Consider the following 56715-nt stretch of genomic DNA (forward strand, 5'->3'; position numbering starts at 1 on the left):
ATTTATGTAAAATTTAATAACATTATTTAACAAAATGTCAGGTATCATTGGAAAAAAAGTTGCGATGACAAGTCTGTTTGATGAGAACGGGAAGAATATTCCATGTACAATCATTCAAGCAGGGCCTTGCGTTGTAACACAGGTCAGAACCGAGGAGAAGGACGGGTATAAATCTGTTCAGCTTGGTTTCGATGACGCAAAAGAGAAAAACACCTCTGCCGCTTTGAAAGGTCATTTCAAGAAAGCTGGAACGACGCCAAAACGTAAATTGGTAGAATTTTATGGTGACAAGTGGGTAGACACATTAAACCTAGGGGATGAAGTAAAAGTTGACTTGATCCAAGAAGGTGAGTATGTAAGTGTGACTGGTACGTCAAAAGGTAAAGGATTTCAAGGGGTTGTTAAACGTCACGGGTTTGGTGGTGTTGGTCAGGCAACTCATGGTCAGCACAATCGTTTGAGAGCGCCAGGATCTATTGGAGCTGGTTCGGATCCATCTCGCGTATTTAAAGGTATGCGTATGGCAGGAAGAATGGGTGGAAAGCAAGTTACAGTACAAAATTTGGAAGTATTAAAAGTGGATACGGAACAAAACCTTTTAATTGTTAAGGGTGCTGTACCAGGTCCTAAAAATTCATACGTAATTGTAAGAAGATGGAAGTAGCAGTATTAAATATAGAAGGAAAAGAAACCGGAAGAAAAGTTTCGTTAGACGAAGCGGTTTTCGGAGTTGAGCCATCTACGCACACAGTGTGGTTAGAAGTTAAACAATATTTAGCTGCTCAACGTCAAGGAACACATAAAGCGAAAGAACGTAATGAGGTTGCGGGATCTACCCGTAAAATCAAAAAACAAAAAGGAACAGGTACTGCACGTGCAGGGTCGATCAAGTCTCCTGTCTTTCGTGGGGGAGGTAGAATCTTTGGGCCAAGACCAAGAAACTACTCTTTCAAATTGAATAAGGCACAAAAACGTTTGGCTAAAAAATCAGTGTTGTCACAAAAATTAGCTGATAATGAAATCAAAGTAATTGAAGACTTCAGTTTCGAAGCTCCAAGAACAAAAGAATTCATCAACGTATTGAAAGGTTTAGGGTTAGAAGGTAAAAGAAGTTTATTTGTTTTAGGAGAACCAAATAAAAATGTTTACCTATCATCTCGAAACCTACAGAAAACGAAAGTTGTTAACAATTCAGAGCTGAATATTTACGATATGATTAATGCATCACAAATCGTATTCTTTGAAGGTTCATTGGCAACTATTCAAGATAACTTAAGAAAATAAAACGAAAATGGGAATATTAATTAAACCAGTCATTTCAGAAAAAGCGACTAATACAACTGAGTTGTTAGGGCAATATTCGTTTTATGTAGTTACACATGCGAATAAATTACAAATCAAAGCCGCTGTAGAAGCAGCTTATGGTGTAGACGTAGTAAAAGTAAATACCATGGTATCTGCTCCCAAAGTGAAAACACGTTATACCAAAACAGGTTTTCAGGTTGGTAAAACAAATAAATTAAAGAAAGCGACCGTTCAGTTAGCTGAAGGTCAAGAAATAGAGTTGTTCGGATAATTTAAGATTTAAAAAATGTCAGTAAGAAAATTAAAACCTATCACCCCAGGACAACGTTTTAGAATCGTTAATGATTTTTCGGTTTTAACACCAGGTGCTAAACCAGAGAAAACATTAATCGAAGGTAAATCTAAATCGGGTGGACGTAACCATTCTGGTAAAATGACCATGCGAAACATTGGTGGTGGTCACAAACAAAGATATCGTATAATCGACTTCAAACGCAATAAAGACGGAGAAGCAACTGTAGAGTCTATCCAGTATGACCCCAACAGAACAGCTTTCATCGCTTTATTAGTATACGCCGATGGTGAGAAGCGATATGTGATTGCACAAAATGGACTAAAAGCTGGGCAAACTATCCATTCAGGAGATTCAGTAGAGCCAGAAGTGGGGAACACAATGAAGCTAAAGAACATTCCTTTAGGAACCGTAATATCATGTATAGAATTACGTCCAGGACAAGGAGCAGTTATGGCAAGAAGTGCAGGGACTTATGCGCAATTAGTTGCGCGTGATGGTAAATATGCCATCGTTAAGTTACCAAGTGGAGAGATTCGTATGATTTTGGTAGAATGTCGTGCAACGATCGGAGTTGTATCAAACTCAGATCACCAGTTAGAAGTATCAGGTAAAGCGGGGCGTTCGCGTTGGAAAGGACGTCGTTCTAGAACGAGAGCAATGGTAATGAACCCTGTGGATCACCCAATGGGAGGTGGTGAAGGTAGAGCTACCGGAGGTATTCCACGTTCAAGAAACGGTATTCCTGCAAAAGGATACAAGACTCGTGATAAGAAGAAGTCGTCTAACAAGTATATTATTGAAAGAAGAAAAAAATAATTTATGGCACGTTCATTAAAAAAAGGACCATTCATCCACTATAAATTAGAAAGAAAAGTATTGGCCAACGTAGAGTCAGGAAGTAAAAATGTGATCAAAACTTGGTCAAGAGCTTCGATGATTTCTCCAGATTTTGTGGGTCAAACATTTGCAGTACACAATGGAAAACAATTTATTCCTGTTTATGTAACAGAGAATATGGTTGGTCATAAATTAGGTGAGTTCGCTCCAACACGTACTTTTAGAGGTCATGCCGGAGCTAAAAACAAAGGAAAAAAATAGTAGAAGGCCATGGGATCTAGAAAAAGATTAAGTAATCAAACAATCAAAGAAGCGAACAAAAAAATCGCTTTTGCGAAATTAAATAATGTACCAACTTCTCCAAGAAAAATGCGATTAGTTGCAGATATTATTAGAGGAGAAGAAATTCAGAAAGCTTTAGGTATCCTTAAATACTCTAAACAGCATGCATCTATTTCATTAGAGAAATTATTGTTGAGTGCAATTGCCAACTGGCAAGTGAAAAACGAAGGGTCAGACGTTGAAGATGCTGGTTTGTATGTGAAAACGATTACAGTAGACAGCGCTCGTCAATTAAAACGAATTCGTACTGCACCACAAGGTAGAGCACATAGAATAAGAAAACGTTCTAACCACGTTACTATTGTATTAGGAACTAAAGAAGATAAACAAAAAGTAGAAGATCAATAAATATGGGACAAAAAACTAATCCAATCGGAAATCGTTTAGGAATCATCAGAGGATGGGATTCTAACTGGTACGGTGGAAATGATTATGGTGATAGAATTGCAGAAGATGCAAAAGTACGTAAGTACTTACGTGCTCGTTTATCAAAAGCCGGAGTTTCTCGTATCTATATCGATCGTACTTTTAAGTTGGTTACAGTGACGGTAACAACAGCTCGTCCAGGTATCATTATTGGTAAAGGAGGACAAGAGGTTGATAAATTAAAAGAAGAGTTGAAGAAAATCACCGGTAAAGAGGTGCAAATCAATATCTTCGAAATCAAAAGACCAGAACTGGATGCAATCTTAGTAGGTGACAGCATAGCAAGACAAATCGAAAATCGTATTTCTTACCGTCGAGCAATCAAGATGGCAATGACATCAGCAATGCGCATGAACGCAGAAGGAATCAAAATTCAGATTTCTGGGCGTTTAAACGGAGCTGAGATGGCACGTTCTGAAACGTATAAAGAAGGACGTATTCCATTATCAACTTTCCGTGCTGATATCGATTATCATATTTCAGAAGCACATACAACATACGGTCGTTTAGGGATCAAGGTGTGGATTATGAAAGGTGAAGTATACGGTAAACGTGAGCTTTCTCCACTTGTAGGACTACAAAAGAAACAAAACAAACGTTCTGGCGGAGCACACAGAGGTGAACGTTCTAATAGAGGAAAACGTTAATTAGTTGAACAACTAAAAAATTAGTAGATTATGTTATCACCGAGAAGAGTAAAATATAGAAAAACCCAAAAAGGTAAGATGAAAGGTAACTCGCAAAGAGGAGCTGAGTTGGCTTACGGAACTTTTGGGATCAAAACTTTAGACGAAGCATTCATTACTGCTCGTCAGATAGAAGCGGCTCGTATTGCTGCTACACGTTACATGAAACGTGAAGGACAATTATGGATCAAAATTTTCCCAGATAAACCAATAACCAAGAAACCTGCAGAGGTACGTATGGGTAAAGGAAAAGGTGCACCTGAATATTGGGTAGCTCCTGTAAAACCAGGACGTATCATGTTCGAGGTAGGAGGTGTTCCATTGGATGTAGCAAAAGAAGCTTTACGCTTAGCTGCACAAAAATTACCTGTGAAAACGAAGTTTATTGTAGCAAGAGATTACTCAATCTAATAATTTTTAAAATTGAACAGAATGAAAACAGAAGAGATTAGAAATCTTAGTATTGAGGATTTAAATGCTAAAATTGCCGAAGAGCAAAAAGCACTAGAACAATTGGAAATGACCCACGCAATTTCACCAATTGCTAACCCAATTGAAATTAGAAATGCACGTAAACTCGTTGCACGTCTAAAAACAATTTTGACTGAAAAACAAAAACAACAGTAATCACAAAATTTGTATCTGATGGAAAGAAAATTAAGAAAAGAAAGAATTGGTTTAGTAACATCAAACAAAATGGATAAAACTGTTGTGGTGTCTGAAACCAAGAAACAAAAACACCCTTTCTACGGAAAGTTCGTTTTGAAAACCAAAAAATATACAGCGCACGACGAAACAAACGACTGTAACGAAGGTGACACTGTGCGCATCATGGAGACTCGTCCATTGTCTAAAAACAAACGATGGAGAGTAGTAGAAATAATCGAAAGAGCTAAATAAGAAAATAAGTTATGTTACAACAAGAATCAAGATTAAAAGTTGCAGATAACACAGGAGCTCGTGAGGCGTTAGTCATTCGCGTATTAGGCGGAACCAAAAGACGCTATGCATCAGTTGGTGACAAAATCGTTGTAGCGATTAAAGAAGCCACCCCAAACGGAAACGTTAAGAAAGGTGCTGTATCTAAAGCTGTTGTAGTTAGAACGAAGAAAGAAGTTCGTAGAAAAGACGGTTCATACATCCGTTTCGATGATAACGCTTGTGTATTGCTTAACACACAAGGTGAAATGCGCGGAACCCGTGTATTTGGTCCTGTAGCACGTGAATTACGTGATAAAGAATATATGAAAATTGTATCATTAGCCCCTGAGGTATTATAAATAATCATTCAACATGGCAAAGTTAAAAATTAAAAAAGGAGACAACGTCGTTGTTTTATCAGGTTCTCATAAAGGGAAAACTGGTACAGTAGTGCGTGTATTCCCAGGCAAAGCAAAAGCAATTGTTGAAGGGGTGAACATCGCAAAAAAACGTGTAAAGCCAAGCGCACAAAATCCGCAAGGCGGAATAATCGAGAAAGAAGCTCCTTTATATATCTGTAAATTGGCTTTAGTTGATCCTGAAACTGGTAAAGCTACAAAAGTAGGTTACAAAGTAGAGGACGGAAAGAAAACAAGAATTTCTAAAAAAACAGGTAAAGCTATTTAATGATGAGTAAAACTTACAAACCGCGTCCGCAGGTTAAATATAAAGAAGAAATTGTAGGAGCTCTTAAAGAAGAGTTCGGATACAAATCGATCATGGAAGTTCCGAAATTAGAGAAAATTGTATTATCACAAGGTTTAGGTGCTGCAACTGCAGATAAAAAAATTGTTGATTATGCAATCGAAGAATTAGAACTTATCACAGGTCAAAAAGCTGTAGGAACCATCTCGAAAAAAGATGAGGCCGCATTCAAATTACGTAAAGGAATGCCAATCGGAGCAAAAGTAACTTTACGTGGTGAGAAAATGTACGAATTCTTAGATCGTTTGGTAACAGCTGCTTTACCACGAGTACGTGATTTCCAAGGAATCAGCTCGAATGGTTTCGACGGTAGAGGAAACTATAACTTAGGGATAAAAGAACAAATCATTTTCCCTGAGATCAATATCGATAAAGTGAAAAAAATCCAAGGGATGGACATCACTTTTGTGACCTCTGCAAAAACTGATAAGGAAGCAAAAGCTTTATTAACTAAGTTTGGTTTACCATTTACGAAAGAAAAATAAGTTATGGCAAAAGAATCAATGAAAGCGCGTGAGCGCAAAAGAGCAAAATTAGTTGCTAAATATGCAGCAAAACGTGAAGCTTTATTAGCTGCTGGTGACTATGAAGGATTACAAAGAATTCCTAAAAACGCTTCGCCTGTACGTTTACACAACCGTTGTAAAATAACAGGTCGCCCTAAAGGATATATGAGAACATTTGGTATTTCTCGTGTTACATTCCGTGAAATGGCAAACGAAGGGTTAATCCCAGGAGTGAAAAAAGCATCTTGGTAATCTAATTACAAAGAGCAAGTTATAAAGAAAACCTTATGCTATGCGTAAGGTTTTTTTGTTTTGGTGAGGTTTATATATCTTTGATCAACTCCCTAAAATCTGCTATGTAATTTGGGTGAAGACAAAAGGCTGAATTGTTGTAAATCTTATAATTTAAACCTGCAACTTTTGCTGAATTAATTCCGGTGAGTGAATCTTCAATAACTAAAACTTCTTCCATTTGTTTTTCGGATAATGATAAAGCTTTTAAATAAGGTTCTGCATTTGGTTTGCCTTTCGAAACATCATCTGCTGAAATAGTGTGATCAAAATAAGAGTGAAGTTTTAATTGCTCAAAAGCATACTTGACTTGTCTTTTAGAGGAATTAGAAACAAGAATAATTTGAATTTGATTGGCTTTTAAATGTTCCAATACTTCAACAACATGTTCATTTAATCGTAATAACTGATGAAAGTTATCGATGTAAAATTTTTCTGTCCATTCGATTATTTCCGCGGACAAAGCGTTGGTGAAGCGTTGCTGATTTTCTAACATCAATTGGATTGCTTCATTTGTCGTGAAATTCATCCCATCATTTTCTACCAAACATTTCGTATCCAAATGATATAGTTTAACAACTTCATCAAACATCTGCTCCCACAATTGTAGACTATCTACGATTACTCCATCAAAATCAAAAAAGATGGCATTTATTTTCTTTCCCATGTGATGTTTTTATAAGATGCATCCCAAAACCGATATTCTAATTCGCTTGCTTTGACAAAAGCTTCTAACATTTGCTCTTTTATTTTTTCAGTTGCTCCATCTGCAATCTTATCAACATAAGTTTTTGCTTTTCTTACTCCTTCACCAAATTCATTTCCACTATAGGTGTCTATCCATTTTTGATATGGATTATTTTCTTTTGCTTGATTTTTGATGATTTCATCACCAACTTCTTTGTAAATCCAAAAGCAAGGCAAAACAGCTGCTAATGCAATTTCGATAGGTTCGAATGCAACAGTACTTTTTAAGAAATGTGAATAATGGTGACAAACAGGTTGTGTTTCGATGATGATGTTTGGCGATAATCCAAAATCCTCAAAATAGGATTCGTGCAAAGCACGTTCAACAATTAATGCGTTTTTTCCGAATTCGAAAAAGTCGATGGCTTGTTGATTGTCTTCAGATTTTGATCCAATGGCAGCTAATACTCGTCCAAAATGTTCCAAATATTTTGCATCTTGTAACATGTAAAACTGAAATTTCTCTATTGGTAATGAGCCATTTTGCAATTCGATTATAAAAGGCATATTTAGAATATCATTGTAAATAGGTTCGATGGTTTCCCATGCTTTAGTTGTGAATGTCATACGTTTTTAATTTTTGTGGATTAAATAAATGATTAAGAGGTCCATTTCCTTTCCCAATTGCTAGGTCTTTACTTCCTAATATTGCTTGTTCAACATATTCTTGTGCTAGTTGTACACTTTGTGTGAGTGAATATCCCAAAGCTAAATTACACGCAATTGCAGAAGATAGTGTGCAACCTGAACCATGCGTATTTTTTGTCTTTATTTTTTGAGAGGTATAACTTTGTACAGGTTGTTCTTTTTGAAATAAATAACTGATAATTTTTTCTTGCTGAAGATGTCCACCTTTTATTAAAAGATTCTGACAACCTAAATTTAAAATCGTTTCTCCATAAGCAAGCATCAATTCAGCAGAATCAATTTTATGATTTACCAAAATACTTGCTTCATCAAGATTTGGTGTAATAAGCGTAGCCAAAGGGAAAAGTTTTTCTATGCAAGCTTCAAGAGTTTCTTCTTTGATTAATCGATGTCCACTGGTCGCAACCATGACAGGGTCATAAACAATCGGTCTATTGTAATTTTTTAATTCCTCTGAAATGATATGAACCAATTCAACACTATGAACCATTCCAATTTTTATTGCATCAGGATAAATATCCTCTAATATGGATAGAATTTGTTCACGAATTGCTTGTGCAGGAATTTCGTAAATATTTTGTACGCCTTTTGTATTTTGAACAGGCAATGCCGTCAATACATTTGTAGCATAACATCCATGAGCAGAAATTGTTTTGGTATCAGCTTGTATGCCAGCGCCACCGCTTCCATCATATCCGGCAATTGTTAAGACGCTATAGGGTTTTTGCATGGTATTCATTATTGTTAATAATTTGTTTTAAAATTTGGGTCGATTTTTTTGGATTTTTACTTCCGCAAATGGCAGAAACAATTGCAACACTATCTGCGCCTGCTTGTATGATTTTAGCAATATTACTTTCATTAATCCCGCCAATTGCAATCAAAGGTTTTGATGTTTTAGTTTTTAAAAATTTTAATCCATCAAAACCCCATTCAGTAATCGTATTGGTTTTTGTTGGAGTCGAAAATATAGGACTTACCCCTAAATGATGTACATATTTCATTTCATCATCATCCAATTGTTTGATATTTTCTAAAGACCAACCAATGTGTTTTAGAGCTTGTGTATTTTTCTTAATTTTAGAAGGTGATATATCAGCCTGCCCGACATGTATTCCCCAAGAGTCAACAGCGGTAGCAACCTCTAACGAATCGTTAATAATCAACGGGATATTGTAGTGGTCCGTAATATTTTTTAATAATGTAGCTTTTGAAATGTACTCGCCGACACTGCAATTCTTTTCCCGGAGCTGAATGATGTCAACCCCACCAATAATTGCTTGCTCTGCAACATCTAACCAGTGAAGATACTTACAATCTTTTTCAGAAATAACTAAATACAAAGGATAAGGAAAAGTTGGATTAATCTTCATGAACCGATATTTTTAAGTTTGCTCGAATTTCTTTTGCAGATATATGGTATAACGTGTCATACAAATTCATTTGTAAGGTTCCAGGACCATAACTTTTTTTCTGTGCCAATTCACCTGCTAAACTAAATACAGCCATACCGCTAACCGTTTCGAGGAAAGGATTTTTATTAAGACCAATAAAAGCACCGATACTAGCTGTTGCCGAACAACCTAAACCAGTAACTTTCGTCATTAATTCATGACCATTTTTAATTTCAATAATCAGATTGTTGGATACAATAAAATCTGAAGCACCTGAAATGCACACAACAGACCCAAACTTTTGATTTAAATTGTGTGCTGCTTTTATCGCTTGATTACTTTGATGCGTACTGTCGACTCCTTTTCCCTGGACAGTTTCGAAGCTATCTAAAGCTAAAATTTCCGAAGCATTTCCTCTTACCACGGTAGGATGATAGCGTAACAGTTCTTTTATAAGTTCGTTTCTGAAGGTTGAGATTCCAGCTCCAACAGGATCCAATATCCAAGGCTTATTCAGTTGATTTGCTTTTTCTGCTGCAATTAGCATACTTTCTGCCCAATAATCATCAAGAGTTCCGATATTGATGACTAATGCATTTGAGATTTCGACAACATTTTCCACTTCTTTATGTGCATGCACCATAACAGGCGATGCGCCAATTGCCAAAAGAACATTTGCAGTATTGTTCATCACCACAAAATTGGTGATGTTGTGAACAAGCGGATTTTTTATCCGGACAGCATGTAAATTTTCAATGATTAGATTTTCCATTAATTGATAATTTTTTAGATAAAACAATTAATGGCTAAAGAGGATTTTCTTCGAAAATAAAGCGTTGCAAATATTAAATAATTGCATAGACATTGCTTTTCCCTACGTCGGTGTTAATCGTATCAGGTTCAAAGGGACTCTCTCAATTCTTTTCAGAATACCCCTAAAGCCAAACCAAATTTATATAAATTGTTTCGACATTCAACTTTTTTTAAGAATAAAAAGAAGATTACATCAAGAATTAATGTTGAGATTGATTATAATGTGTAAGAAAATATAAGATTTGTTTTTATGCTTCATTTTAATCCCTAATAATTAATACGATTAATAATAAATTATTTGATGCACATTTTGTAGAATAAAAAAAAATAAATATCTTTGCAACCCAAATGCATAGAGCATTAAATAGTAAAGTTTAATCCTAAAAGTAGAGTTAGAAGGGCTAACTCTATACTATAGAATTATTTATGTACACAGATCCAATTTCAGATTTTCTTACCCGAGTAAGAAATGCAATGATGGCAGGGCACAAAGTTGTGGAGATTCCTGCGTCGAACTTGAAAAAAGAAATCACAAGAATTCTTTTTGAGCAAGGTTACATCTTGAATTATAAATTCGAGACTAATGAGAAGGGTCATCACTCAATCAAAATTGCATTGAAGTATGACAAATTAACTAAGCAACCAGCAATTAAAAAGCTTCAAAGAGCTTCGTCTCCTGGTTTGCGTCAGTATGCAGGAGCGAAGGAATTGCCTCGCGTTTTAAACGGTTTAGGTGTTGCCATTATATCAACCTCTCGTGGTGTGATGACAGACAAACAGGCACGTAGAGAAAACGTAGGTGGTGAAGTATTATGTTTTGTTTATTAATCTATTAACGCAGAAGAAATTATGTCTAGAATAGGAAACGCACAAATTACATTACCTTCATCAGCTAACGTAGAGTTTAAAGATAATGTTGTAACAGTGAAAAACGGTAACGTATCTTTGACTCAAGAGTTGAAAGAAGGATTTGATGTGAAAATAGAAGACGGAGTGTTGACGGTAGTTCGTCCGTCAGATTCGAAAGAAGATCGTTCGTTACACGGATTGTATCGAGCTCTTATTAACAATATGGTAGTAGGAGTAACGGAAGGTTTCAAAACTAGTTTAGAATTGGTTGGGGTTGGGTATAGAGCATCTAACCAAGGACAAAAATTAGATATGTCATTAGGATTTTCTCATAACATCATTATGGAGATGCCGGAAGAAGTGAAGGTAGAGACTGTAACTGAAAAAGGGAAAAACCCAATTGTAATTTTAAGCTCACACGACAAGCAATTATTAGGGATGATAGTAGCGAAAATCCGCTCTTTCCGTAAACCAGAGCCTTATAAAGGAAAAGGTATCAAATTTGTTGGTGAAATAGTAAGAAGAAAAGCAGGTAAATCTGCGTAAAAACTTGTAAAAAATGGCATTATCTAAAGTAGAAAAAAGACAAAAAATAAAAAGACGCGTACGTCGCAATATTTTTGGTACAGCTGAAAAACCACGTTTATCAGTTTACCGATCAAACAAAGAAATCTACGCACAAATTATTGATGATAACACAGGAACTACCTTGGTATCAGCATCATCACGTGAGAAAGGAATTGCGGCAGGAAATAAAACAGAAGTTTCTGCATCAGTAGGGAAAGCTTTGGCAGAGAAAGCAAAAGCAAAAGGAGTAGAAGCAGTTGTATTTGATCGCAATGGTTTCGTTTATCATGGTAGAATCAAAGCTTTAGCAGATGGAGCTAGAGAAGGTGGATTAAAATTCTAAAAAAGAAGAAAAGAAATTATGTTAGGATTCAATAACGTAGAAAGAGTAAAGCCAATAGGATTAGATCTTAAAGATCGCTTAGTTGGAGTACAACGTGTAACAAAAGTAACAAAAGGTGGACGTGCATTTGGTTTCTCGGCAATCGTTGTCGTAGGAGATATGAATGGAGTAGTAGGTTATGGTTTAGGTAAGTCTAAAGACGTAGCATCTGCTATTGCAAAAGCGATCGAAGATGCTAAGAAAAACTTAATCCGTATTCCATTACAAGGTGCAACAATTCCCCATGAGCAAGAAGCTCGTTACGGTGGGGCGCAAGTCTTCATCCGTCCGGCAGCTGAAGGTACCGGGGTAATTGCGGGTGGTACTGTACGTGCAGTGTTAGAATCTGCGGGGGTGCGTAATGTGTTATCAAAATCGAAAGGTTCGTCGAACCCACACAATGCGGTTAAAGCTACCTTTGTCGCTTTATTATCTTTGAGAAGTGCGGAAGAAGTAGCTCGTCAACGCGGAATTTCAGTTAGTCAAGTGTTCAACGGGTAAAAAATAATTTCATGAGCAAAGTAAGAGTAAAACAGGTACGTAGTGCTATTAATCGTGAAAAATCTCAGAAAGCAACTTTAATAGCTTTGGGGTTAACCAAATTAAATCAAGTAGTTGAACATGACGCTACCCCTCAGATCGAAGGAATGATCCGTAAAGTTCAACATTTAGTAGAAGTAGAAAAGGCCTAAGCGCTTTTAATCTTTAAAAGAGTTAGAAAATGAATTTAAGTAATTTAAAACCAGCACCTGGTTCAACAAAAAATAAATTCCGTAAAGGTAGAGGAGAAGGTAGTGGAAACGGTCTTACTGCAGGACGCGGACACAAAGGAGCAAAATCGCGCTCTGGATACTCTAAAAAAATCGGTTTCGAAGGAGGACAAATGCCTTTACAAAGACGTTTACCAAAATTCGGTTTCAAAAATATAAACCGTGTAGAGTATCAAGGTATCAATCTAGATACAATCCAAGCACTTGTAGATGAAAAGAAAATTACCGATACCTTGAACAGGGAAGTAATGTTAGAATTAGGTTTGATACACAAAAACGATTTAGTGAAAATCTTAGGTCGTGGAGAGTTGACTGCCAAATTAAATATTACAGCAGATAAGTTTACAAAAACTGCCCAAGAAGCGATCGAAAAAGCTGGAGGTAAAGCAGAATTAATTAACGAGAAGTAAATATTTTTGGATGAAAGGTTTTATACAGACCCTACAAAATATTTGGAATATTAAAGAACTAAGGCAAAAGTTATTATTAACTTTTGCTTTGTTATTGGTATACAGATTCGGTTCTTATGTACCACTTCCAGGGGTTGATATCAATGAAGTGAATCGATTTATAGAGGATCAAGCACACAGTAAAACGGGTATCCTTGGATTGTTGAATTCTTTTACAGGAGGGTCTTTTAGTAGAGCCTCGATTCTCGCATTGGGAATCATGCCTTATATTTCTGCTTCCATCGTGGTGCAGTTAATGGGACTGGCAGTACCTTCCATACAAAAATTACAAAAAGAAGGAGAAAGTGGACGAAACAAAGTCAATCAGATAACTCGTTGGTTAACCATCGGGATTTGTTTGGTTCAAGCACCTGCTTATCTCACGTTGACAACATCACAAATCCTCCCGTATGATCCTTCTTCTGGGTATGCATTTTACTTATTGCCACCATCGAATTTTTGGTTCTGGTTTCCATCAATCATTATCTTGGTAACGGGTACAATATTTGCGATGTGGTTAGGTGAAAAAATAACCGATAAAGGAATAGGGAATGGTATATCTATTTTGATTATGGTAGGGATTTTAGCAGATTTACCAAGAGCATTAATGAATTCTTTCGAAACAGATACCTCTGGCGGAATGTTTTTCTTGCTAGAAATTCTTGGTCTAATTCTGGTAATAGCTTTTTGTATCATGATAGTTTCTGCCGTACGAAAAGTACCTGTACAATACGTACGACGAGCACAAACCGGTAGCAGTAGTTATATACGTTCTGTAACAGATTCTGTACGTTCGTATATCCCTCTAAAAGTGAATGCTGCAGGTGTAATGCCGATTATTTTTGCACAAGCCATTATGTTTTTACCAGGAACAATCGCTAGTTATTTTCTAGATGGTGACAGTAGAATTCAACAATTTTTTGTTAAGATGGCCGATCCATTTACATTTGAGTATAACTTAATTTTTGGATTGCTCATTATCGTTTTTACTTTTTTCTATACTGCGATTACTATACCAGTCAATCAAATGGCAGAAGACCTAAAACGAAACGGTGGAATTATACCAGGAATCAAGCCGGGTCGAGAAACAGCAAATTATTTAGACGATATTTTGTCAAAAATTACTTTACCTGGTGCTTTTTTATTAACTTTGGTCGCTATTTTACCAGCACTAGTAAGATTGTTGGGCGTAGAACAGAGTTTAGCCATGTTTTTTGGAGGGACTTCTCTTCTGATTATGGTGAGTGTAATTCTTGATACGGTACAACAAATCAATACCTATTTATTGAATCAACATTATGATGGTATGATGGCATCTGGTAGAACATCAAGAAAATAAAGAAAGATGGCAAAACAAAAACATATCGAACAAGATGGTACGATAACAGAAGCTTTATCAAATGCAATGTTTCGTGTAGAGCTGGAAAATGGACACGTAGTAACTTGTAATATATCAGGGAAAATGCGTATGCACTACATCAAGTTGTTGCCTGGAGATAAAGTGAAAATAGAAATGTCTCCTTATGATTTGACAAAAGGACGTATTTCTTATCGATACTAATTTTAAATAGAATTTTAAAAATAAATAATAAATGACTGATAATAGAGTTAGTGGATAGCATTAACTCTATTGGACTATTAAAAAAATAAGAGTAATGAAAATTAGAGCATCTATCAAAAAGCGTAGCGCTGACTGTAAGATTGTACGTCGAAAAGGACGTTTGTATGTGATCAACAAAAAGAATCCGAAATTTAAACAAAGACAAGGTTAATTATTTAGATTATGGCAAGAATTTCAGGTGTAGATTTACCAAAAAACAAAAGAGGGGTAATCGGACTTACATACATTTACGGAGTTGGCAAAAGTACCGCTTCTAGAATTTTAGCAGAAAATAACATTTCTGAAGACAAGAAGGTTAGCGAATGGACAGATGATGAAATCAATGCAATTCGTAACTCGATTAACGAGGGCATCAAAGTAGAAGGAGAATTGAGATCAGAAGTTCAATTAAACATCAAACGTTTAATGGACATCGGATGTACAAGAGGAATTCGTCACAGATTAGGTTTACCATTAAGAGGACAGAGAACAAAAAACAATTCTCGTACTAGAAAGGGTAAAAAGAAAACAGTTGCTAACAAGAAAAAAGCCACTAAATAATAAATAGGATCATGGCAAAAAATACAAAAGTAGTTAAGAAAAGAAAGGTCGTAGTAGAGGCTACGGGACAAGCTCATATTCAAGCATCGTTTAATAATGTTATTATAACTTTAACAAATAAAAACGGTGAAGTTATTTCTTGGTCATCTGCGGGTAAAATGGGTTTCCGTGGTTCTAAAAAGAATACTCCATATGCAGCACAAGTAGCAGCACAAGATGCAACTTCCACTGCATACGAAGCAGGGTTAAGAAGAGTGAAAGTTTTCGTTAAAGGACCAGGACAGGGTCGTGAGTCTGCTATTAGAACTATTCATAATGGTGGGATCGAGGTTTCAGAAATTGTGGATGTTACTCCATTACCACACAACGGATGTCGTCCACCGAAAAAACGTAGAGTATAATAGTTATTAATTAGTATTAAGCAAAAGAATCATGGCAAGATATACAGGACCTAAAACAAAAATTGCAAGAAAATTTGGTCAAACCATTTTTGGTGATGATAAATCATTCGAAAAGAAGAAGTATCCTCCAGGACAACACGGACCAAACAAAAGAAGATCAAAAAAATCTGAGTACGCAATTCAATTAGCTGAAAAACAAAAAGCAAAATATACGTACGGGATTTTAGAACGTCAGTTCGAGAATATGTACAAAAAAGCAAATGCTTCTAAAGGGATTACCGGTGAAGTATTGTTACAATTGTGTGAGTCTCGTTTAGATAACGTAGTGTACCGTTTAGGGATTGCACCTACACGTAGTGCTGCTCGTCAATTAGTATCTCACAAGCATATTACTGTAAACGGAAATATCGTAAACATCCCATCATACCAATTAAAAGAAGGAGATGTAGTGGCAGTAAGAGAAAAGTCAAAATCTTTACAAACAATTAAAGATTCTTTACATGCACGTAGAGAGTACGAATGGTTAGTATGGAACGACGAGCAAACTTCAGGGACATTTACCAAAGCACCAGAACGCGTTCAAATTCCAGAAGATATTAAAGAATTATTGATCGTCGAGTTGTATTCAAAATAAACCTTAAATCAGAAATAATAATGTCTATATTAAATTTCATCAAACCTGATAAAGTAATCTTAATCGAATCTGATACTCAGTTCGGACAGTTTGAGTTTCGACCATTAGAGCCAGGTTATGGGATTACGGTTGGAAACGCATTAAGAAGAGTTTTGTTATCTTCTTTAGAGGGATATGCAATAACCTCTATTAAAATAGAAGGTGTAGAGCATGAGTTTTCAACTATTCCAGGGGTAGTGGAAGACGTTACAGAAATTATTCTTAATCTGAAAAAGGTTCGTTTCAAAAAACAAATTGATGAATCAGATGCTGAAAATGTAACTGCAACTATCTCAGGACAAGATCAATTAACAGCAGGTGATTTAGGTAAATTTATCTCAGGTTTCCAAGTATTAAATCCTGAATTGGTTATCGCTAACTTAGATTCTAAAGTAAACTTAACTATTTCGTTTACTATAGAAAAAGGTAGAGGATACGTACCAGCTGAAGAGAATAAAAAAGCTTCTGCGCCTATCGGAACAATAGCGATTGATTCTATTTATACGCCTATTAAGAACGTAAAATATGCAATCGAAAACTATCGTGTAGAACAAAAAACTGATTATGAAAAATTGGTTTTTGAAATTACTACCGACGGATCTATTTCTCCACAAGACGCATTAACCGAAGCAGCAAAAATCTTAATACATCACTTTATGTTGTTCTCGGATGAGAGAATTACATTAGAAGCTGAAGAAGTTGCATCAGGTGAAGCATATGATGAAGAAGCTCTACATATGCGCCAACTACTAAAAACTAAATTAGTAGACTTGGATTTATCGGTTAGAGCATTAAACTGTTTAAAAGCCGCGGAAGTAGAAACACTAGGAGAACTAGTTTCTTTCGCAAAGTCTGATTTAATGAAATTCAGAAACTTCGGTAAAAAATCATTATCCGAATTGGAAGAATTGGTAGATAGCAAAGGTCTAAGCTTTGGTATGGATACCTCTAAGTATAAATTAGACGTAGAATAATATTTATTAAAAATGAGACACGGAAAAAAAATAAACCATTTAGGTAGAACAGCATCCCACAGAAAAGCTATGCTGTCTAATCTTGCGATCTCGTTGATCACACACAAGAGAATCAATACTACTGTAGCTAAAGCCAAAGCATTACAACGCTACATCGAACCATTGATTACAAAATCAAAAACTGACGATACCAATAACCGTCGTCAAGTATTCTCGTATTTGCAAAACAAATATGCAGTTGCAGAATTATTTAGAGAAGTTGCCCCAAAAGTTGCAGACCGTCCAGGTGGATATACCCGTATCATTAAAACTGGATTCCGTTTGGGTGACGGAGCAGAAATGGCACTTATCGAATTGGTAGATTTCAATGAAATCTATACAAACGAAAAAGCTGAAAAGAAAACAACTACTCGTCGTTCTCGTCGTTCTAAAGCTAAAAAAACAGATGAGACCGTAAGCAATGAAACAGCTGAAGAAGTTAAAGAAGAGAAAACTCCAAAAGCTAAAACTGCTAAAAAAGAAGAAGAGCCAAAGGCTGATGAAGCTAAAGAAGACAAAGAGTAATTATATTGTCTATAAATTCATAAAAAAGGGATTCATTCTAATAGAATCCCTTTTTTTATGCTTTTCAATCGTTTTTCTGTTTAAAATATTTCACCAGTCCATAACCGACAAGAAACACGCCCAGAACCAAAATAACCGCATTAGATACATCCATTTTATCTTTTCCTTCCAAGCGGTCATTGAAGAAGATAATACTTCCGACAACCAATAATAATATAGCTATCGTAAGAATCGTGGTAGGGTTCTGTTTTTTCATGTTAGAAAAAGTTTTTGATGACTAAAATACATAAATGCAATGATTTTTTTAGAATCAAAAAAGTTAGTTTAGTGTATGAAATTACTGTTCGTAAGAATTTTTTAGCATATTATCCATTAGGTACACTAATTTTTTTGTTAAGTTTTTTCGAGAAAATTTTTCTACTTCCGTTTTATTTATTGGGAGTTGTACTCGAGGGTTATTCAACCATTGTAAATATAGACGACGAATAAACTGTTTGATTTTTTCTTTCTCCCGATATGAAAAATATTTACCGGTTTGTGTCTGAATTAGTATTTTTTCAACATCCGAATCGGTAGGCCCAATAGCTAAAATTGGATTTTCGGTTGCCATATATTCGAATAATTTTCCGGGTATAATTCCTCTCGAAGCCGGATTATCAAAATTACTCATGAGTAGAATATTGGCTTTGTTAATGGCTTCTATAGCTGTTTTATGAGCTACATAACCGTGTACAAATACATTTTTTTCTAGACCATTTTCTGTGATAGTTTGCAAAACATCTTCAGCCAAAGCACCATAGAAATTTATACGTAAGTTTTGTGCAAAGCTTTTGTCTTCTTTCATCAGTTCTGCCAAAGCTTCCCAAACTACTAGAGGGTTTCTCAACATTTCCAAGCCTCCTGAGTAGGTCAGTTCAAAAAAATGGGAGTCTTTTGATGAAACTTGTTTTACATCCTCAAAACCATTGGTAATAACTTCTACTTTTCTTGCACCCAATTGACGGAAATTTTCTCCATCCGTATAGCTTGTTGCCAGTAGAACATCTGCTTTTTGTATGACTTCTTTTTCTAAATTTCTGTGTTTTTTCGCAGCCCAATTCGTTAATTTTAGTTCTTTATGATAACTTATGTCGGTCCAAGGATCTCTAAAATCGGCAATCCAATGAAGATGATCTAGACGTTTTTTCAGTCCCAAACCAATCAAATGCATACTATGAGGAGGTCCTGTGGTAATCAATATATCGATCTTTTCTTCTTCGATATATTTTGTCAGAAACTGTATCGAGGGGCGAACCCAAAAAAAACGAGCATCAGGAATAAAGAAATTTCCTCGAACGAAAACTGACAATTTTGATAAAAAACTTTGTTGTTCCTTTTGCTCGAAATGACCTGCTTTGTAAGCCTTGTTTTTTGGATTCAATTTTTCCGCCAGCTGATACGGTTCCCAGATTGTAGTGTGGATAATCTTTACTTTAGGATTGATTTCTCTCTCCAGACTTTCATCAATAATTGGATAGGATGGATTTTTGGGTGTATATACATATGTTTCGTAACCCAATTCGGGTAAATACTTAGTAAACTTCAACCAGCGTTGTACCCCAGGTCCGCCCGAAGGAGGCCAATAATAAGAGACGATTAAGACTTTTTTTGCCATTTTATACCTGTGTCGATATAACTTTCTTTCGGTCGTAAAGTTTCTTCAAACCAAAACCACTTGCTGCCAAAAAGATAACCCAAGCAATCATAGAAACAGTAGTGCCTAAGGAAATAACTTTAGGTTCGAAAATAAATTCTATCGTATGTTGTCCTGTTTCTAAAGGTAACGCACGTAAAAAATAATTTGCTTTATGAATTTCGACTTCTTTTCCATCTACTAGAGCTTTCCACCCATGTGGATAATATATCTCAGAAAACACTGCCAATTGTGGTGTCTTGGTCGTTGCCTCATATGTTAATTTTACCGGATTATAATGTGTAAGTTTTATGTGGGCAGTGGTATCTACAGTAAAATCGGGTAAAGTAGCATTTGATTTATCTTTGTTGAGAATCGTCGTTGTTTTTGGGTCTGTATGCTGAATTGCTAAAATTTCTTCGTTGGCATTATTTACCCACTTTATGTTAGCTGTAAACCAAGCATTACCCAAAGCTTGTGGATTCTGATTGATTTCGTGTTGTTGTACGTTCCCGAAAATAAGATATTTTGTGTTCAACATATTGAAAACATTCACCTTTCCTGCATTATCAGTAATTCCGTAGGCTTTCATTTTTTCAGGATCCGATGACAAATATATGTCGATAATATCTTGATAACGACCTAATTTCGCAGCATGGTAACCGCCAATAGAATTGGTAAAATAAGATGTTGTCGCTTCATTAAAGGTTCCTAAAGTCTCATTATAAACTCGGTAATGCGTTTTATCTTTTTCAGACAATTGCTTCAAAGTATTATTAATAGGCACCTGATAAGCAATTCGCATCACATTATTGTTGAGATTTGCTTCGGACTCTAGTCGTGGTGACATTTCGGTAGGAAAAGGATTTTCTACAAATTGTTTAGATATGAAGTTATCTTCGTTCAAATATCGCTTGTTTACCAAAAGTCCATCTATCAAAGCCAGAAATGAAATGGCCAAAATTGCAATCGTTTTGTTTTTTAGTAGTTGATATTGATATGCAAAAAGTACCAGAAGTGTAGCCATTACAAAGAGCAGGGTTCTCAATGTATCAGCTTTGAAAAGTGCTACACGATCTTTTATCAACGCAGTTTTCAGCTCATTCAGATGGTTATTCCAGAAGCCTAAAGCTTGTGGATTATATTGCTGTACAATCCCAATAAATTGTTGATGAATTGATTCATCAAAACTACTTGTAAACGAGAAAATTGTTGGACCAATTGCATACAAAATCAATAAAAAAAGTACAACGCTCCCGCCAACTATCTGTAATATTTTGGTTTGATTATTTCCTGTTTCTTGAAAAAAGATGTAAACAGAAATCATTGCTAACAGAGGCATGGTAAATTCTGCCATAACAAGAATAGAAGATACCGCCCTGAATTTATCGTACATCGGGAAATAATCGATAAACAAATCGGTGAGAAAAGCAAAGTTTTTACCCCAAGCTAAAACTATACTCAGTAGTGTGGCAGAAAGAAGCCACCATTTGTATTTTGCCCATTTTCCTCTGACCAAAAACAAACCTAAAACAAATAAAAATACAACAACTGCTCCCTGATAAGCGGGACCAGAAGTGCCAGGCTGTTCGCCCCAATACGTACTGCGAGATTGATTCGCCAACATCTGAAAAGCTTGTTGATTGAATTCGTCTTCGCCAATAGAATAGTGCATATTCTGAAGGGTCTGAAGATAATTTTTCAATTGTTCTTCTCCGCCCGATGATGCTCCTCCATAGAAATTCGGAATAAATAGATTAAGAGTTTCTAATTTACCATAACTCCACTGTGTTATATAATCTTTTTCTAGACCTCCTTCGTTTTTGCGCAATAGCGTCATATCCGATTTACCTCTTGTGGTTTCTTTAGAATACTCGTACGTAGAAAGTAAACGCGGAGCATTGATGCCTAGAGCTAGAACAGTAGCTGCAACAACAAGAGCTGAAGATTTAAGAAAATGAGGAATTTCTTTTTTTTGATAACTGTCAACCGCTTGGATGATGACAAAAATCAACATGACCAAAAACAAATAAAAAGTCATTTGTATATGATTGGCTTGTAATTCTAACGCCATAGATAAGGTGGTGAGTAGAAAGCCAGCAATATGTTTTTTTCGATACACCAATAATATACCGGCGACCAAGGGTGCAAAATATGCAATTGTATGCACTTTTGCATTGTGCCCTGCTGCAATAATGATAAAATAATAGGCACCAACAGCAAAGAAAATTGAGCCAGCTAAAGCATACTTCCAGTTTCGGAGAAGGGTAACTCCTAAGATGAAAAAACCGGTGAAAAGCAAGAAAATATAATCAGCAGGTCGTGGTAAAAATCGAATTATTCGATCGATGGCTTTGATAACATCACCCTCGAAATAGGAACCAGTCTGATAGGTTGGCATCCCTCCAAACATTGCATCCGACCAATAAATTGGCTCGCCTGTTTTGGCTTGATATTCCAGCATCTCATTCGCGCTACCTAAATAATTGATAATATCGGGTTGTACCAATGCTTTGCCCGAAAATACAGGCGCACAGTAAATTACTGCTACCAAGGCAAAGAATACCAAGGTAAATATCGAAAATAAAAGATTGTTATTTTTCATCCTTATCGTCTATAATTTCGTAATCTATAGTTTCTGCTTCAATATTGAATTTTGGCTTGTCGGAAACTGGTTTTTGGGGTTGATTTGATGATTTATTGATATGGTTTTGTTGCCTCAAAGCATCTTTGAAAACTTTTCTTGCTACAAAAAATGTTCTGATAATCCGTAGAAAAAATAAGCCAATAATAACAAGTAATATGGCGACAAGAATGTATTTCATAGCATTAGTTTACAAGGGTTTGTACAGTTGTATTTTCGGTGCGTGTTTGTTTTTGCCCCTGACTTTCTATGGTTTCTTTCACCGTTTTTTTCTGGGTTATATCCACTTTTTTGATCCAACCAGAAGAAGTATCCAAGTAAATATTACCCGAAATGGTAGATTGATCATTCATAGACAAGTTTACCGTTTGTTCTTTTTTGTCGGGCGTTGGCATTTTCTGGGTTTCGCTTCCGCTAACTTTTTGGGTTCCTTTTATCGAAATTTTTGTGGCAGCTTCTTCTATACTTTCCAATGTTCTGGTTATTTTAGAGGTTCCTTTTAGAGGTCCTTCGTTTACCTTATTTTCATCCGACCAACTCTCTTTTATTTTTAGTTTTTTGTCTGGATAAATGTTCATCGTTTCTTGGAATTGCATTTTTATCGCTTCTTCGCTCAGAGATACTTTTAGCATTTCACTCAAAGCTTTTTGTTCTTCGGCAGAAAGAGAACTCTTCATCGATGACTCTATCCCAGAACGGATTGTCCCCAAACCATCTACAGAAATTACCTGACCACGATCATTCATTTTCATGGTATAACTTTTCCCGATAATTGATTTGTACACTTGCCAAGACATAGCAGTCATTTGATCGCTCGGTTTGTTTTTGCTGGTGTCGAAAGAAAATACTTTTCCAGTAGGATCGGTTAATTTCTCAGAATATTGACGGAAAGTAACTTTCAACGTATAGGTGCCGTTCTGATAATCTTGTACCGTATAGTCGATTTTTTTTCTGCTTTCGTTCGATAGTTTTAGACTCTGTGTTCCGTCGCTTACATTTCTTGTGGTAAGAACTGTGAGGTTTATCGGATAGGTTTTTCCTTTTTCTAGGTTGTATTTAAAATCGTAACGATCATCTTCATTCTTTATGAGCGCAACACTCTCTACCGAATTCTCTTCACTAGTTACTGCCAAACTATCTTCTGTAGGTTTTGGGATTGTGTCTCCTTGTTCTGTTACCACCAATTCGTTTCCATTTGCATCTTTTCCTACAACTTTTAGGTCGTCTTTGTTCGAATCTTTTTTACAAGAAAAAAAGCTTAGTCCTAAAATTGCTGTTGTGATGAAGAATTTTTTCATAAAATTTTTATTGATTGCTATTTTATCGTCAAAAGTAATCAAATAATATGGGAAACGGAGAAGATTTCTGTAGGATAAAGCTCAGAACTATGATAAAATTTGTTAAAATAAATGGTTGGGTTTGATGTGATAAAACGAAAAAATTTCACTGTAAAATATTGACTGGATAATTTCTTTTATTTGAGGCTTTTGGGCAGTGCAATTCTACAAAATCAAGATTAAGTCATCAGAGAGGGAATTTAATTATAAAAAAATATTTTATATAGTTGGATTGAACTGAAGATAACAAAGTTTATGTAGATTTATCAATTTTTTATCGATAGCTAATCTTTTTTGTAAATAATACAAATATCTTTCCACTGTATGTGGATTGTGTGTATAAAAACAATATATTCGCAAAAAAATAATAATATGAAAAGATTTTATTTATTGAAGTTGATATGCTTTGTACTCGTTGTTACATCGACTATCAGTTATGCTCAAATCATACCAATTGGGGTAGAAAATTTGAAACCACGTTTTACCAATACATCAGGGCTATTTACACAAGAAGTGAATCCTGAATACGGAATAGGCTCTTCGGTTGCACAAGACGGAACTGGTTACTATGCTTCCGATGATTTTCTACTTCCACAGACAGCAAAGATCAGTAGTATGGAGTTTGTAGGTTATCAGATGCGAGATAATCTAGAAAATCTATACAACGGTGCTGTTTTGTATATCTATGAGGATGATAATGGGAAACCTGCAGGAATTCCTGGTAAGACGGGAACACCTGTATATACATTGGATCTTGCTAAAGATGATCCTAATCTTACATTTACCAAAGTAGAGTCACTGGTCTATAGTTTCTTGGTTCAAACGCCAGATTTCACGGCACATGCTAATAAAAAATATTGGGTAGTGTTTGCTCCTAAAGTAAATTTCAGTGTAAAGTTTGACTATTGGGAAATGTGGAACTGGTTTAATAGTATCAATTTCAGTGGTAGTGATGCTATGAACATAGATCCTGATAATTTTTTTGGTGCAGGATTAACGTACTGGTTGTCTATAACAGAAATGACCGGTGGTGAATTTGGTGACGCACTAAAAGGAATGGCAATGAACCTGAATGGCGAATCTTTGGCAACCAATGAAATATCGATGAATAATGATGGTGTTGTCTATCCGAACCCTGCGGTTGATAACATAAACATTAGAATTGGTAAACAAAACTCTGTAAATAAGCTTGAGATTTTTGATACCAATGGGCGTCTTGTGAAGACGGTAGAAAACTCTACTAGTGCAGATGTCTCGAATTTAATTCCTGGGGTGTATACTGTTACGATTACTTTTGGTGACGGAAATCGTGTTACCAAAAAACTGATCAAAAAGTAATCATTATAGCTAATAGATTAGATGAAAATATTGTTGAAAACCGAAGCGTTGAACATGCTATAAGCTAAAAAAAGAATCCTAAATTTTCTAAACCATTTATGGATAATAAATTGCTCTATAATTCATAAGAAAACAAACAATCAGTGCATTTAGTTTATGGCACTGATTGTTTGTTTATATATTACGTTAATTTCCTTGCCCAATTACAAGTTTTTCAACAGCCATACAAATTCTTATTTGATAATTGCCTGGTGAAGCTTGGCTTCTGAACATATAACCATTAAAACGAAATGTGTCGCCGTTATCTATTATTAGAAGTTCTTGAAATACTTTATATCCAAGTGGAGTCTCATTCAAATTTCTTGTAAATCTACTCCATCTATTTGCAGGTGTGCCCATATTGTCTTGTTCTTCATTGTCATCATGTGCGACTCCTGCGATCGACCAAGAGTTGTACCGATAGGGTGTTGAAATTTTTTTGAATCGAAAATAATTTCCTTCAGAAGAAGACCATGCTGCATAACTAGATCGCCACCAACTAAATTCATAATCCCCTAATTTTAGCCTCACTCCACCATCCGCTTGTCTTAAGTCTACAATCTCTTGTGGAGTAAATGGTTTACTACACATAGATACCGATCTCACATTGAGGTCCTCACCATCAGTGTCTACTGGATCGACGTCCTCCATATAGCCCAATACACCGTTGTCGTCTGCCACAACGGTACGAGTTGCCGTAAACTTGGTCTTTTTTGTTGAGTCTCCGTTATAAATAGCGTTTTCTTGTTGGTTTTTGGGTAATTCCTGAATTCTTATTGTACCTTTTACATCAAGAGTTTCAGAGGGTTTTTCTGTGTTAACCCCAACCTGAGAGTAGGCATTTAGTGATAAAGTTATCATGCCAAGCGATAGAATTCTTCGAGTCATAATAATTATTTTTATATAGTGGTTTATCAGTTGTATTGCACATAAAATTCTTTTAAAAGATTGTTTTAGAGCAAATTATGTGGCAATATAATTACATTTAAATATAAAACAAAAAAAATAAGTAATTTTTTTTTAGATTATTTAGTAAAAACTAGATGTATTAATAGGTTTCGCATAAGTAGAAAACAAATAAGAAAAACCAGAAAAGTTTATATATGAAAAAAACCGCTGTAAATGTTTACAGCGGTTTTTTAATTATTGTTGTGTGATTTAGTTACTAATTATTTCACTTCTTCAAACTCAACATCTTGTACGTCATCATCGGTGTTGTTCCCTTGTTCAGGATTTGGTGTTCCGGCTTGTCCGCTCGCACCTTGTCCCTCGTTCATGGCAGCGTACATTTCTTGTGAAGCTTCGTTCCAAGCACTATTTAGTTTCTCCATAGAAGCATCAATGGCTGCGATGTCTTGACTTGAGTGTGCAGACTTCACTTCGGCTAAAGCATCTTCGATTGGCTGTTTTTTGTCTGCAGGTAATTTGTCACCGTATTCTTTCAACTGTTTTTCAGTTTGGAAAATAAGGGCATCAGCTGCATTTATTTTTTCAACTTTTTCTTTGGCTTCAGCATCTTTGGCAGCATTTTCTTGCGCTTCTTTTTTCATGCGTTCGATGTCTGCCTCGCTAAGCCCAGAAGACGCTTCGATTTTGATGGTTTGCTCTTTTCCTGTTCCTTTGTCTTTCGCAGAAACATTCAAGATACCATTCGCATCAATATCAAAAGTAACTTCTATCTGTGGTACACCGCGTGGAGCAGGTGGAATGTCTGTTAAATCGAAACGACCAATTTCTTTGTTATCGTTAAACATAGGACGCTCACCTTGCCCAACTCGTAAGGTAACAGCTGGTTGATTGTCTGCTGCTGTTGAGAACGTTTCTGATTTTTTGGTTGGGATAGTTGTATTGGCTTCGATTAGTTTTGTAAATACACCACCCAAAGTTTCGATACCCAAAGAAAGTGGAGTTACGTCTAATAAAAGTACATCTTTTACATCACCAGTTAATACACCTCCCTGGATGGCAGCACCAATAGCAACTACTTCGTCTGGGTTAACTCCTTTTGAAGGTTTTTTACCAAAGAACTTTTCTACTTCTTCCTGGATTTTTGGGATACGAGTAGAACCCCCTACCAAGATAACTTCGTCGATGTCTGAGGTTGATAAACCTGCATCATCCAATGCTTTTTTACAAGGGTCCATAGATCGACGAACTAAATCGTCTGTTAATTGTTCGAATTTTGCACGAGTCAATGTTTGTACCAAGTGTTTTGGCCCTGTCTCATTAGCGGTGATATATGGTAAATTGATCTCTGTTTGAGCAGAAGACGATAACTCTATTTTTGCTTTCTCTGCTGCTTCACGTAGTCGTTGCAGTGCCATTGCATCTTTCATTAGGTCTACGCCTTCAGTATTTTTGAATTCTGAGGCTAGCCAGTTGATAATTGCATCGTCAAAATCGTCTCCACCCAAGTGAGTATCACCATTGGTAGATAATACCTCGAAGACTCCATCGCCCAACTCTAGGATAGAGATATCAAAAGTACCACCACCTAAGTCGTAAACAGCAATTTTTTTGTCGCTGTGTGCTTTATCCAAACCATAGGCCAATGCAGCAGCAGTTGGTTCGTTGATGATTCGTTCCACTTTTAGGCCTGCAATTTCTCCTGCTTCTTTGGTTGCCTGACGCTGTGCATCGTTAAAGTAAGCGGGTACAGTAATTACCGCACGAGTTACTTCTTGCCCAAGATAATCCTCGGCAGTTTTTTTCATTTTCTGAAGGATCATTGCCGATATCTCTTGTGGAGTATAATTACGCCCGTCGATATCTACGACAGGTGTGTCGTTGTTTCCTTTCACAACTTTGTACGGTACACGATCAATTTCCGATTGGTCGTTTACGAATTTTGTTCCCATAAATCGTTTGATAGAATAGATGGTATTGTGTGGGTTGGTTACAGCCTGACGTTTTGCTGCATCACCAACTTTTATTTCACCACCTTCTACAAAAGCTACAATCGATGGGGTTGTTCTTTTTCCTTCTGCATTTGGGATAACTGTAGGATCAGACCCTTCCATTACAGAAACACATGAATTGGTTGTTCCTAAATCAATTCCTATAATTTTGCTCATATCGTTTTTTTTTATGGTTAATACTTGAATAATGCTGTAAAATTGTTTTTTCAGTCTTATTTAGTCAATCTTTATGCCAACGCAATTATTACAATATTATCTTATTGATAAACTGACAAAGTGTCATTTTTTTTAACTATTGAGTAAATATAAGTCTCCAGAATCGTCTAATTGTCAAGTTTTACTTTTTGCATAAATAATATTGGCGCAGATTGGTATTGTTGATAACATTTTCTCTAATTTGTTTGTTGTAGATAAATACTAAGTCTGAAAAGTAAGTGTAAGAATTGATGAAGAATTATAAGTTATTATTTTCTGTTTTGTGGATTTTTTCTTCAGACTCTAGTTGCTTTAGTACGATTTCTAAAACATTTTTCTGAGATAAATATTTATCCTGCAAACTACTTTCTTCGCCCATTTGCTGATAATATTTCAGTGCTTTTTTGGCAAACTGTATTTGTAGGTTATTCGATAAGGTCGGGAGCTGCGGAAAACGTTGGTGAAAAATCATTTCAGTATATGCTTGCCATTCTCGTTCACTTCGTTCTTCGATTGGCTCTTTTCCACTTCTTTGATACAAATGCAGAATTTCGTGCATCAATAAATTGGCAACAAGCCGATAATCAAAATACAAAATGTTGTTCGGTATACGAATCGTAAAACCTTTTTCCTTAGAACCTTCAGCAGTTAAGAGAATAGAATTATTGCTTATTTCATCCCGAAAAGTAATATCTCCTTTAGTAACGGATGCTGTAAATCATAGTGTTTCATCAAAAAATAAACACCTTCTTTGGTTTTTTGCTCTTTTCTATATTGCGCTAATTGCTCAACAATCTCCGAATAGTTTTTCATGTCCAATTTCTAAAAAAGTCTGTCAAAACTTTTCAATAGTTTGATAAGCTTCGATACTTTGGTTATTTTTATCGTTTTAAATATACTAATATGCGGTTTGTTTATATATATTTTTTGAGTTTTTTATTGTTCTCGATCTCTACAGAAGCTCAGATTTTTCAATCCACAAAAGACTTCAGTCGACAAGATACCTTACGTGGGAGCAATACCGAGTATAGAAATTGGTGGGACGTTCAACATTATTCTATTTCTGTGGAAGCCAATTTTGATACGAAATTTATTCAAGGTGAAACACAAATCGAGTTTTTGATTACCGAGGATAATAAAGGTAAATTGATGCAAATAGATTTACAACCACCTATGAAGATCACCAAAGCTTGGTTAGATAATCAAGAAATTTCTATTGCTCAACGAGAAGGAAATGTGTACTTCTTTTCCGTAGGAAATTTATCCAAAGGCAACATTCACCGATTGAATTTAGCCTACGAAGGAAACCCGAAAATTGCCGTAAAAGCTCCGTGGGATGGCGGATGGATTTTTACCAAGGACCAGAAAAATAGACCATGGATGTCGGTTGCTGTACAAGGTTTGGGGGCGAGTGCTTGGTTCCCAAACAAAGATTATCAAGGAGATGAACCCGATCGTGGAATAGAGCTCAAAATTATTACTCCGAGAGATATGATTGGGGTAGGAAATGGTCGCCTAAAAAGCTCGACAAAAGAAAATGGTAAAAACGCTTTTGTGTGGGAAGTGAAAAATCCGATCAATAATTATAATATCATCCCATCAATTGGGCATTATGTGCAGTTCCAAGATCACTATATGGGAGAAAAAGGAAAACTCGATTTAGATTACTATGTATTGGATTATAACCTGAAAAAAGCAAAAAAACAATTCGAACAAAATAAAAGTATGTTGGCTTGTTTCGAGCATTGGTTTGGTCCGTATCCTTTCTACGAAGATTCGTACAAAGTAATCGAGGCACCACATTTGGGGATGGAACATCAGAGTGGAATTGCGTATGGAAATCAATACAATAATGGTTATTTAGGTGGTGATGTGTCGGGAACTGGGCATGGTCTTTTGTGGGATTTTATCATCATTCACGAAGCCGGACACGAATGGTTCGGGAATAGCATTACCGCAAACGATGTAGCTGATATGTGGGTGCACGAAGCGTTTACGTCTTATGCAGAAACTTTGTATACCGAATGTCAGCAAGGAAAAAAAGCAGCCGATGAATACAACATTGGGATACGACAAAACATTGTAAATAGTAAACCAATAGTTGGGGTCTACGGCGTGCAACAGGAGGGTAGTGCCGATATGTATTATAAGGGGGCGAACATGTTGCATACTTTGCGAACATGGCTCGATAACGACTCGCTCTTTAGAGAAATTCTGCGAGGCTTAAATCGAGATTTTTATCACCAAACCGTAGACGGAAGTGAAGTGGAAAATTATATCGCTAAAAAATCTGGGTTGGATTTGAATGTTTTTTTTGATCAATATTTGCGTTCTATAAATGTTCCTACCTTAGAAATTAAACAAAATAACAATCAAATAACGTATCGATATACTTCTGTTTTACCAAACTTTACTATGCCATTGCGATTAGAAAACGGTCAGGTAATTTATCCTACCGAAAAATTTAAAATATTCGAAGGTAAGCCAGAGGATTTTAGAATTCTATCGACGTACTATATTTACTACAAACAAGAGGAATAATTGCAGTAGAGAAAGTTTGATGGTTTACTAACAAAAAACTCTCATCTTTGACTTTGTAGTTTGGATGAGAGTTTTCGGTATAATGTGAGAATTTGATTAATTAGAATAATTCGGTGCTTCTTTGGTAATTATCACATCGTGCGGATGACTTTCATTGAGGCCTGCATTGGTAATACGAACCAGTTTACCATTGTTAATTAGGTCATCAATAGTCGCAGTACCGCAATAGCCCATCCCGGCACGTAACCCACCACAAAGTTGATAGACAACTTCTTGGATAGATCCTTTGAAAGGTACGCGCCCTTCGATGCCTTCTGGTACTAATTTCTTAGTATCCGATTGGAAGTATCGATCTTTCGACCCTCTTCGCATTGCAGCCAAAGATCCCATACCTTGGTAGGTTTTGAACTTTCTACCTTGATAAATAATTTCTTCGCCAGGCGCTTCTTCAGTACCAGCAAAAAGACTTCCGAGCATCACAACATTTGCGCCCGATGCAATGGCCTTTACAATGTCGCCAGAAAGTTTTATACCACCATCACCGATTACCGATACATTTCTTGTTTTGGCATACTCGTGTACATCATAGATAGCCGAAAGTTGAGGAACGCCTACACCGGCAACAACGCGTGTAGTGCAGATAGATCCTGGGCCAACCCCAACTTTTAGGGCGTTGGCTCCCGCATCGATGAGTGCTTTTGCAGCTGCAGCAGTAACGATATTACCGCCAACAATATCCAATTCTGGAAAGGCATGGCGTACTTCTCTTACTTTGTCGATAACTCCTTTCGAGTGCCCGTGAGCAGAATCCAAGGCAATAACATCTACACCTTTGTCTACCAAGGCTTGTACACGTTCTAAGGTTTCTTGTCCGACACCCACACCAGCACCAACGCGTAAACGACCTTGTGAGTCTTTGTTTGCATTTGGATACTCGCTTAGATTGTCGATATCTTTGATTGTTATCAGGCCGATTAATTTATTGTTATCATCAACAATAGGTAGTTTTTCTATTCTGTTACGGAGTAAAATTTCTTTCGCTTTGTCTAGGTCGGTATTAATATCGGACGTTATGATATTCTCTTTAGTCATCACATCTTCTACCAATTGATCCATGTTTTTCTGGTAGCGGATATCTCGGTTGGTGATAATTCCTACCAAAAATCTGTCTTCTTCGATAACTGGTAGACCAGAAATGCTGTATTGCATCATCAGTTCTTCGGCATCGCTTAGTTTATGATGTCTGCTTAGCGTAATCGGATTGGCAATCATTCCATTTTCAGAGCGTTTTACTCTATCTACTTGTACTGCCTGTTCGGCAATTGTCATGTTTTTATGAATGAAAGAAAGACCACCTTCGCGTGCAAGCGCTATGGCTAATTTCGATTCAGACACAGTGTCCATCGCAGCTGAAACAATAGGGATGTTGAGCTGGATTTTCTCGGTTAATCGGGTTTGTAAAGAAACTTGATTCGGTAGGATTTCGGAGTATGATGGAACTAAAAGTACATCATCAAAAGTAAATCCTGTCTGGATAATTTTATCAGATAAAGGCATTGCTTTTTGCCAAGCAAATTTAAAATAAATCTATGAAATATCAAATTTTTAAATTAAAACTATTATCGAAGAAGTGATTAACAAAAAAATAGTAATTTCGCAAGGTCATAACAATTGATTAGGAAAATGAAATTGAAATTCAAAGATTGGAATAATTATCTAGGGTGGGCAATATTTTTGGTTGCCTCTATTGTATATTTATCGACGATAGAGCGCTCTCTAAGTTTATGGGATTGTGGTGAGTACATTGTCTCATCTGCCAAATTGGGTGTTACACACGCACCAGGAGCTGCTTTTTTTCAATTGTTAGGGGCTGTTTGGTCGTTATTTGCATTCGGGCAAGGAGATAAGTATGCTTTGATTATCAATGCATCTTCTGCTATCTATAGCGCAATTACCATTATGTTGTTGTTTTGGACGATCACTTTTTTTGTCAGAAAACTAATGCATGGTTCGATAGACAATACCAAGTCTGTTAATGAAATTATCTTGACAAAACCGCAACAAATTATTACATTAGGTGCAGGACTTGTCGGTGCCTCTGTATTTATGTTTTCGGATACATTTTGGTTTTCTGCTGTAGAAGGCGAAGTGTATGCAATGGCATCTATGTTTACGGCACTAATTATTTGGTTAGGAATAAAGTGGGATGCAGATGCAGATTCATCAAGAGGCGATAAGTGGTTGGTGCTTATTTCTTTGGTTATTGGTTTGTCTATTGGTGTTCATTTAATGGTGATTCTAGCCATCCCGGTAGTGTGCTATTTATACTATGCACGCAAGTACACTGTGACCATAAAAAATTTTATTATAGGAAATATCATCACACTTTTAGTACTGATTTTTGCCTTCAAAATAATTTTCCCATTTACCATGAAGCTGTATGGTAAAGTAGAAATATTTACTGTTAATAGTTTAGGATTACCTTTTCATTCGGGGACATTTGTTACTACACTTCTACTGGTAGGATTATTTGGTTTCTTCCTGAAAACTTCGCGCCAATACAAATGGAAAACAGTCAACACAGCATTGTGGTGTGTGATTTTTATGTTGGTAGGGTTTACATCTTGGTTAGTAATCCCGATTCGTGCCAATGCCAATCCACACATGAATCTGAATGATCCTGATACAGCCTTGGGCATGTTAGACTATTTCAATCGTGTACAGTACGGAGATTGGCCAACAACCTATGGCCCCGTTTATACAGCGCATATTGCCTCTGATGGTATAGAGCGAGATAGCAACGGTGATTATGCTTTCAAGGTTACTGGAGCAGAATACATCAAGGATAATCGTATTGGGAAATATGTAAAAGTAGCCGACCGAAGAGATTATATCTATAATGATAAATATGTAAAGTTTTTTCCGAAAATGTTCGATTCTAAAGCGGAAAGTATGGAGAATTATGCAGCAATGTATGGTTTCCCAGAATTCTCTTTGAATACGAGTTTCTTTACCAATTATGAAGATGACGAACAAACGAAAGCACAAAAAAGACAATATGCAGAGAAGGTGTATAATGATCTAATCACCAAAAAAGTAAACGGACAACTGAAAGTGGCTGACCTCAAAAAATATAACGAACTACTCAATATAGAACCACCAACTTTTGGTCAACAGTTGAACTACTTCTTAGACTTCCAGATCAATTATATGTTTATTCGCTACCTGATGTGGAACTTCTCGGGCCGACAAAACGACCTAGAAGGACATTTCGAAGCTGTTCGTGGAAATTGGGTTTCTGGAATTCCTTTTATAGACTCTATGCGAATCGGGGACCAAACTACCTTACCAGCCGATTATAAAAATGATGGACACAATGTCTATTACATGTTGCCGCTTATATTAGGTTTGATAGGATTTGTTATTCAGTTCAATAGAAACTTTGTCCATTGGTGGTCGATTTTAGCATTATTTATTATAACCAGTGTCGGAATTATTTTTTATACCAGTGTAAAACCTTTCGAACCTCGCGAGCGTGATTATGCCTTGGTTTCTTCTTTTTATGCTTTTGCGATTTGGGTCGGGATCGGTGTGTATGCCATCTTCTTAATGATAGAAAAACTAAAGAAACAAGCTCTTTCGTCTTCTGTAGCGATAGCTATTTCTGTAATCTGTATGGGAGTTCCTATTTTGATGGGGTTTCAGAATTGGGATGATCACGATCGGTCAGAGCGCTCTGTTGCACACGATTTGGCCTACAATTATTTAATCGGATTGGATAAAAACTCGATTCTGTTTGTTTACGGCGATAATGACACATATCCTCTATGGGGCTTGCAAGAAACCGAACTATTCCGCGACGATGTGAAAATTGCTAACCTTACTTTAGCAAATTCACCTTGGAATCTAGAGCAACTTCTACGTAAAACCTACAATGCAGAAGGCTTACCAACAAACCTCAAATATTCTGACTTCCAAAGCGGAACAAACGATAATATATTTGTAGTAGATGGTTCTATAAAAAACCTATTCGATGAATTAAACTCCTATCTAAAAGAAGGGATTACTCTAGAAGCATTAAGTCAAATGTCGATAGACGAGGCACAAAGCAAGATGGTCGATGAGCGCATCGATGCATCGCAAATTTTGGCTGTATACAATTCATTGAAAGAGGTTGAAAAATATGTAACTCAAGATTCGATGACCGCAAAAGAAGCAATCGACTTTATATTGGATAATAAAAATCCTGCAAAAAAAGCCTTGGCCGATTATTTTGGCTATCCAGTAGGTGCTGTGAATTTCTTGCCTGTAAGTAAAATTGTGGTTCCGGTAAACAAAGAAAATGTACTGAAGTATGGTATCGTAAGCCCTAAACAAAAAAATCAAATTGTAGATCAAATAGAGATTAATCTAAACTCAAGAACACTATACAAAGCCGATTTGATGATGCTGTCTTTGCTTGCAAACTATAAGTGGGATCGTGCAATGTATTTCAGTGGAGGTGGCGTGTATGATCCGAGTAGTATTTTCTATTTGCAAGATTATTTGCAGCATGCAGGATTGTCCTATAAATTTGTGCCTATCTATAAAAAATTCGGAGAAGGCGGAGTTGTAGGCTCTTCTGATGTAGATGCAATGCTGAAAACTTTCCAGCTTTATCGATGGGGAGGTTTGAGTAATCCCGACGCATCATTCAGTCAGAACGAACGCAATTATACATCCTCATTTAGGAATGTTGCCATTCGTCTGGCAGAAGACTTGATAAAAGAAGGACGGAATGCAGAAGCCAAAAAAGTTTTGGATAAAGTGATGAAAGAAATCCCAGCTTGGCCACAATATAATGTAGGCTCAGGTGTCTCTAGAATTGCTTCTGTATACGCACATTTGGGCGAAACAACCAAAGCAAATGAATTATTTACCTACGCCAAGAAGAATCTAGAAGCCAATAAAACTTATCTCGAAAAACTAAAACAACAAGGAATAAGTGGGGTGCTAAGTGAGTTGGCTAGCGTGAAGAATGATCTAATGATGGTAAATTATAATGAAATTAATGGTTTGGCTTCTGCTGGAAAAAAAGAACAGGCCATGATAAAATTCAAAGAACTATATTTACCCAAAAAACTAGCTTTTCTCAAACAGTATAACTCCTTTATGACCGATCAACGAATCGACGAAACTGAGCAAGAAATTATTGTAAAACAATTCAATGAAATCAATGAATTGCTAGGCTTAATTCATGATGTTGATACTGCTTATGCTCAAAAAGAACAAAATGAGTTGTACCAAACGGTTGCTCCTGAAGATTAATTGTTAATCTAAATAATAGTTCTAAGGACCTTTTATGGGTCCTTTTTTTATATCTAATATTTGACATAATTGTTAACGGTATAGTGTTGATGTTCAGTTGGTTGTGATTTTTCGAGTAAATATTTTGATAGAGATTTAACTTTTTGGCACGTAGTTTGGAAATATTGTCTACAGAAATAATAGAAAAAACATAAATTAAATAATTATGAAAAAGTTAGTATTAGCAACAGCAGTTGCAGTTTTTGGAGTTGTAGGTTTACAAGCACAATCAACAGGTTTCGAAGCAGGTGTACATGTAGGTATTCCGGTAGGAGACGTTAGCGATGCATCAAACTTCAATATCGGTTTAGACGTTGCTTATCTTTATCCAGTAGCTCAAAACTTCAGATTAGGATTAGCTTCAGGGTACGATCACTTCGTTGGAAAAGATAATGTAGACGATTTCGGATTTATTCCGTTGGCTGCATCAGCAAAATTTACCCCAACACAAAACTTTTTTGTGGGAGCAGACTTAGGGTATGCATTTGCTACCAATGATGGTATGGATGGAGGCTTTTACTACCAACCAAAAGTAGGATATAGTGGAGCATTAGTAGACGTGTACGGATTCTACAAAGGAGTTTCCGGAACCAACAAATACGAGGTATTGGGAGTAGAATATAAAAACGACTGGAACATCGGTTCTGTAGGTTTAGGAGTTGCTTATAAATTCTAATAAATTAACCATAAATTATAAGAAAAAGAGTAGTTTTGTAACTGCTCTTTTTTTGTGGTATTTTTTTTGCTACAATAAATTAAAATATATCAAATTTTATGAAGAAAATAGTTTTAGGTATAGCTCTTTCTTTCGGAGCTGCATTCAATGTTCAAGCGCAAGAAGGCTTAGAAGTAGGAGTACACTTAGGGTTTCCGGTGGGTGATATCTCAAAAACTCATTCATTTGCTATCGGTGCAGATGCTGCATACCGCGTAGAAGTAATCGATAACCTGAAGGTCGGTGGAGCCGTTGCATTTGATCACTTTGTCGGAAAAGATGTTGCGAAAAACATAAACGGAAACGGAAAAGATAAGTATGCAAATGTGACATATTTGCCATTGGCAGCTTCGGCAACGTATAATTTTACAGACGAATTTTTTGCAGGTTTAGATTTAGGATATGCCGCTTCCTTAAGTAGTGATTGGGATGGAGGATTCTATGCACAACCAAGAATCGGATATAATTTTGACCGTTTTGCGTTTTCTGGCTTCTTTAAATCAATCTCGAGCAAAGAAAAATATGTATACGAAGGAACAAATTTCGTAAACAAAACTACTGCAGGTGTAATTGGAATTGGTGCGGCGTATAAATTCTAATCAAGAAATATCATATAAAAAACTCAAAAAGGTTCGGACATCGTTCAGAACCTTTTTTTATTTTAGGATACAATTGTTTTTCGGATAGAATAGCTCAAATATAGACTATTAATAACCAGTAAGAGTAACATCAAACCAAAACCAATCAATACAACTTCGATAAAGTTAGAATTACTATTGATATTCAATTCGTTGAGCTTTGCATAGATACTTCTTACCGAAAACCAAACCGCCAACAATGCGATCACAAAAGTCAATAAAAGACTAAAAATAGTATACGATACATAGGGGCGAATCAATTGTTGTGGCGAATAACCAATGTAGTGTAGGTCGCGCAGCTTTTCTTTGTTTTTTTCTACAATCAACTGAAAGTTAATGATCAATAACCAAATCGAAGCAACGACGATTAACAACCCAATTAGTAGTGTCACCGAGAATCCTATTTTTAGATAAAATAAAATTTCATTATTCTTCAGTTCGTCCCGGTTAATATCATATTCTTTTTGTTCTAAAAAAGGCAAAGCCTTAGAACCGCTAAGCGCATTTGTTTCGATAATCAAACGAGAAGATGGTGTGTTTTTTTGGTCGGTTTGATAATGTGTATTTGCCCACTCTAAAAAATTATCCGGCACCAAAATCGTATTGATTTTAGTGGTGAAATCGATAATTTTAGCCTGATAAAGTTGTTGATTTTCTCCTTTTCCTAAAAGAAGTTGAAACGGAATTTGTTTGAATAAACCTTCCGAAACCTGTGGTAATCCTTGACTGCTCGCAAAACCAAAATTGTATAAATTGAGATAATTTTTGGGTAGAATGATCGGAATATAAGCGTCGCCTTCTTTCCATTGCCAACGCTCGTTATCGACTTCTAGAAAAGAGTTCGGTATTGATTCTAAAAACAAATCAGTCGAAAAACCTCTGATACCAGCCACGCCACTAATCTGCAATTTTACCGGAAATTGACTGCTTCTGAAAATTCCTAACTGCTTTACGAATTCTTGTGATTTCAGTTCGTTGATTTCTCTCTCATCAAAAGTATTTTGCTTTCTGGTCAATGTGTTGATTGCAGAAACTTTTTTACTGATGATAAGATAATTCCCTTTCCATAAAGCAGAATCGTCTTTTAGCTTGGGTGATAAATCCAAATATAGATGACTAGCAAGCAGGATAATATAAAACCCAATGATCGAAAAAAATAGAAATGAAAATAATCGAACAAAACTAAGGTTTTTTCTGAATAGTTTGTCGAGTAAAATACTAGAGTGTAACCGCATGTTGTATTCGTTTATCGTTGATAGGATGTAAAGTTGTCAGAATAATTCCTGCATTTTGTTGTAGACTTTCTTCGAAAATAATATCCAATAAAACTTGTGAATTTTCAGTATCTAGATGGCTAAAAGGTTCGTCGAGCAATAGAAAATCAAAAGGCTGGCATAGTGCTCTCACAACAGCAATTCGTTGTCGTTGACCATAAGAAAGATGTGCTGCTTTTTGGTATAAATGTTTCGAAAGTCCAACGCGATCGATCCAGTTTTCTATTTTTTCTTTGGTGCTAAAGTTAGTCAAATTGTTTTTTAATAAGATATTTTCCATCAAAGTCAATTCTTCAAACAAATGTAGTCCCTGGAAAACATACGCCAAGCGTGTATTTCTTTCATGTGTCCAACGCGAAACCGAGAAATCCCGAATATCTTGCTCATCAAACCAAACCCGCCCGGTGTAATCTTTTCTGATGCCGTATAAAATATTAATCAAAGTAGACTTTCCGACACCCGAAGGAGCGATAATTTGGTAATGATTTTCTTTTTCGAATTCGTAAGTTTTATCCCAAATCATAGAATCATCAAAACCAAAAGTCTCTAAAGGCTTTGGGATTAATCGATCAATTTTTATTTTCATTTTTCTCTATAACATTATATTGATATATACTTGGTCAAGTGCCAAAAGAATTGTTTCTAGGGCATTTTTATCCGAATTTTTCAAATGTATTTTCCCTGTCTTGGTGTACGAATCAGTTGCTTTAAGGTCAACAAAATCTAGAATTTCAAACAAAGGTTTTATGATTTTCATCGACGTGAAATTCGTCAAACCATAAAAATTCGTTTGTAAATTTTCTGGATACTGCTGCAGATCGAGATTGAAATATGCGTACAAAGGATATTTTGCATTTTTAGCATATTCACTATCCTTAAAAGTTTCTGTATCTTTAATTTGCAAAGTGAACTTTTTTATTTGTTCGACATTATTTGTCATAAGAAAATACGGTTCTTTTTGAGTGAAATAAATCGAAGGAAGACTCTCTAAACGCAACTCCCAGTAGGTTTGATAAACCTTTATTCGATCAGCATTTTTTTGGATAAAAGCTGTTAAGAAATCTAGATTTTTCATCTCGCTTAGCCAAACAAATTGCGGAATACTGTTTTGCTGGAGCGAAAGAGATTGATGGGCAAGAGAAGCATCTCTTTCGGTAGTTTTTTGGAGGGTCGATTGAAAATCGAAAATGCTAAATAAAGCTGTACCCTGAAAACTGTTTGGGTATTTTTCGAGTTGTATATCAAATTCTTCCAAAGTTTTGTTAATGAGTTTTTGCTCCTTCAGCACATTGTAAATTTGCTCTTCCTGCACCGAAATAAAAAAATTGGCATACGATTGTTTTGGTGCCCAATCGAATAGATCAGACGGTGTAGATTTTCTCCAAAAAGGGAGAGAATCGAGCTGTTTTTTTAGGATGGGATCTGGATGGAATTTTTGAGTAATGGCCAACCCATCATCTACAAAGTTGAGGTGCGTAACCCAATTGTTCCTAGGATATTTTTCAATATCGCTGGTAGAATCTGTAAACTGCCTAAAAAAAGAATTAGTCGTCCAAATACTGACATCTTGTGCCTGCACAACCACATCGTGGAAGCTTGGGTCTTGGTACAACGATTGTTTATTATGGGTAAGATCATGAAAAGTTTTTTTCAGGCTTTCTGTATTGTTTTGGTAAGTACTTGCTAAAAATAGAATCGAGTTTTTGTTCCATCCCACCAAAGGATATTGATAACTCGAGCTGAAATGGAAATCATTTTCTTGATAAAAAGAAATTTCTTTTTCAGAAGAAGCTTGGTGTAAATTTGCTAAAAAATTTTCAAATTTCTTTTTGCTTCCCATTTTCATACTAATCCCAACATATTGTTGTTGGTTTTTTTCCACCATGAAAACAAAAATTTGTCTATTCAGATCAATTCCTATTTCGGTGGGATCTTTTCTTAATGTTTCCCAAAGTTTTGCCGTAGAAGCGTTTTTGGTGGTCAGTGATTCTTCGAAAAGCTGAAAAACTTTGTATTGATCTATCTTCGTAAGGTTAGCTTTGATGGCCAACTGTTTGGGATTGATAATGGCAACTGCCACGGCATCGGGTGGTAGTATGTTTTCGTATTCTACTCCTTTTTTACAACCCAAAAAAAGCATAAAAACCCAGAAAAAGAATACAAAATGAGGTTTGTTGAGGACTGTTTTCATGAAACTAAAATACAATTTTTATGAATTTATCAATGAATAATTTATTGCATTAATAATTAGGTGCAGGTAGATTTATTGTCAAAAAGCTCTTGTTTGGATAGAAAGATTATTAATTTGTAAATTAATGCGTCAGAATAGAAAAATGATAGGATAAAAATGATTAAATCCGTATATTCGCAAATCTTGAAGAAAAAAGAAAATTATTTAAAATAAATGGCCAAGGATTTTAAAGAATATAAGCACTTAAATTTAGTTCAGATTGCAGATGAAACTCTCAAAGAGTGGAAAGAACAAAACGTTTTCGAGAAAAGTATTACTTCTCGAGATGGAAAGGATTCGTACGTTTTTTATGAAGGACCACCTTCTGCAAATGGAAAACCAGGAATTCATCACGTTCTAGCACGTTCGATCAAAGATATCTTTTGTCGTTTCCAAACCCTGAAAGGAAAACAAGTTATCCGCAAAGCAGGTTGGGATACCCATGGTTTGCCGGTAGAATTAGGAACCGAAAAAGAATTAGGAATTACCAAAGAAGATATCGGAACCAAAATTACTATAGAGCAATACAACGAAGCTTGTAAGCGAACCGTAATGAGGTATACTGATTTATGGAACAATCTGACAGAAAAAATGGGGTATTGGGTAGATATGGATGATCCGTACATTACCTACAAACCAAAATACATGGAAACGGTTTGGTGGCTTTTGAAACAAATATACGACAAGGGTTATTTGTATAAGGGGTATACCATTCAGCCCTATTCTCCTAAAGCAGGGACAGGTTTGTCATCGCACGAACTCAATCAGCCAGGGACCTATCAAGAGGTAACAGACACTACCATCGTGGCACAATTTAAGGTCGATAAAAATTCGACCAAACTTTTCGATAATCAAGAAAATGATGTCTACATCTTAGCCTGGACAACAACCCCGTGGACCTTACCATCGAACACAGCACTGACTGTTGGCCCAAATATCGATTATGTAGTCGTAGAAACTTTTAATCAATACACCCACGAACCAATCACCGTAGTATTGGCAAAAGCATTGTTATCTAAACAATTTACGAAACCATATCACCTAACCGAAACCGAAGAAGATTTTACGGATTATACGGCAGGAAACAAAACAATTCCATATAGAATAATACGAGAAATTAAAGGGAAGGATTTAGTAGGAATCCGATACGAACAACTCTTGCCTTGGGCATTACCATACGAAAATGCAGACAATGCTTTCCAGGTAATCCCAGGAGATTTCGTTACTACCGAAGATGGAACAGGAATCGTGCATACAGCGCCAACTTTTGGTGCAGATGATGCTCGTGTAGCAAAAGACGCAGGCGTTCCTCCAATGTTGGTACTAGACGATCATGGAAATGCTGTTCCTTTGGTTGATTTGCAAGGACGTTTTGTAGCTTCACTACCCAAAGGTTATGGAGGTAAATTTGTAAAAAATGAATATTACGATGAAGGACAAGCACCGGAAAAATCAGTTGATGTAGAAATCGCTATTTTGCTTAAAGAACAAAATAGAGCCTTCAAAGTAGAAAAATACAAGCACAGTTATCCACATTGTTGGAGAACCGACAAACCAATCCTATACTATCCATTAGATTCTTGGTTTATAAAAGTCACCGAAGTGAAAGATCGAATGGTCGAACTAAACAAAGAAATCAACTGGAAACCCAAAGCAACTGGAGAAGGTCGATTTGGTAATTGGTTAGAAAACGTAAATGATTGGAATTTATCTCGTTCACGTTATTGGGGAATTCCTTTGCCTATTTGGCGAACCGAAGATGGAGAGGAAGAAATCATTATCGGGTCGGTAGAAGAATTGGTGCAAGAAATAGAGAAATCAATTGCAGTAGGAATCCAAAAAGAAAATCCATTCAAAGATTTTGAGGTTGGCAACATGTCCGAAGAGAATTATGATTTGATAGACTTACACAAGAATGTAGTCGATGAAATTACACTTGTTTCGGCAAGCGGTAAACCAATGAAACGAGAAGCAGATCTGATTGATGTATGGTTCGACTCTGGAGCAATGCCTTATGCACAAGTGCATTATCCATTCGAGAATAAAGAGTTAATTGATAATCATACCATGTATCCTGCAGATTTTATTGCAGAAGGAGTTGATCAAACCCGTGGTTGGTTCTATACATTGCATGCTATTGCAACTTTGGTTTTTGATTCGAAAGCTTATAAAAATGTAATGTCGAATGGCTTGGTGCTGGATAAAAATGGTCAAAAAATGTCGAAAAGATTAGGAAATGCCATTGATCCTTTCGATACACTAGAAACCTATGGTCCAGATGCTACACGCTGGTATATGATTGCCAATGCTCAACCATGGGAAAACCTAAAATTCGACTTGGCAGGAGTAGATGAAGTACGCCGTAAATTTTTCGGTACCTTGTACAATACATACTCATTCTTTGCACTATATGCGAATGTTGACGGGTTTACTTATGCCGAAAAAGAAATTCCAGTAGAAGAAAGAGATGAGCTAGATCAATGGATTCTATCAGAATTAAATACCTTGATTCAACAAGTAGATGAATTCTTCTCTGACTATGAGCCAACTAAAGCAGCACGCGCTATCCAAGAGTTTGTGATAGACAACTTATCCAATTGGCATGTGCGTTTATCAAGAAGACGTTTCTGGAAAGGAGACTACTCAAAAGATAAAATTGCCGCCTACCAAACGCTTTACACAGTGCTAGAAACCGTGGCTATCTTGAGCTCTCCTATCGCACCATTCTTTATGGATCGTTTGTATAAAGATCTAAACGATGCAACAGGGAAAAATGAAGCTACATCAGTACATTTGGCTAATTTCCCTCAAGTAAACCAAGCTTTGATCAATGAAGAGTTGCAAGAACAAACACGCTTAGCCCAATTGGCAACAAGTATGATTTTGTCTTTGCGTAAATTAAGCGATAATCGTGTGCGTCAACCATTGCAAAAAGTAATGATTCCGGTCCTGAACGAAACCATGAAGAATCGTTTATTGGCGGTAAGCGATTTATTGAAACAAGAAGTCAACGTAAAAGAAATACAATTACTGACCAATGAAGAAGCTTCTGATATTTTGGTCAAATCCATAAAACCAAACTTCAAGACCTTAGGTCCTAAATTTGGAAAAGACATGAAAGCCGTGGCTGCAGCAACGGCACAATTAACAAATGAACAAATAGTAGAATTAGAAAACACGGGGTATATTGAGTTAGAAGTCAACGGAGAAAAACATACCATAGAGGTAGATGACTTCGAGATTGCAACGAAAGACATTCCAGGTTGGACAGTTGCTTCCAATGCACAACTCACCGTGGCCTTAGACCTCACGTTAACCCAAGCGCTAATCGATGAAGGGATTTCTCGCGAATTGGTTAATCGAATCCAAAACTTACGCAAAGAAAATGGGTTCGAAGTTACCGATAGAATCGATATCATTATCGAGAAAAACCCTGCAATAGAACAAGCTGTAACGGCAAATATGGAATATGTGCGCAATGAGACTTTGGCAGACAATTTGACCTTTGATACTACAATCGTTAATGGTATCCCTGTGGAAATCAATGATGAGAAGTTACAACTAACAATTCTAAAACACTAATATTATGAGTAAAACAACTGAAGAAAAGATCCGTTATTCAGACAGCGAGCTGGCTGAATTCAAAGCGATTATCGAAGAGAAGTTGGCTCAAGCGCAAAAAGACCTAGAGATGATCCAGGAAACTTTTATGAACGATAAAACCAACGGTACCGATGATACATCTCCTACCTTTAAGGCTTTTGAAGAAGGTTCTGAAACCATGAGTAAAGAACAAAATGCGCAATTAGCTTCGCGACAAGAAAAATTTATTCGCGACCTAAAAAATGCATTAATCCGAATAGAAAATAAAACCTACGGAATTTGTCGTGTAACCGGTAAGTTGATCAATCCAGATCGTTTACGCTTAGTGCCACACGCAACCCTAAGTATCGAAGCTAAAAATTTGCAACGCTAATCGCTTATGTTAAAGAAGGTTTGGCTCGTCGCTTTCATTGTATTGTTCATCGATCAATTATCGAAATTTTATATCAAAACAAATTTCGAACTGCATGAAAGTGTCGAAGTTTTCAAAGGATTTCAATTGGCATTTGTCGAAAATCCAGGAATGGCATACGGAATAGAATTCGGAGGTTTATTTGGGAAACATCTTCTCACCATTTTTCGAATCGGATTGATTGGTTTTATCATCTGGTTTGTAATGAAGTGGTCAAGAAAAAAAGCAAGTAACTTTTTCCTCCTACCGGTCGCCCTCATTTTAGCAGGCGCCATCGGGAATGTAATCGATTGTCTATTCTATGGTATAATTTTCGACAAAGGAACCGTTTACAATGATCAACTCATGAGTTGGGTAGGGTACAATGGACTCGCCAAAGCAAACTTCGATGGCTATTCATCGTTTATGCTTGGTTGCGTAGTCGATATGCTCTATTTCCCGTTATTCGAGTTCGATTGGCCTACTTGGGTACCAATAGTTGGCGGAACGCATTATAAGTTCTTCCAACCCGTATTCAACATTGCCGACTCTGCCATCTTTATCGGAATCGCATGTTTGCTGATTTTTCGTAAAAAAGCCTTTGTTACCAAAACAGGTGAGCATATTCACTTCTAAGAAAATTACTGCAACAAATTACTCAACCGTTCTGCTTTTTGTAGAGCGGTTTTTTATTTCAGAAGGATGAAAGTCAGGACAATAATTTCAGTAGGATGGAATACAGAAAAGCTTAAAAACAAAAAAACCTTACCAAGAATTTGATAAGGGTTTGATAGGTTGTGGGCGAAGAGGGATTCGAACCCCCGACCCTCTGCTTGTAAGGCAGATGCTCTGAACCAACTGAGCTATTCGCCCGAAATTATTTTTAGTATAAAGCAGTTTTCACAAACGTACTTTGTGGGCCCTACTGGATTCGAACCAGTGACCCCCTGCTTGTAAGGCAGGTGCTCTGAACCAGCTGAGCTAAGAGCCCGATGTAAATAATTTATAAAAAAAGAACGCTTCCTTTTTGTGGTCCCTACTGGATTCGAACCAGTGACCCCCTGCTTGTAAGGCAGGTGCTCTGAACCAGCTGAGCTAAGAGACCTTTCTTATTTGGATTGCAAATATAGCGCTGTTTTTGGATTATACAAATCAAAAAGAAGTATTTTATTTTTATTTTTTGTAAAAATTTGATTTTCAGACAAATAAATTTTAAAAAATAATCTATAGAATTCATTTTGTTCTCTTTATCTTTGCTTTCAGAAAATTTATAGAATCCCATCATGCAGCAAAAAGTAATTGTAATCACCGGTTCTTCGGCGGGTGTTGGGCTTACCTTGGCCAATTATTTCCAATCAAAAGGTCATATTGTGTATGGATTGTCGAGAACAATGCATGGTAAAGAAACTTTCCATCATCTTCCGACTGATGTAACAAATAAAGAAAATGTGTACAAATCAATCGAAACTATTTTGCATGAACAAAAAAGAATCGATGTCTTGATTAACAATGCAGGGATTGGTATGTTGGGTGCTGTAGAAGACGCAAGCAAGGAAGATGTGGATAAGCTTTTTAATGTTAATATTTTTGGATCACTTTATACGATTCAGGCAGTTTTACCACATATGAGAGCACAGAAATACGGTTGGATTTTTAATGTTTCTTCGATTGCTAGTAATCATGCATTGCCTTTCAGAGGTTACTATTCTGCCTCGAAATCGGTCATAGATCGTTTAACGGAAGCATTGCGTTTAGAGAATCGTAAAACAGGCGTAGAGATTGCCACTCTAAACTTTGGAGATATTCGTACAAATATTGCAGAAAGTCGTGTTAAAAGTACCGTTTCAGCATTTCATAAAGATAAATTTTTTGCTGTGGTTGAAGAAATTGACAAGGAAGTAGAAAACGGAACTCCACCAGAGAAACTGATTCCTATAATCGAGAAATTATTGAATAAGAAAAATCTGAAACCTCACTATTATATCGGTAAAAGGATGCAGAAATTATCGGTAAGATTGAAATACATGCTAAGTCAAAAACGTTTCGAAAATATTTTGGCTAAATACTCGAAAATGAATTAAAAAAAATGCATTTGGTCTGGAAAATAAAACGATTTGATGAATTATCTGCTTTGGAAATCTACCAGATTTTACAACTACGAGAAATGGTTTTTATCATCGAACAAGCCTGTATATACCAAGATATAGATAACAAAGATTTGGGTTGCTATCATCTTTGGGCCGAGAAAGATGGGCAAATGGTAGCGTATACGCGTTTGGTTCCACCGGATTTATCCTACCCGAATGAAACGTCTATAGGGCGTGTTTTATCGCATCCAAAATATAGAAGGCATAAAATAGGAAGACAATTGGTGACTTTTGCCATAGAGGCAGTTAGCAATCTTTATCCTAGAAACGCAATTCGTATATCTGCACAAGAATATTTGATTCCGTTTTATGAATCTTATGATTTTGTGCAAGTATCGCAAGTGTATATAGAGGATCATTTACCACATGCAGAAATGCTTTTATCCAAAAAACACTAAACTTCTTTTTGTATATATTCTGATTGTTCGATTTCATTTTTCGATTTTTTTTGGATGAGGTAAACACCGCAGAGGATTAATAAAAAACCGACAAAATGCAGCCATGTGATATGCTCACCGACCATTACTCCCCAAGACACAGAAACTATAGGCATGATGTAGGTAACCATCGAAGCAAAAATTGCGCTAGTTTCTTGGATCATTTTGTAGAACAACATCATGGCGATTGCTGTACCAAAAAATCCTAATAAGGTTATATAACCCAAGCTGTTCCATTGTTCTGTACTCCCTGTAAAATTTGTGAAAAAGCCCGATAAAATAAGAACAATAATGGCTGGGATTAACCAAATGGAAAATAAAGCAGTTGATAATTGAAACGATGGTATATCCCTTAGCTTCGAGGTGATGATCAAACCATTAATCCCGTACATGGCAGTTGCCAATACAATCAATAAACTGTGTAACAGGCTATTTTCACCCGACATACCATCAAAACCAATTAAGAGAACTGCACCAGAAAATCCGATTAAAGCTCCTATGATCTGATTTGTTTTGGCAGGAATTGCAAAAAACAATGCACCGAAAAGTAATACAAAAATAGGAACAAGCGAATCGAGAATGCCAGCCATAGAACTACTAACATGAGTTTGGGCTATTGGGAAAAGGAACATAGGTATAAAGTTTCCGTTTGCACCAGCTAATATTACCCAAAATATTTTGTTTCGTGGAATTTTCCGTAAATTCCTAATTCCCCAAATCGATAAAAAACCTGCAGCAATCGTCATTCTCAATGCGCCAACTTGATACGGTGTAAAGGCATTCAGACCTTGTTTGATTAGTATAAAAGAACTTCCCCAAGTAAGCGATAAGACAAGGAGAGTTAACCAATTTTTTAGCGATACTTTCATGTATTTATTTAAAGCTGCAAAGGTCTGAAAAGTTTTTTTAATTACTCTTGCTTTTGTTCTCCTAAAATCAAGAAAATCTCAGTAAACACAACGTTTTTCTTATGAAAGTTTTATCTTCGAAAAAAAACAATCTATGAATACCTTAGAATATATTTCCATCGGGATTTATATGATAATGATGTTGATGATCGGCTTCTACTCTTATCAAAAAACTAAAACTTCGTCGGATGATTTCTTGATTGGAGGAAGGAAAATGGGGGCACTGGTTACAGCGCTTTCAGCAGGCGCTGCCGATATGAGTGGTTGGTTGCTGATGGGGCTTCCTGGTGCTATGTATGCGGTAGGGTTGTCGAGTGGTTGGTTGGCAATTGGTTTAACGATTGGGGCTTTTCTCAATTATGTTTTGGTGGCACCAAGGCTACGAGTTTATTCTGAAGTGGCTGGGAATGCAATTACGCTGCCCGTCTATTTCGAAAACCGATTTAAAGACCAAACACATCTTCTGAAACTTATTTCATCGATTATTATCTTAGTTTTTTTTACCTTATACACATCATCGGGGATGGTTGCGGGAGGTAGATTGTTCGAGTCTGCTTTTGAAGTCGATTATCATTACGGACTATTGATTACCAGTTTAGTGGTGATTATCTATACTTTTTTAGGCGGGTTTTTAGCAGTTAGTTTAACCGATTTTGTACAAGGAATAATAATGGTTATTACTCTTTTGGTCATTCCGATTATCATTGTGATCCAAATCGGAGGAATAGCCGAAACCAAACATTGGATCGATCTTGAGAGTCCAACTAATTTAAGTTGGTTCGAAGGAACCACAACCATCGGGATTTTGTCGCTTGCTTCATGGGGGCTAGGATATTTTGGTCAACCACATATTTTGGTTCGTTTTATGGCAATTGATCAAGTAAAAGATTTGAAAAAAGCTAGAACTGTCGGGATTACTTGGATGATATTTTGTGTAGGAGGTGCCATGCTGATTGGTTTAGTTGGGATTGCTTATATGACCAAGTACCACACTATAATTGATGATCCAGAAACCATCTTCATCTATTTCTCTAGAGCCTTGTTTCATCCACTTATTTCGGGCTTTTTGCTTTGTGCTATTTTAGCAGCGGTTATGAGTACAATATCCTCGCAATTGTTGGTAACTTCGAGTTCGATGACCGAAGATTTTTATCGTTCTTTTCTCAATAAAAATGCTTCACAAAAAACATTGCTTAGGGTCAGTCGACTTTCGGTTCTTATCGTTGCAATAATAGCATTGCTACTGTCGATTTCACCAAACAATTCTATCCTAAACTTGGTGGGCTATGCATGGGCTGGTTTTGGTTCAGCCTTCGGTCCACTAATGTTGTTGAGTTTGCTTTGGAAAAAAACTTCGCGAGTTGGTGCATTGGTAGGATTAATCTCCGGCGGATTAATCGTTTTGTTTTGGATGATTTTAGAACATCCGTACAAAGAAGTTTATGCGATGATTCCAGCTTTTCCGATTTCTTTTGGTTTGATTATTCTTTTTTCTATATTTTTTCCTGACAAGGATGTAGAAATTAATCAAGAATTTGATAAAGTAGGGACCATCATCGAAAAAGAGTATTAATCTTTTTCTATCCAAACCAAATAATTTCCTAAACACTTAGGGAATCGTATGAGTAATCTCTTTTTATAGAGTCGATAAGTTTGTATATTTGTAGATTATCTAAGGACGAAAGCCAAAAAGAATAGATGGGAGATATAATCCAATTATTGCCAGATCATGTAGCAAATCAGATAGCTGCGGGAGAGGTTGTGCAACGACCATCCTCGGTTGTCAAAGAGCTGATGGAGAATGCGGTGGATGCTGGCGCTAGCGAAATAAAAGTTTTAATAAAAGATGCTGGTCGGAGTCTGATACAAATCATAGACGACGGAAAGGGAATGAGTATGACCGATGTTCGTATGGCGTTCGAGCGTCATGCAACATCAAAGATTCGCACTACCGAAGATATTTTTCACATCACAACCAAAGGTTTTCGGGGGGAAGCTCTAGCTTCTATTGCAGCAGTAGCACAAGTAGAAGCAAAAACTAAGTTAACTGATGAAACCTTGGGTAGTCTGTTGGTGATTGAAGGAGGAGATGTACGGGTGCAAGAACCAGTAGTAACGCCCAGTGGAACATCTGTTTCTGTGAAAAATCTTTTTTATAACGTTCCGGCAAGACGTAATTTTCTCAAATCAAATCAAGTAGAGTTTAGGCATATTCAGGATGAATTTCAACGAATAGCTTTGGCGCATGAGGGAATTTCTTTTCAGTTAATTCATAATAATTCTGATGTTTATTACCTGAAAGCAGGAAATCTGAAGCAGCGAATAGTACAGATTTTTGGTAAAAAGATAGAAACCCAATTGTTAGAAATTTTAGAAGAAACAGAAATCGTTAATATCAAAGGTTATGTAGGGAAACCCGATTCTGCTAAAAAATCACGAGGAGAACAATTCTTTTTTGTCAATAACCGATTCATCAAAAATGCCTATTTACATAAAGCAATTACTGATGCTTTCGAAGGTTTGCTACCAAATGGTTATACACCAAGTTATTTTTTGTATTTAGAGTTGGATCCTTCTAAAATAGATATCAACATTCATCCAACCAAAACAGAAATAAAATTCGAGGAAGATACCAAGATTTTTCAGCTGTTACGTTCGGCAATCAAGCACAGTTTAGGGCAATTTAATGTTGTTCCTTCTCTTGATTTTGATCAAGATCCTCGGTGGGCTTTTATCAATCATCCGAAAGATAAACCAATCGTGGAGCCAAAAATTATGGTTTCTTCGGATTACAATCCGTTTGATAACCCTTTTACACAAACCAAACCTACGCCAACAACCATCCAGGCAAATCTCGATTTTTACCGAGAAAGTGAAATCTTGACGCAAGAAAATACTCCAACCGAAGCATTGTTCGAGTTGGATTCTGAATTACCAACCCAAATTTTGCAATGGAATTTGCGTTATTTGGTAGTAGAACATTTGGGCGAATTGTTGGTTATTGATCAGCATAGAGCGCATCAAAAAGTATTGTATGAACGTTTTCTGCGAACCAAAACAGATCATGCTTTGGCACAACAATTATTATTCCCAATCGAGTTAGAGGCATCGCCTGTGAATATAGAACGTATAAAAACAATCGAAAAAGAATTAATTCTTTATGGTTTTGATTTGTGTTTCCGAGAAGAAATGATTTTGGTCAATGCAATTCCGGTCGATGTAGATCAAAGTCATGTGGCCGGTATTTTTGCTGATTTTATTGCAGAACTAGACTTCAGTCAAGGTGTAGATTTTGAGTCTTCTTTTGCTAAAATTTTCGCAAAAAATGCAGCAATAAAAAAAGGAGAAATTCTGAAGAAAGAACAAATGGTAACTTTGGTTCAACAATTGCTGATGCTTGATTATCCGAATTTTACACCCTACGGAAAACCGGTTTTTATAAAAATGAATCTTCAAGAAATAGAAAAAAAAATAAATTAATCGAATGCTCAATAGAATTCCTGTAATCACTAAAAATATATTGATAATCAATGTACTGTTTTTCTTGGCAAAATATATTTTTGCTAGCAAAGGATTGGATCTCGATATGGTTTTTGGAGCTTTTTATCCAGAATCGCCCAACTTTAGATTTTGGCAGGTTTTGTCGCATATGTTTATGCATGCAGATTTTACACATATCCTATTCAATATGTTTGGTTTGTGGATGTTTGGCTCGGTTGTAGAGCAAACAATTGGTGCAAAAAAATACTTAGCAATGTACTTATTGGCTGGTTTTTGTGGTTTTGCTTTATTTAACTTATCTACCTATTTTCAGTTAACCGAAGTGAAAGATTCTTTATCGATGATAGATTTGGATCTTATCAAACGTTCTGCATACGAAGCTGGGCAAGGAATTATGCATAGTAATGGTACGAGTGAAGAAATTGTACATATAAAAAATCAAGAATTGAATACTTTAGAAAGTAAACTAAATAATATCCAGCTTACAAAATCTATTGCAGATAATATAGTGCATTTATTTAGCGCGTATACCACAGCAATGGTAGGTGCGTCTGGAGCTATATATGGTTTGCTCGTCGCTTTTGCAGTTCTGTACCCTGAGGCAAAACTAATGATGATTTTTTTACCAATTCCGATCAAAGCTAAATATTTTATACCGATACTTATCGTTTTAGAGTTTTATATGGGAATTGCAAATTATAGTTGGAATCCTGTTGCACATTTTGCACATTTAGGAGGTGCATTGGTAGGTTATTTGTACATTAGAAATTGGAAGAAAAATCAATTTAGAAGATGGTAAATGGCATATTAGATGAATTGAAATTGAAATATAAGTCTGGCAATATCGCAACGAAATTGATTTATATCAATATTATCTTTTTCTTTACGATATTGATAGTTGGCTTTGTACTAAAGAAAATTTTTCCATCTTTCCAGATCGATAATATTATAGCACTTTCCAGTCAACCCAATGCATTAATTAAGCACCCTTGGAGCATTTTTACTTATGCATTTTTACATGGCGAACTATGGCATTTGTTCCTCAATATGCTGTTGTTATATTATATTAGTAGCATGTTTTTACGCTATTTTAGAGATCAAGACTTCCTTACTTTTTATATTCTTGGAATCTTAGGCGGTGCTTTATTCTACTGTTTGTTTGCGGGTTATTTTTCGTCAGGATCAAGTTATTTAGTAGGTTCATCAGCTGCAATATATGCTACTTTTTTTGGTCTGGTATCTTATAATCCTAAAATACCAGTTCGATTGTTGTTTTTCCCCAATAGCTTCCCTATACTCTATATTGCTTTCTTTTTATTAGGCTTGGATGTGTATCAGATAATAGATGGTCGTAATTCTGGCGGAAGTTTATCTCATTTTGGAGGAGCTGCTGTTGGGTATCTGTATATGAAACAATTCGAAAAAGGAAATGATTTTATAGGACAACGAATTAGAGAAATAAGAAATTTCTTCAATCAGAAGAAAAAGACTACCTTTAAAACCTATACCAATCAAACAACAAACAAACCAAACGAGCAAAAAAAATCTCGAGAAGACTATGAGTTTAACGCACAAAAAGTAGCTAAACAACAAAAAATAGATGCAATTCTCGATAAAATTTCTCGTTCGGGTTATGAAAGTTTGACCAAAGAAGAGAAAGATTTTTTATTTAGAGAAGGACGATGAAACAAGGAAAAGGCTTTCAGTTAAATTTTTTCAATAAATTCCTTTTGTTTTTCAATGGGGTATTTTTGTTAATGGCATATTCTGTTTATCTCAATCGTTTTTTTGCACCTTCAGAAATCCCTTATTTCAATTTTATTTCTATTGGTTATCCTTTTATATTTCTTGTTGCATGTCTTTTTGTCGGGTATTGGCTTATCGTTAGTTGGCGATATGCCCTAATTGTGTTGGTAGCATCTTTTGGTGTACTCAATATTTTTACTTATTCTTATCCGATAGGCTTATTCCAAAAGAAGTCTAACGCAAAACCAAATCTCAGTGTGATGTCGTATAACGCACATTTCATTCGGGATGATGGAACCGATCAATTTATAGCCAAAAATTTGGCAGATATAATGATGTTTCAAGAAGCATACGAAAAGAACTTCAAATCAATAGAAAAAGAATTACAGTCCTATTATAGCGAACATTACGGCTTAATAGCTTTTTTTAGTAAATATCCTATTATAGAAACCAAACAAATAAATTTTCCTACTCAAAATAATAAAGGAACTGCCGCTTATGCAGATATCGATACAGGGAAAGACACAATACGTTTGGTAAATATATATATGGAAACGATGGGAGTTGATAAAAATCTAGTGAAATCGACTATCGAAGCCGAAAACTCTGCACAAGTAGAAGAGAAAACAAAAAAAATAGAAAATAAGTTGATTGCAGGAATGCTGATGCATGAAAAACAACTCAAAGAAATTATGCCATATATCACCAAAAGTCCGTATCCTGTATTGGTAGGATGTGACTTGAACGCCACACCCGCATCCTATGAATATCAACAACTAAATGCCTATTTGTATGATTCTTTCTTGCAAGTAGGAAAAGGAAATGCGACGACTTTTCATGGTTTTCGTTTTCCGATTCGGATTGATTATTTGTTTCATTCGAAAGAATTTATTCCTATTGATGGAAAGATTATCCGAAAAAAGTTTTCTGATCATTATCCCGTTATCGTACAATATCAATTACCTTAAAACCTAATAACATGTCGAACAGAGAAGCATTTATACAAGAAATACAATCGCGATACCAGTACAAAGGTGATAAAATAATATTAGGAAAAGCCAAGCTCGACGGAGAAGTAGTTCCTGAGGCAGAAATCTCTATTGCCCTAAAAACCATGAATCGTCACGGTTTGATTGGTGGAGCAACAGGAACCGGAAAAACAAAATCTTTGCAAATCATAGCAGAACAATTATCAGAAAAAGGTGTTCCCACATTGCTTATGGATATCAAAGGAGATTTATCTGGGATCGCAGCCAAAGGAGATGAGCATAACCAAGCAATTCTGCAACGACACGAGGTTTTGGGGTTGCCGTATGTAGCCAAAGCTGCACCAAGCGAGTTACTCTCTATTAGCGATGAGCCAGGGGTGAAGCTTCGAGCAACGATCGAAGAATTTGGTCCGGTTTTGTTTAGTAAAATTTTAGAATTGAATGAAACACAATCAAGTATTATCTCCATTATCTTTAAATATTGTGAAGATAATAATCTCCCATTGATTGATTTAGAAGATATGCGTCGTGTACTGCAATATGTAACCGATACACCCGAAGGGAAAACAGAATTAAATTCTAATTACGGTACAATATCACCTGCTTCTCTAGGAGCAATTCTCAGAAAAATTGTTGGACTAGAGCAACAAGGAGCTACAAAATTTTTTGGTGAACCAAGTTTCGATGTACAAGATTTATTACAAGTAAACAATGGACAAGGAACCGTGAATATTATACGATTAACCGATATCCAAAATCAACCGAATTTGTTTTCTACTTTTATGTTGAGTTTATTGAATAAAATCTATTCTCAATTTCCAGAGCAAGGAGACTCTGACAGACCGAAATTAGTAATCTTCATTGATGAGGCCCACCTTATATTCAAGGAAGCATCGAAAACATTGCTCAACCAAATAGAGACGATGGTAAAATTAATTCGATCGAAAGGTGTAGGATTATTTTTTGTAACCCAAGTCCCGGGTGATGTTCCAGATGGCGTACTTAGCCAACTCGGACTAAAAGTACAACATGCTTTGCGTGGTTTTACAGCCAAAGATCGAAAAGAAATTCAAAAAGCCATCGAAAACTATCCTATCTCTACCTATTATAAAGCAGACGAGGTTATAACTCAATTAGGTATTGGAGAAGCGTTTGTAACAGCTTTGGACGAGAAAGGTATACCTACACCTTTGGCTTATACGTATATGCGTTCACCAAACTCTAGAATGGATATCCTTACCGAAAACGAAATTAGTCAATTGGTCAATAACTCTAAATTGGTAAGTAAATATCAAAACTCTATCAATCGACACAGTGCACATGAGATGTTGAGTGAACGACTTACAGAAGCCAATGCAGAAAAAAATGCTCCCAAACCAATCCCTGCTACAAGAAGAACAACAGCTCCGAAACAAACTTCGTGGACCGATAGTCGGATGGCACGTGATGTAAGTAGGACAGCCACTCGAAAATTAATCGATTGGGGAATGAAATTGTTGATGAGTGCAATGAAAGGTAAAAAATAAGGTGTTTGCAATATTAGACATAGAAGCCACAGGAGGCAAGGTAGGAGAGGAGTCGATTATCGATATAGCAATTTTTCGGTACGATGGTCAAACGACTGTGGATCAGTTTATTTCATTGGTAAACCCTATGAGGAAAATAGATCCTTTCGTGCAGAAGCTGACCAATATTACTGATAAAATGGTGCTCACTGCTCCAAAATTTCATGAAATAGCCAAGAGAATTGTCGAAATTACAGAAGATTGTATTCTGGTTGGTCATAATGTGAAGTTTGATTATCGAATGCTTCGACAAGAATTTAAAAAATTAGGCTACGATTATGAAAAAGACTGGATTGATACGTTTGAGTTTGCTCAGAAATTAATCCCGAACATGGAATCTTATTCGCTAGGTAAGTTAACGAATGCTTTGGGTATACCGATTACCGATCGCCATCGAGCATCGGGAGATGCGCGTGCAACACTGAAACTTTTTCAACTGTTGAGAGATAAAGATAGTGAGAAAATTATCCAAAAAAAATCGGGCTTGAGAACCGAGAAAAAGGTAAAAGAAAAATATCAAAAACTCTTAGAAAACCTTCCAACCAAAACAGGATTATTTTACTTTTATAACCGATTAGACGATATTATTTTTATAGGTAGAAGTAGCAATATTGCTTATCGAGTGAATCGATACTTTTCTTCCAAAAATTTCGAGTCGAGTAAAATAAAACGTTATACAAAGTATATCACCTATGAAGTAACGGGAAGCGAATTGTTAGCAGAGATAAAAGAAGTGCACGAGATCAATCTCAATCAACCCTTTCTCAATATCAAA

64 protein-coding genes, 3 tRNA genes and 1 riboswitch (1 of these 68 running past the window's edge) are annotated in these 56715 nt (G+C 36.1%); of the genes, 45 read left to right on the plus strand and 22 right to left on the minus strand.

What is annotated here, in order from left to right; translation table 11 throughout:
• Positions 1-34: 34 nt before the first annotated feature.
• From rplC to rpsN, 14 genes are read left to right on the plus strand one after another with little or no spacing between them, the layout of a single operon-like run.
• Complete coding sequence (rplC, locus tag HMPREF2660_RS10095) at positions 35-664, plus strand: 50S ribosomal protein L3 (RefSeq protein ID WP_013598463.1); 630 nt, start codon at positions 35-37, stop codon at positions 662-664.
• Positions 655-1284 (plus strand): 50S ribosomal protein L4, encoded by a 630-nt coding sequence (gene rplD / locus HMPREF2660_RS10100; protein ID WP_013598464.1) that lies wholly within the window; start codon positions 655-657, stop codon positions 1282-1284. The genes rplC and rplD overlap by 10 nt, the downstream gene beginning before the upstream one ends.
• 7 nt (positions 1285-1291) lie before the next feature.
• A complete protein-coding gene (gene rplW, locus HMPREF2660_RS10105) occupies positions 1292-1576 on the plus strand; it encodes a 50S ribosomal protein L23 (protein ID WP_070487053.1) in 285 nt (94 codons plus the stop codon).
• 15 nt (positions 1577-1591) lie between these two features.
• Positions 1592-2416, plus strand: a complete 825-nt coding sequence (gene rplB, locus HMPREF2660_RS10110; protein WP_013598466.1) for a 50S ribosomal protein L2 — start codon at positions 1592-1594, stop codon at positions 2414-2416.
• Positions 2417-2419: 3 nt separating this feature from the next.
• Positions 2420-2698 carry a 30S ribosomal protein S19 gene (gene rpsS, locus HMPREF2660_RS10115; RefSeq protein WP_013598467.1) on the plus strand — a complete coding sequence of 93 codons (279 nt, stop codon included), beginning with the start codon at positions 2420-2422 and terminating at the stop codon, positions 2696-2698.
• Positions 2699-2707: 9 nt separating this feature from the next.
• Positions 2708-3127: a 50S ribosomal protein L22 gene (gene rplV, locus HMPREF2660_RS10120; protein ID WP_013598468.1), complete on the plus strand. Its 420-nt coding sequence runs from the start codon at positions 2708-2710 to the stop codon at positions 3125-3127.
• A 2-nt stretch (positions 3128-3129) separates the two neighbouring features.
• Positions 3130-3852 carry a 30S ribosomal protein S3 gene (gene rpsC / locus HMPREF2660_RS10125; RefSeq protein ID WP_013598469.1) on the plus strand — a complete coding sequence of 241 codons (723 nt, stop codon included), beginning with the start codon at positions 3130-3132 and terminating at the stop codon, positions 3850-3852.
• A gap of 30 nt (positions 3853-3882) precedes the next feature.
• Positions 3883-4302 (plus strand): 50S ribosomal protein L16, encoded by a 420-nt coding sequence (gene rplP, locus HMPREF2660_RS10130; protein WP_013598470.1) that lies wholly within the window; start codon positions 3883-3885, stop codon positions 4300-4302.
• Between the two features lie 21 nt (positions 4303-4323).
• Complete coding sequence (gene rpmC / locus HMPREF2660_RS10135) at positions 4324-4518, plus strand: 50S ribosomal protein L29 (protein WP_070487055.1); 195 nt, start codon at positions 4324-4326, stop codon at positions 4516-4518.
• A gap of 15 nt (positions 4519-4533) precedes the next feature.
• Positions 4534-4791: a 30S ribosomal protein S17 gene (gene rpsQ, locus HMPREF2660_RS10140; RefSeq protein ID WP_041942308.1), complete on the plus strand. Its 258-nt coding sequence runs from the start codon at positions 4534-4536 to the stop codon at positions 4789-4791.
• 11 nt (positions 4792-4802) lie between these two features.
• The gene (gene rplN / locus HMPREF2660_RS10145) at positions 4803-5171 is read left to right on the plus strand and encodes a 50S ribosomal protein L14 (RefSeq protein WP_013598473.1); all 369 of its coding nucleotides are present in this window, start codon (positions 4803-4805) and stop codon (positions 5169-5171) included.
• 13 nt (positions 5172-5184) lie between these two features.
• Positions 5185-5499, plus strand: coding sequence for a 50S ribosomal protein L24 (gene rplX, locus HMPREF2660_RS10150; protein ID WP_013598474.1), 315 nt, complete (start codon positions 5185-5187; stop codon positions 5497-5499).
• Entirely contained in the window at positions 5499-6062 is a 564-nt protein-coding gene (gene rplE / locus HMPREF2660_RS10155) for a 50S ribosomal protein L5 (RefSeq protein WP_174254462.1), read from the plus strand. The genes rplX and rplE overlap by 1 nt, the downstream gene beginning before the upstream one ends.
• Before the next feature lie 3 nt (positions 6063-6065).
• A complete protein-coding gene (gene rpsN, locus HMPREF2660_RS10160) occupies positions 6066-6335 on the plus strand; it encodes a 30S ribosomal protein S14 (RefSeq protein ID WP_013598476.1) in 270 nt (89 codons plus the stop codon).
• Positions 6336-6405: 70 nt separating this feature from the next.
• On the opposite strand, the gene HMPREF2660_RS10165 is transcribed toward rpsN, so the two are convergent.
• Genes HMPREF2660_RS10165 through thiM form a run of 5 tightly spaced genes read right to left on the minus strand, consistent with a single transcriptional unit; the run spans position 6406 to position 9935 of the window.
• Complete coding sequence (locus HMPREF2660_RS10165; RefSeq protein WP_013598477.1) at positions 6406-7041, minus strand: HAD family hydrolase; 636 nt, start codon at positions 7039-7041, stop codon at positions 6406-6408.
• A complete protein-coding gene (gene tenA / locus HMPREF2660_RS10170; RefSeq protein ID WP_013598478.1) occupies positions 7026-7688 on the minus strand; it encodes a thiaminase II in 663 nt (220 codons plus the stop codon). Before tenA ends, HMPREF2660_RS10165 begins: the two co-directional genes overlap by 16 nt.
• Positions 7672-8508, minus strand: coding sequence for a bifunctional hydroxymethylpyrimidine kinase/phosphomethylpyrimidine kinase (thiD, locus tag HMPREF2660_RS10175; protein WP_013598479.1), 837 nt, complete (start codon positions 8506-8508; stop codon positions 7672-7674). Before thiD ends, tenA begins: the two co-directional genes overlap by 17 nt.
• Positions 8483-9142: a thiamine phosphate synthase gene (gene thiE / locus HMPREF2660_RS10180; protein WP_013598480.1), complete on the minus strand. Its 660-nt coding sequence runs from the start codon at positions 9140-9142 to the stop codon at positions 8483-8485. Before thiE ends, thiD begins: the two co-directional genes overlap by 26 nt.
• Complete coding sequence (thiM, locus tag HMPREF2660_RS10185; RefSeq protein ID WP_070487056.1) at positions 9132-9935, minus strand: hydroxyethylthiazole kinase; 804 nt, start codon at positions 9933-9935, stop codon at positions 9132-9134. Before thiM ends, thiE begins: the two co-directional genes overlap by 11 nt.
• A gap of 82 nt (positions 9936-10017) precedes the next feature.
• Positions 10018-10110, minus strand: a riboswitch (TPP riboswitch).
• A 292-nt stretch (positions 10111-10402) separates the two neighbouring features.
• Between thiM and rpsH the strand changes: the two genes are divergently transcribed.
• The 14 genes from rpsH to rplQ all read left to right on the plus strand — a co-directional run bounded on the left by rpsH (position 10403) and on the right by rplQ (position 17766).
• Positions 10403-10804: a 30S ribosomal protein S8 gene (gene rpsH, locus HMPREF2660_RS10190; protein WP_013598482.1), complete on the plus strand. Its 402-nt coding sequence runs from the start codon at positions 10403-10405 to the stop codon at positions 10802-10804.
• Between the two features lie 21 nt (positions 10805-10825).
• Positions 10826-11371, plus strand: coding sequence for a 50S ribosomal protein L6 (gene rplF, locus HMPREF2660_RS10195; RefSeq protein WP_013598483.1), 546 nt, complete (start codon positions 10826-10828; stop codon positions 11369-11371).
• 13 nt (positions 11372-11384) lie between these two features.
• The gene (gene rplR / locus HMPREF2660_RS10200; RefSeq protein WP_013598484.1) at positions 11385-11735 is read left to right on the plus strand and encodes a 50S ribosomal protein L18; all 351 of its coding nucleotides are present in this window, start codon (positions 11385-11387) and stop codon (positions 11733-11735) included.
• Between the two features lie 18 nt (positions 11736-11753).
• Positions 11754-12275 carry a 30S ribosomal protein S5 gene (rpsE, locus tag HMPREF2660_RS10205; RefSeq protein ID WP_013598485.1) on the plus strand — a complete coding sequence of 174 codons (522 nt, stop codon included), beginning with the start codon at positions 11754-11756 and terminating at the stop codon, positions 12273-12275.
• 11 nt (positions 12276-12286) lie between these two features.
• Positions 12287-12466, plus strand: a complete 180-nt coding sequence (rpmD, locus tag HMPREF2660_RS10210; protein WP_013598486.1) for a 50S ribosomal protein L30 — start codon at positions 12287-12289, stop codon at positions 12464-12466.
• Positions 12467-12495: 29 nt separating this feature from the next.
• Positions 12496-12954, plus strand: a complete 459-nt coding sequence (gene rplO / locus HMPREF2660_RS10215; RefSeq protein WP_013598487.1) for a 50S ribosomal protein L15 — start codon at positions 12496-12498, stop codon at positions 12952-12954.
• A 10-nt stretch (positions 12955-12964) separates the two neighbouring features.
• Positions 12965-14332, plus strand: a complete 1368-nt coding sequence (secY, locus tag HMPREF2660_RS10220) for a preprotein translocase subunit SecY (RefSeq protein WP_013598488.1) — start codon at positions 12965-12967, stop codon at positions 14330-14332.
• Between the two features lie 6 nt (positions 14333-14338).
• Positions 14339-14554, plus strand: a complete 216-nt coding sequence (infA, locus tag HMPREF2660_RS10225; RefSeq protein ID WP_013598489.1) for a translation initiation factor IF-1 — start codon at positions 14339-14341, stop codon at positions 14552-14554.
• 94 nt (positions 14555-14648) lie between these two features.
• Positions 14649-14765: a type B 50S ribosomal protein L36 gene (ykgO, locus tag HMPREF2660_RS10825; RefSeq protein ID WP_013598490.1), complete on the plus strand. Its 117-nt coding sequence runs from the start codon at positions 14649-14651 to the stop codon at positions 14763-14765.
• Positions 14766-14776: 11 nt separating this feature from the next.
• Complete coding sequence (gene rpsM, locus HMPREF2660_RS10230) at positions 14777-15154, plus strand: 30S ribosomal protein S13 (protein WP_013598491.1); 378 nt, start codon at positions 14777-14779, stop codon at positions 15152-15154.
• Positions 15155-15165: 11 nt separating this feature from the next.
• Positions 15166-15555, plus strand: coding sequence for a 30S ribosomal protein S11 (gene rpsK / locus HMPREF2660_RS10235; protein ID WP_013598492.1), 390 nt, complete (start codon positions 15166-15168; stop codon positions 15553-15555).
• 31 nt (positions 15556-15586) lie between these two features.
• Complete coding sequence (rpsD, locus tag HMPREF2660_RS10240; RefSeq protein WP_013598493.1) at positions 15587-16189, plus strand: 30S ribosomal protein S4; 603 nt, start codon at positions 15587-15589, stop codon at positions 16187-16189.
• A gap of 20 nt (positions 16190-16209) precedes the next feature.
• Positions 16210-17202 carry a DNA-directed RNA polymerase subunit alpha gene (locus tag HMPREF2660_RS10245; RefSeq protein WP_013598494.1) on the plus strand — a complete coding sequence of 331 codons (993 nt, stop codon included), beginning with the start codon at positions 16210-16212 and terminating at the stop codon, positions 17200-17202.
• Between the two features lie 12 nt (positions 17203-17214).
• The gene (rplQ, locus tag HMPREF2660_RS10250) at positions 17215-17766 is read left to right on the plus strand and encodes a 50S ribosomal protein L17 (RefSeq protein WP_013598495.1); all 552 of its coding nucleotides are present in this window, start codon (positions 17215-17217) and stop codon (positions 17764-17766) included.
• Between the two features lie 64 nt (positions 17767-17830).
• Here the strand turns inward: rplQ and HMPREF2660_RS10255 are convergent, their stop codons facing one another.
• The 5 genes from HMPREF2660_RS10255 to HMPREF2660_RS10275 all read right to left on the minus strand — a co-directional run bounded on the left by HMPREF2660_RS10255 (position 17831) and on the right by HMPREF2660_RS10275 (position 23380).
• Positions 17831-18022 (minus strand): hypothetical protein, encoded by a 192-nt coding sequence (locus HMPREF2660_RS10255; protein ID WP_013598496.1) that lies wholly within the window; start codon positions 18020-18022, stop codon positions 17831-17833.
• Positions 18023-18103: 81 nt separating this feature from the next.
• Entirely contained in the window at positions 18104-19420 is a 1317-nt protein-coding gene (locus HMPREF2660_RS10260; RefSeq protein WP_013598497.1) for a glycosyltransferase family 4 protein, read from the minus strand.
• 1 nt (position 19421) lies between these two features.
• The gene (locus tag HMPREF2660_RS10265; protein WP_083299124.1) at positions 19422-22043 is read right to left on the minus strand and encodes a YfhO family protein; all 2622 of its coding nucleotides are present in this window, start codon (positions 22041-22043) and stop codon (positions 19422-19424) included.
• Complete coding sequence (locus HMPREF2660_RS10270; RefSeq protein ID WP_013598499.1) at positions 22033-22263, minus strand: hypothetical protein; 231 nt, start codon at positions 22261-22263, stop codon at positions 22033-22035. The genes HMPREF2660_RS10265 and HMPREF2660_RS10270 overlap by 11 nt, the downstream gene beginning before the upstream one ends.
• Positions 22264-22267: 4 nt before the next feature.
• A complete protein-coding gene (locus HMPREF2660_RS10275) occupies positions 22268-23380 on the minus strand; it encodes a DUF6263 family protein (RefSeq protein ID WP_070487148.1) in 1113 nt (370 codons plus the stop codon).
• A gap of 411 nt (positions 23381-23791) precedes the next feature.
• Between HMPREF2660_RS10275 and HMPREF2660_RS10280 the strand changes: the two genes are divergently transcribed.
• Positions 23792-24757, plus strand: coding sequence for a T9SS type A sorting domain-containing protein (locus HMPREF2660_RS10280; RefSeq protein ID WP_168160809.1), 966 nt, complete (start codon positions 23792-23794; stop codon positions 24755-24757).
• Between the two features lie 186 nt (positions 24758-24943).
• On the opposite strand, the gene HMPREF2660_RS10285 is transcribed toward HMPREF2660_RS10280, so the two are convergent.
• The 4 genes from HMPREF2660_RS10285 to HMPREF2660_RS11010 all read right to left on the minus strand — a co-directional run bounded on the left by HMPREF2660_RS10285 (position 24944) and on the right by HMPREF2660_RS11010 (position 28722).
• Positions 24944-25684 carry a hypothetical protein gene (locus HMPREF2660_RS10285; protein ID WP_141743593.1) on the minus strand — a complete coding sequence of 247 codons (741 nt, stop codon included), beginning with the start codon at positions 25682-25684 and terminating at the stop codon, positions 24944-24946.
• A gap of 281 nt (positions 25685-25965) precedes the next feature.
• On the minus strand, positions 25966-27870 hold the full coding sequence (gene dnaK, locus HMPREF2660_RS10290) for a molecular chaperone DnaK (protein WP_070487063.1): 1905 nt from the start codon (positions 27868-27870) through the stop codon (positions 25966-25968).
• 298 nt (positions 27871-28168) lie between these two features.
• Positions 28169-28504 (minus strand): hypothetical protein, encoded by a 336-nt coding sequence (locus HMPREF2660_RS10830; protein WP_013598504.1) that lies wholly within the window; start codon positions 28502-28504, stop codon positions 28169-28171.
• 74 nt (positions 28505-28578) lie between these two features.
• A complete protein-coding gene (locus HMPREF2660_RS11010; RefSeq protein ID WP_168160810.1) occupies positions 28579-28722 on the minus strand; it encodes a hypothetical protein in 144 nt (47 codons plus the stop codon).
• Positions 28723-28836: 114 nt separating this feature from the next.
• Between HMPREF2660_RS11010 and HMPREF2660_RS10300 the strand changes: the two genes are divergently transcribed.
• Positions 28837-30450: a M1 family metallopeptidase gene (locus HMPREF2660_RS10300; RefSeq protein WP_255356451.1), complete on the plus strand. Its 1614-nt coding sequence runs from the start codon at positions 28837-28839 to the stop codon at positions 30448-30450.
• Positions 30451-30546: 96 nt separating this feature from the next.
• Here HMPREF2660_RS10300 and guaB read toward each other — a convergent pair whose 3' ends face one another.
• Positions 30547-32007 (minus strand): IMP dehydrogenase, encoded by a 1461-nt coding sequence (gene guaB, locus HMPREF2660_RS10305; protein WP_070487067.1) that lies wholly within the window; start codon positions 32005-32007, stop codon positions 30547-30549.
• Positions 32008-32133: 126 nt separating this feature from the next.
• On the opposite strand from guaB, the gene HMPREF2660_RS10310 reads away from it, so the two are divergent.
• From HMPREF2660_RS10310 to HMPREF2660_RS10320, 3 genes are all read left to right on the plus strand, one after another.
• Positions 32134-35757, plus strand: coding sequence for a DUF2723 domain-containing protein (locus HMPREF2660_RS10310; protein WP_070487069.1), 3624 nt, complete (start codon positions 32134-32136; stop codon positions 35755-35757).
• A gap of 205 nt (positions 35758-35962) precedes the next feature.
• A complete protein-coding gene (locus HMPREF2660_RS10315; protein ID WP_013598508.1) occupies positions 35963-36472 on the plus strand; it encodes a hypothetical protein in 510 nt (169 codons plus the stop codon).
• Between the two features lie 98 nt (positions 36473-36570).
• Entirely contained in the window at positions 36571-37110 is a 540-nt protein-coding gene (locus tag HMPREF2660_RS10320) for a hypothetical protein (RefSeq protein WP_013598509.1), read from the plus strand.
• A 62-nt stretch (positions 37111-37172) separates the two neighbouring features.
• Here HMPREF2660_RS10320 and HMPREF2660_RS10325 read toward each other — a convergent pair whose 3' ends face one another.
• The 3 genes from HMPREF2660_RS10325 to HMPREF2660_RS10335 are packed head-to-tail and all read right to left on the minus strand — an operon-like array spanning position 37173 to position 40614.
• The gene (locus HMPREF2660_RS10325) at positions 37173-38384 is read right to left on the minus strand and encodes an FtsX-like permease family protein (RefSeq protein ID WP_070487071.1); all 1212 of its coding nucleotides are present in this window, start codon (positions 38382-38384) and stop codon (positions 37173-37175) included.
• Positions 38368-39009 carry an ATP-binding cassette domain-containing protein gene (locus HMPREF2660_RS10330; protein ID WP_013598511.1) on the minus strand — a complete coding sequence of 214 codons (642 nt, stop codon included), beginning with the start codon at positions 39007-39009 and terminating at the stop codon, positions 38368-38370. The genes HMPREF2660_RS10325 and HMPREF2660_RS10330 overlap by 17 nt, the downstream gene beginning before the upstream one ends.
• 6 nt (positions 39010-39015) lie before the next feature.
• Positions 39016-40614 carry a DUF4836 family protein gene (locus HMPREF2660_RS10335; protein ID WP_083299125.1) on the minus strand — a complete coding sequence of 533 codons (1599 nt, stop codon included), beginning with the start codon at positions 40612-40614 and terminating at the stop codon, positions 39016-39018.
• 213 nt (positions 40615-40827) lie between these two features.
• Here HMPREF2660_RS10335 and ileS point away from each other — a divergent pair, with 213 nt between their 5' ends.
• From ileS to HMPREF2660_RS10350, 3 genes are read left to right on the plus strand one after another with little or no spacing between them, the layout of a single operon-like run.
• Positions 40828-44235, plus strand: coding sequence for an isoleucine--tRNA ligase (ileS, locus tag HMPREF2660_RS10340; RefSeq protein ID WP_070487074.1), 3408 nt, complete (start codon positions 40828-40830; stop codon positions 44233-44235).
• A 4-nt stretch (positions 44236-44239) separates the two neighbouring features.
• The gene (locus HMPREF2660_RS10345; protein WP_013598514.1) at positions 44240-44629 is read left to right on the plus strand and encodes a TraR/DksA family transcriptional regulator; all 390 of its coding nucleotides are present in this window, start codon (positions 44240-44242) and stop codon (positions 44627-44629) included.
• A 6-nt stretch (positions 44630-44635) separates the two neighbouring features.
• Positions 44636-45283, plus strand: coding sequence for a lipoprotein signal peptidase (locus HMPREF2660_RS10350; RefSeq protein ID WP_070487076.1), 648 nt, complete (start codon positions 44636-44638; stop codon positions 45281-45283).
• Between the two features lie 162 nt (positions 45284-45445).
• On the opposite strand, the gene HMPREF2660_RS10355 is transcribed toward HMPREF2660_RS10350, so the two are convergent.
• The 3 genes from HMPREF2660_RS10355 to HMPREF2660_RS10365 all read right to left on the minus strand — a co-directional run bounded on the left by HMPREF2660_RS10355 (position 45446) and on the right by HMPREF2660_RS10365 (position 45752).
• Positions 45446-45520 (minus strand) — tRNA-Val (locus tag HMPREF2660_RS10355).
• A gap of 43 nt (positions 45521-45563) precedes the next feature.
• Positions 45564-45638, minus strand: a tRNA-Val gene (locus tag HMPREF2660_RS10360).
• Between the two features lie 39 nt (positions 45639-45677).
• Positions 45678-45752, minus strand: a tRNA-Val gene (locus HMPREF2660_RS10365).
• 178 nt (positions 45753-45930) lie between these two features.
• Here HMPREF2660_RS10365 and HMPREF2660_RS10370 point away from each other — a divergent pair.
• Together HMPREF2660_RS10370 and HMPREF2660_RS10375 are read left to right on the plus strand one after the other, a co-directional pair.
• A complete protein-coding gene (locus tag HMPREF2660_RS10370) occupies positions 45931-46728 on the plus strand; it encodes an SDR family NAD(P)-dependent oxidoreductase (protein WP_083299126.1) in 798 nt (265 codons plus the stop codon).
• Positions 46729-46733: 5 nt separating this feature from the next.
• Positions 46734-47192 carry a GNAT family N-acetyltransferase gene (locus tag HMPREF2660_RS10375; RefSeq protein ID WP_013598517.1) on the plus strand — a complete coding sequence of 153 codons (459 nt, stop codon included), beginning with the start codon at positions 46734-46736 and terminating at the stop codon, positions 47190-47192.
• Here HMPREF2660_RS10375 and HMPREF2660_RS10380 read toward each other — a convergent pair.
• Positions 47189-48100 (minus strand): DMT family transporter, encoded by a 912-nt coding sequence (locus HMPREF2660_RS10380; RefSeq protein ID WP_013598518.1) that lies wholly within the window; start codon positions 48098-48100, stop codon positions 47189-47191. The two genes, HMPREF2660_RS10375 and HMPREF2660_RS10380, sit on opposite strands and share 4 nt — an antisense overlap.
• Positions 48101-48233: 133 nt before the next feature.
• Here HMPREF2660_RS10380 and putP point away from each other — a divergent pair, with 133 nt between their 5' ends.
• The 7 genes from putP to HMPREF2660_RS10415 all read left to right on the plus strand — a co-directional run.
• Positions 48234-49712 carry a sodium/proline symporter PutP gene (gene putP, locus HMPREF2660_RS10385; RefSeq protein WP_070487079.1) on the plus strand — a complete coding sequence of 493 codons (1479 nt, stop codon included), beginning with the start codon at positions 48234-48236 and terminating at the stop codon, positions 49710-49712.
• A 125-nt stretch (positions 49713-49837) separates the two neighbouring features.
• Complete coding sequence (gene mutL / locus HMPREF2660_RS10390) at positions 49838-51619, plus strand: DNA mismatch repair endonuclease MutL (protein WP_013598520.1); 1782 nt, start codon at positions 49838-49840, stop codon at positions 51617-51619.
• Positions 51620-51623: 4 nt separating this feature from the next.
• Positions 51624-52439, plus strand: coding sequence for a rhomboid family intramembrane serine protease (locus HMPREF2660_RS10395; protein ID WP_013598521.1), 816 nt, complete (start codon positions 51624-51626; stop codon positions 52437-52439).
• Entirely contained in the window at positions 52433-53326 is an 894-nt protein-coding gene (locus tag HMPREF2660_RS10400; protein WP_070487081.1) for a rhomboid family intramembrane serine protease, read from the plus strand. Before HMPREF2660_RS10395 ends, HMPREF2660_RS10400 begins: the two co-directional genes overlap by 7 nt.
• Complete coding sequence (locus tag HMPREF2660_RS10405) at positions 53323-54354, plus strand: endonuclease/exonuclease/phosphatase family protein (protein ID WP_070487083.1); 1032 nt, start codon at positions 53323-53325, stop codon at positions 54352-54354. Before HMPREF2660_RS10400 ends, HMPREF2660_RS10405 begins: the two co-directional genes overlap by 4 nt.
• Before the next feature lie 11 nt (positions 54355-54365).
• Positions 54366-55901 carry a helicase HerA-like domain-containing protein gene (locus HMPREF2660_RS10410; RefSeq protein WP_070487084.1) on the plus strand — a complete coding sequence of 512 codons (1536 nt, stop codon included), beginning with the start codon at positions 54366-54368 and terminating at the stop codon, positions 55899-55901.
• Between the two features lies 1 nt (position 55902).
• A protein-coding gene (locus HMPREF2660_RS10415; protein WP_013598525.1) for an exonuclease domain-containing protein crosses the window boundary here: on the plus strand, positions 55903-56715 show its 5' portion. 549 nt of this gene lie beyond the right edge of the window; only the first 813 of its 1362 coding nucleotides appear in the window; the start codon lies at positions 55903-55905; its stop codon lies off the right edge, out of view.

The organism is Weeksella sp. HMSC059D05 (assembly GCF_001809725.1).
Taxonomy (GTDB): Bacteria; Bacteroidota; Bacteroidia; order Flavobacteriales; family Weeksellaceae; genus Weeksella; species Weeksella virosa.

Bases quoted from the DNA above. Each gene is read 5' to 3' on its own strand.
- rplC (WP_013598463.1), top strand. From the start codon at position 35: ATGTCAGGTATCATTGGAAAAAAAGTTGCGATGACAAGTCTGTTTGAT.
- rplD (WP_013598464.1), top strand. From the start codon at position 655: ATGGAAGTAGCAGTATTAAATATAGAAGGAAAAGAAACCGGAAGAAAA.
- rplW (WP_070487053.1), top strand. From the start codon at position 1,292: ATGGGAATATTAATTAAACCAGTCATTTCAGAAAAAGCGACTAATACA.
- rplB (WP_013598466.1), top strand. From the start codon at position 1,592: ATGTCAGTAAGAAAATTAAAACCTATCACCCCAGGACAACGTTTTAGA.
- rpsS (WP_013598467.1), top strand. From the start codon at position 2,420: ATGGCACGTTCATTAAAAAAAGGACCATTCATCCACTATAAATTAGAA.
- rplV (WP_013598468.1), top strand. From the start codon at position 2,708: ATGGGATCTAGAAAAAGATTAAGTAATCAAACAATCAAAGAAGCGAAC.
- rpsC (WP_013598469.1), top strand. From the start codon at position 3,130: ATGGGACAAAAAACTAATCCAATCGGAAATCGTTTAGGAATCATCAGA.
- rplP (WP_013598470.1), top strand. From the start codon at position 3,883: ATGTTATCACCGAGAAGAGTAAAATATAGAAAAACCCAAAAAGGTAAG.
- rpmC (WP_070487055.1), top strand. From the start codon at position 4,324: ATGAAAACAGAAGAGATTAGAAATCTTAGTATTGAGGATTTAAATGCT.
- rplN (WP_013598473.1), top strand. From the start codon at position 4,803: ATGTTACAACAAGAATCAAGATTAAAAGTTGCAGATAACACAGGAGCT.
- rplX (WP_013598474.1), top strand. From the start codon at position 5,185: ATGGCAAAGTTAAAAATTAAAAAAGGAGACAACGTCGTTGTTTTATCA.
- rplE (WP_174254462.1), top strand. From the start codon at position 5,499: ATGATGAGTAAAACTTACAAACCGCGTCCGCAGGTTAAATATAAAGAA.
- rpsN (WP_013598476.1), top strand. From the start codon at position 6,066: ATGGCAAAAGAATCAATGAAAGCGCGTGAGCGCAAAAGAGCAAAATTA.
- HMPREF2660_RS10165 (WP_013598477.1), bottom strand. From the start codon at position 7,041: ATGGGAAAGAAAATAAATGCCATCTTTTTTGATTTTGATGGAGTAATC.
- tenA (WP_013598478.1), bottom strand. From the start codon at position 7,688: ATGACATTCACAACTAAAGCATGGGAAACCATCGAACCTATTTACAAT.
- thiD (WP_013598479.1), bottom strand. From the start codon at position 8,508: ATGAATACCATGCAAAAACCCTATAGCGTCTTAACAATTGCCGGATAT.
- thiE (WP_013598480.1), bottom strand. From the start codon at position 9,142: ATGAAGATTAATCCAACTTTTCCTTATCCTTTGTATTTAGTTATTTCT.
- thiM (WP_070487056.1), bottom strand. From the start codon at position 9,935: ATGGAAAATCTAATCATTGAAAATTTACATGCTGTCCGGATAAAAAAT.
- rpsH (WP_013598482.1), top strand. From the start codon at position 10,403: ATGTACACAGATCCAATTTCAGATTTTCTTACCCGAGTAAGAAATGCA.
- rplF (WP_013598483.1), top strand. From the start codon at position 10,826: ATGTCTAGAATAGGAAACGCACAAATTACATTACCTTCATCAGCTAAC.
- rplR (WP_013598484.1), top strand. From the start codon at position 11,385: ATGGCATTATCTAAAGTAGAAAAAAGACAAAAAATAAAAAGACGCGTA.
- rpsE (WP_013598485.1), top strand. From the start codon at position 11,754: ATGTTAGGATTCAATAACGTAGAAAGAGTAAAGCCAATAGGATTAGAT.
- rpmD (WP_013598486.1), top strand. From the start codon at position 12,287: ATGAGCAAAGTAAGAGTAAAACAGGTACGTAGTGCTATTAATCGTGAA.
- rplO (WP_013598487.1), top strand. From the start codon at position 12,496: ATGAATTTAAGTAATTTAAAACCAGCACCTGGTTCAACAAAAAATAAA.
- secY (WP_013598488.1), top strand. From the start codon at position 12,965: ATGAAAGGTTTTATACAGACCCTACAAAATATTTGGAATATTAAAGAA.
- infA (WP_013598489.1), top strand. From the start codon at position 14,339: ATGGCAAAACAAAAACATATCGAACAAGATGGTACGATAACAGAAGCT.
- ykgO (WP_013598490.1), top strand. From the start codon at position 14,649: ATGAAAATTAGAGCATCTATCAAAAAGCGTAGCGCTGACTGTAAGATT.
- rpsM (WP_013598491.1), top strand. From the start codon at position 14,777: ATGGCAAGAATTTCAGGTGTAGATTTACCAAAAAACAAAAGAGGGGTA.
- rpsK (WP_013598492.1), top strand. From the start codon at position 15,166: ATGGCAAAAAATACAAAAGTAGTTAAGAAAAGAAAGGTCGTAGTAGAG.
- rpsD (WP_013598493.1), top strand. From the start codon at position 15,587: ATGGCAAGATATACAGGACCTAAAACAAAAATTGCAAGAAAATTTGGT.
- HMPREF2660_RS10245 (WP_013598494.1), top strand. From the start codon at position 16,210: ATGTCTATATTAAATTTCATCAAACCTGATAAAGTAATCTTAATCGAA.
- rplQ (WP_013598495.1), top strand. From the start codon at position 17,215: ATGAGACACGGAAAAAAAATAAACCATTTAGGTAGAACAGCATCCCAC.
- HMPREF2660_RS10255 (WP_013598496.1), bottom strand. From the start codon at position 18,022: ATGAAAAAACAGAACCCTACCACGATTCTTACGATAGCTATATTATTA.
- HMPREF2660_RS10260 (WP_013598497.1), bottom strand. From the start codon at position 19,420: ATGGCAAAAAAAGTCTTAATCGTCTCTTATTATTGGCCTCCTTCGGGC.
- HMPREF2660_RS10265 (WP_083299124.1), bottom strand. From the start codon at position 22,043: ATGAAAAATAACAATCTTTTATTTTCGATATTTACCTTGGTATTCTTT.
- HMPREF2660_RS10270 (WP_013598499.1), bottom strand. From the start codon at position 22,263: ATGAAATACATTCTTGTCGCCATATTACTTGTTATTATTGGCTTATTT.
- HMPREF2660_RS10275 (WP_070487148.1), bottom strand. From the start codon at position 23,380: ATGAAAAAATTCTTCATCACAACAGCAATTTTAGGACTAAGCTTTTTT.
- HMPREF2660_RS10280 (WP_168160809.1), top strand. From the start codon at position 23,792: ATGAAAAGATTTTATTTATTGAAGTTGATATGCTTTGTACTCGTTGTT.
- HMPREF2660_RS10285 (WP_141743593.1), bottom strand. From the start codon at position 25,684: ATGACTCGAAGAATTCTATCGCTTGGCATGATAACTTTATCACTAAAT.
- dnaK (WP_070487063.1), bottom strand. From the start codon at position 27,870: ATGAGCAAAATTATAGGAATTGATTTAGGAACAACCAATTCATGTGTT.
- HMPREF2660_RS11010 (WP_168160810.1), bottom strand. From the start codon at position 28,722: ATGAAAAACTATTCGGAGATTGTTGAGCAATTAGCGCAATATAGAAAA.
- guaB (WP_070487067.1), bottom strand. From the start codon at position 32,007: ATGCCTTTATCTGATAAAATTATCCAGACAGGATTTACTTTTGATGAT.
- HMPREF2660_RS10310 (WP_070487069.1), top strand. From the start codon at position 32,134: ATGAAATTGAAATTCAAAGATTGGAATAATTATCTAGGGTGGGCAATA.
- HMPREF2660_RS10315 (WP_013598508.1), top strand. From the start codon at position 35,963: ATGAAAAAGTTAGTATTAGCAACAGCAGTTGCAGTTTTTGGAGTTGTA.
- HMPREF2660_RS10320 (WP_013598509.1), top strand. From the start codon at position 36,571: ATGAAGAAAATAGTTTTAGGTATAGCTCTTTCTTTCGGAGCTGCATTC.
- HMPREF2660_RS10325 (WP_070487071.1), bottom strand. From the start codon at position 38,384: ATGCGGTTACACTCTAGTATTTTACTCGACAAACTATTCAGAAAAAAC.
- HMPREF2660_RS10330 (WP_013598511.1), bottom strand. From the start codon at position 39,009: ATGAAAATAAAAATTGATCGATTAATCCCAAAGCCTTTAGAGACTTTT.
- HMPREF2660_RS10335 (WP_083299125.1), bottom strand. From the start codon at position 40,614: ATGAAAACAGTCCTCAACAAACCTCATTTTGTATTCTTTTTCTGGGTT.
- ileS (WP_070487074.1), top strand. From the start codon at position 40,828: ATGGCCAAGGATTTTAAAGAATATAAGCACTTAAATTTAGTTCAGATT.
- HMPREF2660_RS10345 (WP_013598514.1), top strand. From the start codon at position 44,240: ATGAGTAAAACAACTGAAGAAAAGATCCGTTATTCAGACAGCGAGCTG.
- HMPREF2660_RS10350 (WP_070487076.1), top strand. From the start codon at position 44,636: ATGTTAAAGAAGGTTTGGCTCGTCGCTTTCATTGTATTGTTCATCGAT.
- HMPREF2660_RS10370 (WP_083299126.1), top strand. From the start codon at position 45,931: ATGCAGCAAAAAGTAATTGTAATCACCGGTTCTTCGGCGGGTGTTGGG.
- HMPREF2660_RS10375 (WP_013598517.1), top strand. From the start codon at position 46,734: ATGCATTTGGTCTGGAAAATAAAACGATTTGATGAATTATCTGCTTTG.
- HMPREF2660_RS10380 (WP_013598518.1), bottom strand. From the start codon at position 48,100: ATGAAAGTATCGCTAAAAAATTGGTTAACTCTCCTTGTCTTATCGCTT.
- putP (WP_070487079.1), top strand. From the start codon at position 48,234: ATGAATACCTTAGAATATATTTCCATCGGGATTTATATGATAATGATG.
- mutL (WP_013598520.1), top strand. From the start codon at position 49,838: ATGGGAGATATAATCCAATTATTGCCAGATCATGTAGCAAATCAGATA.
- HMPREF2660_RS10395 (WP_013598521.1), top strand. From the start codon at position 51,624: ATGCTCAATAGAATTCCTGTAATCACTAAAAATATATTGATAATCAAT.
- HMPREF2660_RS10400 (WP_070487081.1), top strand. From the start codon at position 52,433: ATGGTAAATGGCATATTAGATGAATTGAAATTGAAATATAAGTCTGGC.
- HMPREF2660_RS10405 (WP_070487083.1), top strand. From the start codon at position 53,323: ATGAAACAAGGAAAAGGCTTTCAGTTAAATTTTTTCAATAAATTCCTT.
- HMPREF2660_RS10410 (WP_070487084.1), top strand. From the start codon at position 54,366: ATGTCGAACAGAGAAGCATTTATACAAGAAATACAATCGCGATACCAG.